Raw genomic sequence first — 56,118 nt, forward strand, 5'->3', positions numbered from 1 at the left:
TGAAGCCATCGTCTTGATGGACCAAAGGCCAATCATGCACTAACTTTCAATTTGGACCACTCAAGTGGGGCTGCTCAGTTTGGCAACGATGTCATCAGTCTGGAGGTGAGTGTATAGCGCATCAGCATACGCAGATCGCGGTGGCCACTAATCATCTGCACCTGAGCAAGCGACAAACCGCCTTTCCACGAAGCGGGACACTGCCTCATGCCGGATATCATGGAAGGTCAGGTCAGCCACCCCTGCCCTTCGCCGCAACCGATCAAAGGCCAACCGGACAGAGTTACCCGACAAAGGCACGCATCGCGTTTCAGTACGCGGCAATTCCTTCAGTACATGCACCGCAGTCGGGCTAAGAGGGACTGTGCGGGTACGTCCGTTCTTGGTCTGTGGCAGGAAAACAGTGCAGCGGTCCAAGTCCACGTGCTTCCACTGTATCGACAGTAACTCGCCACGGCGCATGCCCGTCGCTAGCGCCAAAGTCAGCAAGGGCTTCATCAATGGAAGTCGGGTCTCATTCACTGCATCAAGTAGCGCCTGCCATTCACCTGCCTGCAATCGCCGTTCCCGCCTGTTGTTGATACGCGGCCTACGCACCTGCCTTACAGGATTGCCCTCCCGTACGCGCTGGCCCCAGTCCGAACAGGCTATGTCGATAGCGTGCTGCATCCAGCCCAATTCCCGCACTACCGTTGCAGGCTTCATCCTTTGCAAGCGTTCGTTCCGATGAGCAATGAAATCGGCTGTGGTCAGTTTGGAAATGGGCTTGCCTGTCAGCTTGGGACAGGACCGCAGGAAGCCGTTGATCGCATAGGTTTCATTTTCTGAGCACCGCTTCGTACTTGTAACCTCGTCACGGTAGCGCTCAAGCACCTGACCCAGTGTCATCGCGCTCACAGCACTCATTGCGCTTTCTTGCAGCCCAACATGCTCAGCTTGTATCTCAGTCTCTCTCGCCCACTTCATAGCGTCTGCACGCCTGCTGAATGATTTGGAATGAGACCTGCCATCCTTACGGACCGTCGCCTGCCATTTACCACTGGGTCGTTTGTTCACCGTCGCCATTGATCGTATCTCCATTGTTTGGAGACATCTTCAGCTCTCAAGTGCAGCGGAGGCGCAGCGGACAGATTTTCACAGAGTGCACCTAGAATTGTGCAATCCGCGTAAGTGCCTGATACATTTTGCAGATTAAATGGTGGGTCGTGAGAGGCTCGAACTCCCGACATCTTCGGTGTAAACGAAGCGCTCTACCAACTGAGCTAACGACCCGATGACGCGTGGTTTAGTCAAAGTCGCGCATGGCTTCAAGCCCCTATCGACAAGCGTTTCATTTCTTTGTTCTCAAGATGGTAGACAACCCCCTGCCCGCCCGGTAACCGGCCGATTTCGGATATATCCATCTCCAGAATGATCAGGCGCAACATGCGTGAGGTGATTCCATGGGTCACCAGCACCGATGGCTGGGAGAGCCTTTCAAGAAACGCCCGGCAACGCGCGTGAAGAGCAACAAATCCTTCTCCGCCCGGGGCTCTTTCGTATAGATCCAACGCGCTTTCTTCACTCTCATCCATGGGGCGATCAATGATCAGTTCATCGCGCCGCATGCCTTCCCAGTCCCCGACAGCGATTTCCGACAAGCATTGATCTGTGTTGATGGCAGCCACCAGACCATCCAATGCGATGGAGGCCGTATGAAACGCCCGACCCTGCGGGCTGCACAACGCTTGAAAACCAGTAAGATCGCAGCTTCCCAATATCTGACGTTGGGCACGGGCTTGCGCGCGTCCCTGTTCGGTCAAGGGGGAATCAAGGCGTCCCTGAATCCGGTGCTGGGCATTCCATTCAGTCTGGCCGTGGCGCAGGATGTAGACTGGCGGTATCATATTTTTAAGCTCTCTTGATCAGGCCAACAAACCTGTCCCTGACGCAGTTGCTTCTAGATGGCAAGCAGCGGGTTCCATAGACGCGGCGTTTTTGAACAGCGGGGGTTCGACTGGCAGGCGCAAGCGGAATGCAGATTGGCGCATTTCGCAAGTACCAATTCTCTCCACCCCCACTATCTTAACGGGAATAAAGCCACCACAACGACCAGGGAGCCAGACGATGACGATCGAATTGAAACTCAACGGGACGACGCATCACGTCGATGCAGAACCGGGAACACCGCTGCTTTGGGTGATCCGCGATGACCTCAAGATGACCGGCACAAAATTCGGATGTGGTGTCGCTGCCTGCGGGGCCTGCACGGTACATGTTGATGGCGAACCCGTCAGATCATGCCAAACCTACATCGAAGATGTTGAAGGCTCCGAGATTACCACGATCGAAGGTCTCAGTTCAGACGCCGCAAAAGCCGTCCAGACCGCCTGGGCAGAGCTGGATGTGGTTCAGTGCGGGTATTGCCAATCAGGGCAGATCATGTCCGCTGTCGGCCTGCTGACTGAAAACAAATCCCCAAGCGTCGCTGAAATCGACGACTACATGAACGGCAATGCCTGCCGCTGCGCCACCTACCAACGCATTCGAGCCGCCATCCAGCGCGCCTCAGAACTGATGGAGGCTTGATCCATGACACTCAACACAACCCGTAGAAGCTTTCTCGCATCCGCCGCCGCAGCCGGTGGCATGCTTGCCATCGGCGTGACCCCCACGGGTGCTCTGGCCAAGGCAGGTGGGAACGCGCTGAACCCATTTGTGACCGTCTCCTCTGATGGTACTGTCACAGCGATCCTCAAACATTTCGAAAAGGGGCAAGGTACTGCCACTGGGCTTTCGACGCTGATCGCAGAAGAAATGAACATGGGCCTGGATGCGATTGAGTTCGAATTCGCGCCTTCAAACCCCGATGTCTATAACAACCTGGCGTTTGGTCCGTTCCAGGGCACAGGGGGTTCCACCGCCATCGCCAATTCATACATGCAATACCGGATGGCGGGCGCCGCTGCGCGCGAAATGCTGATCACAGCCGCCGCGCAGCGCTGGAATGCAGATCCGGCTGATCTGACCCTGCTCGATGGTGTTATTTCAGGTGCCGGGAAGGAGGGCATGATCGGAGAGTTCGTGGCTGAAGCGGCAACATTAGACGTGCCCTCAGAGCCCACGCTCAAAGATCCATCCGCCTTCCGGGTCATCGGGGATGCGTCGGTTCATCGAAAGGATCAGGACGCCAAAATCAACGGAACCGCCGTTTACGCGATGGATATCCAACTCGAAAACCAGATGGTAGTGGTAATCAAGAGGTCACCGCGCATGGGGGGTACCGTCGCATCGTTTGATGCTGCGGGCGCGCAGAGCGTCAAAGGCTTCATCCAGGCGCTGGCGCTGCCCAACGGAGCGGGGGTAGCGATCTATGCCGACAAGACTTGGGCCGCCTTCCAGGCACGCGAAGCAGTTGAAGTAGAGTGGGATTTTTCAGCCGCGGAAAGCCGCAGCTCGGAAGATATCAAACGCGAGCTCTTTGCAGCGCTTGACGATACATCGGAATTTGACGCGTCATCGGAGGCTGAGCTGTCTGACACGCTTGCCGCCATCGAGGGTGCCGAGAAGGTTGTTGAGGAGACGTTTTACTTCCCACTGCTGGCGCATGCTCCCATGGAGCCATTAGGAGCCACAATCGAACCGCTTGCAGATGGCAGCGTAGTCATTCACGACGGTGCCCAGTTTCCCACCAATGACCATTCGGTCCTCTCCAGCATTCTCGAATTGCCGATGGAAAAGGTGAAGGTGAATACTATCCTGGCCGGTGGCTCCTTCGGTCGCCGCGCAACACCGACGGCCGACTACCAGGTGGAAATCGCGCTGGCTTTTGCCATGACGGATCGCACGCGCCCGGTCAAACTGGTCTGGTCGCGCGAGGATGATATCACAGCAGGCTACTATCGCCCGGCGTTCGCTCACAAGGTCCGAGTGGGACTGGACAGCGATGGGAAAATCGTGGGCTGGGATCATCGCATTGCAGGTCAATCCATTTTCAAAGGTACCTTCTTTGAGAGCGTGATCGTGCGCGATGGGATTGATCACTCATCGGTCGAGGGCGCTGCGGATACGCCTTACGCGATCCCGGGCATGCATTTTGGTCTGACGGATAACAAACCGGCAACCACGCTGCTTTGGTGGCGGTCCGTCGGCCACAGCCATACCGCTTATGTCATGGAAAGCATGATGGATATTGCGGCCAAGGCAGCAGGCAAGGATGCGGTGGCCTTCCGGCTTGAATACCTCGCGGGCGACACTCCCGACCAACAGCGCAAAGCTGCGGTCCTTGAGCTTGCCGCGGAAAAAGCCGGTTGGGGCAAGGCAGCCGACGGTCGGAGCCAGGGCGTTGCCGTGCACAAATCATTTGGCTCCTTTGTTGCAGAAGTTGCCGAGATTTCGCGAGACGAGGATGGCGCGATCAAGATCGAGAAGATCACAGCCGCCGTCGATTGCGGATTGGCCATCAATCCTGATGTGATCAAGGCCCAGATCGAAGGTGGGATCGGCTATGGCATCGGACACGCCATGCGCAACGAAATTACCCTGACCGAGGGCGCTGCGGATCAGGTTAATTTCCCTGACTATGAGCCGTTGCGCATTCACGACATCGCCGCGATTGAGACGCACATCATCCCCTCCGCTGAAGCCCCGACAGGCATTGGCGAGCCGGGAACGCCCCCTGCCGGACCGGTGCTCGCAAACGCGATTGCCGTCGATGGGCCCCGGATCACTTCGCTGCCGATGATCAACGAAGGTGTTGAATTCGTTTAGGGATTGGATGACAGCGACGCCCAGATCAACAGGAATCCGCTGCGCATAGATCGTGGCGGGTTTTTTCTTTGGGAGTTAACGCACACAGTCAAAAATGGTGGGTGATAAGAGATTTGAACTCCTGACATCTTCGATGTGAACGAAGCGCTCTACCACTGAGCTAATCACCCGCGATACTCGGTTATCCAAATGCATCGGCCGCTACAAGAGCAAATCAAGTGCTTCACACCTCATCCGCCGGTGTCTTTGCCTTTAGCGGTGGGTTGGTCTGGCGCACCTTGACGATCATGACCCGCCCATTGGCAAGCGTTTTTTCCCTGTTGATGCGCACCCGACCCAGGGGTGGCAAATTCAAAGACCGGCCCGCCGCAAGGCTTTCACCCAATTCCGCCAACATCGCCTCGACAACCGGTTTGGCGTCTCTCTTTTTGAGCCCCGTACGCGCAACGACACTCTCTATCAGTTCTTTCTTGCGCAGTGTTGTGGACTGCTCGTTAGCATCCCCGGTTCCCAATGCTACTTTCGAGATGTTGTCGGTCGCGGGCGCTTTGAGTGTTTTGGTCGTCGATTTAGGCTTCGGCGCCGCTTTGCCCGATCGGGCTTTTGCGCGCGGTGCACCTTTACGGCTCGTGTCTTTTGCTGTGCTCATAATGCCCCTCTGGCCGCTTTGGTTTATCAAGATCACTCACGTGAAAGCGGTATTGACCAAAGCCTAAGGATATCGGCGAACAAAATCCACACATTCGATTCAAAACCAGTAAGCTTGTGAAGGTTGCGCTGTGCCACCGAGCCGAGGCACGGTGGATACCCTGCCACTGACATCTATTTTATCGCCCTCTTTCGGCTTCGCGTCTGCTCAAGAAAAAAGCAGCCCTTACGAGCTGCTTTTCAATTCTACTTTCGATTTTGCGATCAATGCGCCGTGGCAGCATCCGAATTATCTGATTTGGAGGAAATCGCGGCAGCCGCGGCCTCTTCTGCCTCCTGATCCCATTCAATCGCTTCTGGCGCATGTGCGAGTGCGTGTTTCAGGACTTCCGATACATGACTGACCGGAATGATCTCCAATCCATCTTTCACATTGTCCGGAATTTCCGGCAAATCCTTGGCATTCTCCTCCGGGATCAGAACCTTGGTGATGCCACCGCGCAGCGCCGCGAGAAGTTTTTCCTTCAGGCCACCGATGGGCATGGCATTCCCGCGCAAAGACACCTCGCCGGTCATCGCGATATCCTTGCGAACCGGAATCTGCGTCAGAACCGACACAATCGAAGTCACCATGGCCAGACCCGCACTGGGGCCATCTTTAGGCGTGGCGCCATCGGGCACGTGCACGTGGATGTCGATTTTGTCGAATTGCGGGGGTTTGACACCGATTTTCGGGCTGATGGACCGCACATAGCTGGAGGCCGCGTCAATCGATTCTTTCATCACATCGCCCAACTTGCCCGTGGTCTTCATGCGACCTTTGCCCGGCAGACGCAGCGCCTCGATGCTCAGCAGTTCACCTCCGACTGAAGTATATGCCAGCCCTGTAACCACGCCGATCTGGTCCTCTTTCTCAGCCAGACCGTAGCGGAATTTTTTCACGCCGAGGAAATCATCCAGGTTTTCGTCGGTGACGGTCACCGCATCGGCCTCTTTCTTGATGATTTTAGTGAGCGATTTCCGAGCAACCTTTGCGATTTCGCGTTCCAGATTCCGCACACCCGCCTCGCGCGTGTAGGTCCGGATCATCTCGGTCAGCGCGGAATCCTCCAGACTGAACTCTTTGGATTTCAAACCATGGTTCTTGATTTGCTTAGGCACCAGATGCTGTTTCGCGATCTCGCGTTTCTCGTCCTCGGTGTAGCCAGCCAGCGGAATAATCTCCATCCGGTCCAGCAACGGGCCCGGCATATTGTAGCTATTCGATGTGGTCAGGAACATCACATTGGACAGGTCGTATTCGACCTCCAGATAGTGGTCTACAAACGTCGAGTTTTGTTCCGGATCAAGCACCTCAAGCATCGCCGACGCAGGATCACCACGGAAATCCTGACCCATCTTGTCGATTTCATCCAACAGGATCAGTGGGTTCGTGGTTTTCGCTTTCTTCAGCGCCTGAATGATCTTACCCGGCATCGAGCCGATGTAGGTACGACGGTGCCCGCGGATTTCGCTCTCGTCACGCACACCGCCAAGACTGATCCGAATGAATTCCCGCCCGGTTGCCCGCGCAACGGACTTGCCAAGACTGGTTTTGCCCACGCCCGGAGGACCGACGAGGCACATGATCGGGCCTTTCAGTTTGCTTGAGCGTTGTTGCACCGCCAGATATTCGACGATCCGTTCCTTGACCTTGTCGAGACCGTAGTGGTCGTCATCCAGTACCTTCTGCGCCCGGCCAAGATCCTTTTTGACGCGGGATTTCACGCCCCACGGGATCGACAGCATCCAGTCGAGATAATTACGCACCACAGTCGCTTCTGCCGACATCGGGCTCATGTTCTTGAGCTTCTTGATCTCCGCATCGGCTTTTTCGCGTGCTTCCTTGCTGAGCTTGGTGTCAGCAATCTTAGCCTCAAGCTCGGCCACCTCGTTCTTGCCGTCCTCGCCGTCTCCCAGCTCCTGCTGGATCGCTTTCATCTGCTCGTTCAGGTAGTATTCGCGCTGAGTCCGCTCCATTTGCGACTTGACGCGTGTCTTGATCTTTTTCTCCACCTGCAGCACGGACATTTCGCCCTGCATCAGGCCGTATACTTTTTCCAGACGTTCAGAAACGCTGAGTGTTTCCAAAAGATCCTGTTTCTGATGCACTTCGATGCCCAGATGCCCGGCGACCAGATCGGCCAGCTTGGCTGGTTCCGTGGACTCGCCAACCGCTGCCAGCGCTTCCTCCGGAACATTTTTCTTGACCTTGGCATAGCGCTCGAATTCGTCCGACACCGTGCGCAACAAAGCTTCGGTTGTTGCAAGGTCGCCCGGCATCTCGGTCAGGTATTCAGCGCGCGCCTCAAAGAAACTGTCGTTGTCAAGATACTCGGTGATGCGCACACGTGCCTGACCTTCGACCAGCACTTTGACCGTGCCATCGGGCAATTTCAGCAACTGCAGGACATTGGCAAGAACACCGGCCTTGTAAATTCCATCACTATCGGGATCGTCAACGCCGGGGTCGATCTGACTGGACAGCAGAATTTGCTTGTCATCGGCCATGACCTCTTCCAGGGCACGGACCGATTTATCCCGACCGACAAACAGCGGCACGATCATATGGGGAAACACCACAATATCGCGCAATGGCAATACAGGGTATGAGGCGTTCAGAGGCTCTTGCATGCTCTTTCCTTGTTTTTGGCAAGACGGCACTGGTCCCGCATATGCAGCAACGCTTGGCCATCTCCAGGCTTGGAAGCTAAAGGTGGGGCGCACCCCAACCAAAATCAACCTTACCGCTCTTTTTTGCTCCGGTCAGAATGACCACTGACCACGGAAATCACAAGCCGTCAAATCGCATCTATCCCCAACAAAGATGCACCTAATTCACATTCGACCGGTCCGTCAGCGACACTGACAAAGACGAGACACGCGAAGACAGAACCTTTACCTCATCCGCAATGACGGTAAACCCCTTGCCAGCATCCCCTGCTCTCGCTGCCTCGATTGATGCATTTGTGGCAACCATATTGATCACGCGACCGATTTTACCGATCTCCATCGCGATTGAACTGGTGTGATCCATTTCATCCGCCTTGCCCTTGTCCGTCAGTTCGAGGAAGAAGGCGCCCAGTTCCGCGCTGAAGGCGCTGACACCTTTGGCAACGCGCGTGCAACAAAGATCATACATGTTTCCTGATGGTCTGAAGCCTTTGACGGCATCCTCGCTGACGGAGCACCGGTCTGTAATGCCAACCAAATCGGCCAGAGCTGACGTAATTTCGACCAGAGATTTGGACAAACCTTCCGGCAGCACAACTTCATGCGGCGCAAGATATGTTCCTTCAAGATCCCGCGCAGCCACGAATCCGTCGCGCAGGCGTGATGCGGCCTCGGCAAATTCCGCCGGGGAAACGTTCTGAGCGCCCTCGTTATCGGCTTCCATGTGATGGATGAGTACTTGCAGCGCCGCGACACGCGTTGGAGCGATCTTGCTGAGAACATCATGCAACGTCCGGTCCAGCGAACGTTCTTCCGTATCCCTTGCATGTCTGCGTTTACTGCTCATCTCGGCACCTCCACAATTACGTGGATCAAACTTATGCGGCGGCGGGTTAAGCTTGCGTTAAGCCGTCCCTAGAAACGGATGAAACTGGCCTCTTGGGCGTGTCAGATCGGCGCGATGTCGCCATCCGCGCGCGCGCTGTGAAAATTATCTTGCCAGGCACCAAAGACACCTTCTGCGATGGCGGTGCGCATCTCCTCCATCAAGTCCTGATAATAGGTCAGATTGTGCCAGGTCAGCAGCATGGAGGAGATAATCTCCTGACTGCGGAAGACATGGTGCAGATAGGCTCTGCTGTAGTTCCGGCAGGCCGGACATCGACAGGCTTCATCCAGCGGACGCGGGTCATCTGCGTGCCGTGCGTTCTTGATGTTGACGACCCCGCGACGGGTGAACACCTGCCCCGTGCGCCCCGAGCGGCTTGGCAGCACACAGTCCATCATGTCGATCCCACGCGCGACCGCCCCTACGATGTCATCCGGTTTACCGACCCCCATGAGATATCGCGGTTTGTCCTGCGGAAGCTGGACGGGCGCGAAATCAAGACAGCCAAACATCGCCTCCTGACCTTCACCCACCGCCAGACCACCCACGGCATAGCCGTCAAAGCCGATGTCAGTCAGCGCCGCTGCACTCTCAGCCCGCAAATCAGGCTCAAGCCCCCCCTGCTGAATGCCGAAAAGCGCATGCCCCGGTCGGTCCCCAAAGGCATCGCGCGACCGGGCCGCCCACCGCATCGACAACTGCATGCTCTGAGCAATCGTTGCCTTCTCCGCAGGCAAGGCCGGGCATTCGTCGAAACACATCACGATGTCCGACCCCAGAAGCCTCTGTATTTCCATGGACCGCTCGGGCGTGATTTCGTGTTTGGACCCGTCAATATGGCTCTTAAAGGTGACGCCATTTTCTGTCAGTTTGCGCAAAGCCGCGAGGCTCATGACCTGAAAACCACCTGAATCGGTCAGGATCGGCCGCTCCCAATTCATGAACTTGTGCAGCCCTCCCAGCCGGTCGATGCGTTCCGCCGTTGGCCGCAGCATCAGGTGATAGGTGTTTCCCAGCAGGATATCCGCACCGGTTTCACGCACCGAACCGGGCATCATCGCCTTGACGGTGGCGGCGGTACCAACAGGCATGAACGCCGGGGTACGAATATCCCCTCGCGGCGTGCTGATGAGGCCCGCGCGCGCCTTGCCATCCGTGGCTGTCCGGGCAAAGCTGAACCGCTGCATTGATATTTCCTTTTTGCTAACCTTTCGCGCGATAAACGGAATGCAGCCAACTTGCAATATTGGGTGCAAAGCGCCACTTTAATCCAGCGGAACACACATAAGGACGCGTGATTTGAACATTGAAGAGTTAGTCGTGTCGCTGATCGAAAGCAGCCTGGTTTTTCTGCTTCTGGCGGCGTTGTTCATCGTATTGGTCATCAAGGCCGTCAAGATCGTTCCGCAGTCAGAGAAATACGTGATCGAACGCTTTGGCCGTCTGCGCGCGGTACTGGGGCCGGGCATCAACCTGATCGTGCCTTTCATTGACCGTGTGGCACATGAAATATCCATTTTGGAACGGCAATTGCCCAACGCCAGTCAAGACGCGATCACCAAGGACAACGTGCTGGTTCAGGTGGAAACATCTGTTTTCTATCGCATCACCGAACCGGAAAAGACTGTCTACAGAATTCGTGATGTCGATGCAGCCATTGCAACCACCGTCGCGGGCATTGTCCGGGCGGAGATCGGCAAGATGGATCTGGATGAAGTGCAGTCCAACCGCTCGCAGCTGATCACAACCATCAAGTCACTGGTCGAGGATCAGGTGGACGATTGGGGCATCGAGGTGACCCGCGCTGAAATCCTCGACGTCAATCTCGATCAGGCCACGCGGGATGCCATGTTGCAGCAGCTCAACGCAGAACGCGCCCGCCGCGCCCAGGTCACAGAGGCCGAAGGGTCGAAACGTGCCGTTGAACTGGCGGCGGACGCCGAACTCTACGCCTCTGAACAAACGGCAAAGGCCCGCCGCATCCTGGCCGATGCGGAAGCCTACGCAACTCAGGTTGTCGCGAAAGCGATCAACGAAAATGGTCTGGAAGCCGCGCAATATCAGATCGCCCTCAAACAGGTTGATGCGCTCAACGCGCTTGGTGCGGGCGACGGCAAACAGACCATCGTTGTACCCGCTCAGGCGATTGAAGCCTTCGGTGATGCATTCAAGCTGCTCAAAGGGCGTGGTGCATGACCGGACTGCTCGAATTGTGGTGGGTGTGGATGGCTGCAGCACTTGCGCTGGCAGTGATCGAAGTTCTGGTCCCGGGGTTCATTTTCCTTGGTTTCGCGATTGGCGCATTAATCATGGTGGCTGTTGTGCTTGCCTCTCCGGGTTTCAGCGCGCCAGCGTTGCTCGCCATTTTTGCAGGCCTCTCCCTGCTGGCCTGGATCGGCCTGCGGATGGCCTTCAAGAAGCAATCCACGGCGGCACGGATCGTGCACGACGATATCAACGACACCTGAACGCGGCCTTCGCCCGGCGCCAGCCTTTTGCCATGGTTGAGATCACAGGATGCACCTGTTACCCCGGTTGGAACACATAATCGGGGGATGACATGGAAAAACTGACTTTTGGGTGGGAAGAATGGGTCTCTCTGCCCGACCTCGGGTTGCCCGCGCTCAAAGCCAAGGTAGACACGGGCGCGCGCACCTCCGCATTGCACGCCCATGACATCGAGGTGTTTGGCCCCGCTGCAAAACCCAAGGTGCGCTTCAACGTCCACCCGATTGCCGGGCGTCAGGATGTTGCGATCACCTGTTCTGCGCCACTTGTGGACCGACGTGAAGTCACCTCTTCGAACGGCGAGACCGAACAGCGGTTTGTGATTTCCTCCACGCTCAGCGTCGGCGATCAGCATTGGCCAATCGAGATCACCCTGACCAATCGCGGTGCCATGTCGTCGCGCATGCTGCTGGGGCGGCAAGCACTTAGCGATCACATCTCGATCTCGCCAACCGAGAAGCGCCTGCAACCCGACTTGAGCTATGATGTCTACCACACCGCAGCCCTCAAACGCCGCGCCCCCAAACGCGCGCTGCGCATTGCCGTCCTCAGCCGTGAAGACAATTATTCCACGCGCCGCCTCGTGGAGGTGGGTGAAGCCAAGGGGCACACCGTCGAGGTCATCAATACCACCCGGTGTTACATGGCGATCAATACCATGGCGCCCGAAGTGCACTATGACGGCAAACGCCTGCCCAGATATGATGCGGTTATCCCCCGTATTGGGGCCTCGATCACCCCCTACGGCACGGCCGTGATCAGACAGTTCGAGACCATCGGCACCTATTGCGTCAACGGCTCTGCCGGGATCACCGCGTCGCGCGACAAACTGCACGCGCATCAGGTTCTGGCGTCGAAGAAAATCGGCATGCCCGTTACCGCCTTTGCCGCCTCCCCAAAAGATACCTCGAACCTGATGGGGCTCGTCGGAACCGCCCCGCTGATCGTTAAGTTGCTGGAATCCACACAAGGCAAAGGCGTCGTGCTTGCGGAAACGAAAAAGGCGGCCGAATCCGTCATTGATGCCTTCCGCGGCCTCAAGGCGAACTTCCTGGTTCAGGATTTCGTCAAAGAGGCGGCAGGGGAAGACATCAGATGCCTTGTCATTGCGGGCAAGGTGGTCGCGTCAATGAAACGCACGGGTGCCGAGGGAGATTTCCGATCCAACCTGCACCGGGGGGGGTCGGCCAAGGTTGTTCGCATCACCAGGGAGGAACGCGACACAGCCGTACGCGCGGCGCGCGCCTTTGGGCTGGGCAAGGCGGGTGTCGATCTTTTGCGGTCGGAATCCGGCCCCAAGGTCCTTGAAGTCAATTCCTCTCCCGGTTTTGAGGGCATCGAAAAGGCGACCGGCAAGGACATCGTTGGCAAGCTCTACGACGAGATCGAAGCCCGTGTGAAACCGCAACCCGCGCGCAAACGCAAAGGCTGACCGGTCCGGTCCCGGAACATCACAAAATCGCGCAGGCCATTGTTCGGCTGCATGTTTTGCCCCTAATGAGAGGCCAGGACGTCGCGGAGTGTTCATGTTCAGCAGTGCCATCATCCTTTTTGCCTTCATTCTGGGCTTTGCACTTTCGCGCGCCAGCACCTGCACCGTGGCGGCGACAAAACGGCTGGTGCTTCAGCGCAGGATCGATTGGTTTTTAGGGATCATGGTGGCCGTCAGCTGGTCCGCGTTGACGCTGTTTGTTCTGCATAGCCTGTTGCCCGGCACTGCCGCACGGCCCGACAGCTATGCCATGAATGCCACCTTGTTTGCGGCCTCGGCCGTCATGGGGCTCGGTGCCTGGATGAACGGCGGATGTTTCATTGGCACCATTGGCCATATCAGCAGCGGCAACCTGTCCTATATCGCGACCTTTCTGGGCCTCGCCCTGTCGCGGCTGATCGGGCAATGGCCGCCGGTGACCCAGGCGCTGGATCTGCGTCCCGTGCCGCGCATGTCCCCGGATACAGGGCTGCTCTACTGGATCATCGTTGGCAGCTTTGCCGCATTGGTAATGTGGAGCATCTGGCGCATCTACCGCCGTCGGCAACAGGCCGTCATCGCCCTCGGCGTCATGGGTGTCGCCGCAGCGCTGCTTTTTGCCCACCGTCCCGACTGGAGCTACGAAGCTTTGATTGGTCGCTTCGTACAAGGGCAACCGGTGTCACAGGACCTGACGATAGAATTGGCGGTTGCCGCACTTTTTGCCGGAGCCATCCTGTCTTCAGCGCTGAACAGCCGGTTTCGCCTGTCGCACGCCGGATTGCGGACCACCATATGGTGTTTTCTAGGTGGCACCTTGATGGGATTGGGTGCGCTTTATGTTCCGGGCGGCAATGATACGCAGTTGTTGTGGGTCATGCCCGGTCTGGCGTTTCACGGATTTGCCGCCTATCTGACCATGGTTGCCGTCGTCGCCATGATGATCCTGCTTTTTCATCGCAAGAACCGCTGAACGTCTTCCATGTGGCCCTATTCTGTGGGCCCGCCTCGACCGCTGTTGTGCACGTCCCTCTGTTTTAGATTGCGCGTCACACTCTTTACGCCCCGCCGGACAATCCCTATATAAAACACTCAGGATTAACCCCGAGGCCCGTATGACCAACGCACCAGAACCGCTTGAGGGGGCGCCGCTTATTGCCCCTTCGTCCACCGACCACCCGCTTTATGAGCAGGTCGTCGAGGCTTGCCGGACGGTTTATGACCCGGAAATTCCGGTCAATATATACGAGCTTGGCCTCATTTATACCGTTGATATAAATGCGGAAAACGAAGTAGACATTAAAATGTCGCTGACCGCCCCGGGCTGCCCTGTGGCTGGAGAAATGCCCGGATGGGTGGCGGATGCAGTCGAACCTCTGGCCGGTGTCAAACAAGTCAGCGTTGAATTGGTCTGGGAGCCGCCCTGGGGTATGGATATGATGTCTGATGAGGCGCGCCTCGAATTGGGCTTTATGTAAACCAACAATTTGCCAGCAGTTGTCTGGCAGGCTCGGACTGCCTAAATTAGCTCCGAAAGAGAGGTTTCATGTTTGGCATTCCGGGCAAGCAAGCTGTCACATTGACGCCGAAAGCGGCGGCACAAGTATCCAAGTTGATGCAAAGCGCGGGCCATGCAGGCCTGCGCATCGGCGTCAAGAAAGGCGGCTGTGCGGGCATGGAATACACCATGGAATATGTTACCGAAACCAATCCCAACGACGAGGTTGTCGAACAGGATGGGGCCCGTGTGATGATCGCTCCGATGGCGCAGATGTTCCTTTTCGGCACCGAGATCGACTATGAAACCTCTCTGCTGGAGAGCGGGTTCAAGTTCCGCAATCCCAATGTGACCGAAGCCTGTGGTTGTGGCGAATCCATCAAATTCGGCTGACCCCGGCGTTCCTCTGACTGCTGCATTCTGAACCCGGTCCGCGCTCGGCGATTGCCGCCGCAGTCAGGGGCTGTTACCAACATGCCAAAGCGAATGAGGGAGGCAATCATGCGGCGCAAACTGGCGGCAGGTAACTGGAAAATGAACGGCTCACAGGAGAGCCTTGCAATGCTGGACGCGCTCAACACTGAGCATGCGCAAAGCCCCTGCGACATTGCCATCTGCGTCCCTGCGCCCCTGTTGATCCCCGCAGCGACGCGCGCCGCCGGTGGATCGGTCGGCGTCGGCGCACAGGACTGCCATGCCGAACCGAAAGGTGCCCACACCGGCGATATCGCCGCCAATATGATCGTGGATGCCGGTGCGTCCTGCGTGATTGTCGGCCACTCGGAACGGCGCGAAACCTACAACGAGACGGATGCACAGGTCTGCGACAAGGCCGCCGCGGCTCAGGCCGAGGGGTTGATCGCCATCGTCTGCATTGGGGAAAGCCTGCAACAACGCGAAAGTGGTAACGCCCTGCCGGTTATCCGCGCGCAGCTTGAAAGCTCGGTTCCCGATGGCAGCACTGGTGCAAACCTGGTTGTGGCCTATGAACCGATCTGGGCTATTGGTACCGGCAAAATCCCCACATTAGACGAGATCGCAGAAGTGCATGCCACCCTACGCGCCGATCTGGTTGCACGCTTTGGCGATGATGGGAACGCCATTCGCCTGCTCTATGGTGGATCGGTCAAACCGGGCAATGCCGCCGAAATCTTTGCCACTGCGGATGTGGATGGTGCGCTGGTCGGAGGGGCGAGTCTCAAGGTAGAAGATTTCTCTCCCATCATCTCGGCACTCGCGGCAAGCTGACCAAACTGAAAAATGGCCGGAGGAGACCCCGGCCATCTTACCTATTTCACGATGATTTCCGGCCCCATCACGAGGGTTGGTAGCCATGTGCTGATGATCGGGATGTAGGTCACCATGATCAGAAAGACAAAGAGCACGGCCGTGAAGGGCAGTGCCGCCTTGACCACAGCCCACATCGGCATGTTGGCCACGCCCGAGGTCACGAAGAGGTTGAGACCCACCGGCGGCGTGATCATCCCGATCTCCATATTCACCACCATGATGATGCCGAGGTGGATGGGGTCGATGCCAAGCTCGATGGCAATCGGAAACACAAGCGGCGCCACGATCACCAGGAGCCCGGAAGGTTCCATGAATTGCCCACCGATCAGCAGGATCACGTTCACGATCACCAAGAAGACGATGGGGCCAAAACCTGCGTCCAGCATGGCCGCCGCAATCTGCTGCGGGATCTGTTCGTCCGTCAGAACATGTTTCAGGATCAGCGCGTTGGCGATGATGAACATCAGGGTGACGGTCAGTTTGCCAGCCTCAAAGAGTGTGTTCTTGGTGTCGCGATGGAAAAACGCGGTCACCAGAGCGAGCGGTTTCTGGATCAGGCTCAAGTTGCGGGCATCATCGCCCTTGACGTGCAACGGCCCCATGTCCCGGTAGACAAAACTGGCAATGAAAAAGGCGTAGACCGCCGCCACCGCAGCCGCCTCCGTTGGGGTGAAGATGCCGCCGTAGATGCCGCCCAGAATGATCACGATCAGGAACAGACCCCATCCGGCTTCACGACCGGAGGCAAAGACCTCTCCCCAGCCGCGCCACTCGCCTTTGGGCAGGTCGCGCATCTTGGCGATGATATAGATCGTCACCATCAACATGGTGCCCGCCATCAGGCCCGGAATGACGCCCGCCAGAAACATGCGCCCGACGGAAACATCGGTGGCCGAGGCATAGACAACCATGACAATCGAGGGCGGGATCAGGATGCCCAGCGTGCCCGCATTGGCGATGACACCGGCGGCGAAATCCTTGGTGTAGCCCACCTGCCGCATGCCAGCGATGACAATAGAACCGATGGCCACAACGGTTGCGGGAGACGAGCCCGAAAGGGCCGCAAAAAGCATGCAGGCAAAGACGCCGGCAATCGCCAGACCGCCCGGCAAATGCCCCACCAGCGCGATGGAAAAGCGGATGATCCGCTTGGCCACGCCGCCCGTCGACATGAAGCTTGAGGCCAGAATGAAGAAGGGAATGGCCAACAGGGTATAATGGCCCGCCATCGCTTGGAACAGCGTCTGCGCGATGGAGGCAAGTGAGGTGTCCGACAGCACCAACAGGAACACGATAGAGGACATGCCCAGGCTGATCGCGATCGGCACGCCGATCAGCATCAGGCCAACGACCATGGCAAAAAGGATAGCGACTTCCATGGGTTAGTCCCCCGCGTTCATGTGTTTGACGGCTTCCACCTCGTCTTCGGCCTCGTGGCTGACAATGAGGCTGGTCGCTTGCCCATTCAGCAACCGAAGCGTCGCCTGGATGAAGCGAAAGAGCAGCAGCGCCATGCCAAAGGGCAGCATCGCATAGGGAATGAACCGCGGGATTTTCTCATAGGCTTCGTTTTCATTGAAAATGGGCTCAATCCAGCGCAGCCACTCGGGCATCGGCATGTCCACAACCTCGTACCAAGCCTGATCGCGACTGTCCTCAAACCCGGTCGGGAACCAGCGCCCGCTGGTGGCATCAAATCCGGCAAAGGGCGCCCAGTAGTCCCACGCGCCTTTGAACACAAGTGCCGCATAGATCAGACACACGGCGGCGGCCAGCAGTGCCAAAGCGCGTCGCACCGGGGGAGAAAAGAGATTGATCACCGCGTCCACACCAAGATGGGCCGTGACCTTAACGCAGTAACTCACGCCAAAGAGCACCAGCCAGGCAAAAAGAAACGTCACCGCTTCAAGCCCCCAGATGATGCCGGTGTTGAACCCGTAGCGCAAAACCACGTTGATGAAGGTCAGGATGGTCATCAACCCGAGGATCAGGGCAATGGCCGTTTCCTCGATTTCATTGACGATCCGGCCCAGAATCGTTTCGGCCTCGTAGGAATGCGACATCTGCGGCCCCTCCCCCTAAATGTTCCATCCGGCCCGCAAAACCAGGGCCGGACGGTCTGATTGTGCTGGTTTTAGAAGCCTGCGTTGATGGCTTGTGCCGCGTCGATATTGTCCTGACCGACGTCATCTTTGAACTGCTCCCAAACGGGCTTCATGGTGGCAACCCATTCGGCACGTGTGGCATCGTCAAGCTGGCGCACAACGCCGCCCGCTTCGATGATCGCGGCCTTGGCCTGCTCGTTCACCGCAGTCGATTCGGCGTTCCGGGTCTCAGTCACCTCAGCGATGATCGATGCCAGTTGATCGCGCACATCCGCGTCCAGCGCATCCCACCAGTCGGTGGAGGCCACAACCATATAGTCGATTATGCCGTGGTTGGTCTCAGTAATGCCGTCCTGCACTTCAAAGAACTTCTGGCCGTAGATGTTGGACCAGGTGTTTTCCTGTCCGTCCACAACGCCGGTTTGAAGCGCACCGTAAACTTCGGAAAACGCCATCGGCTGGGGCGAGCCACCAAGTGCCGCCATCTGCGCCTTGAGTACATCAGAGTTCTGCACCCGGAATTTCAGACCACTGGCATCAGACGGGCTGTTGAGCGCCTTGTTGGCGGACATCTGCTTCATGCCATTGTGCCAGAAAGCCAGTCCAATCAGACCACGCCGCGTCATCGATTCCTTCATCGCCTGACCGGTTTCGGAGTTCTGGAACGCGTCAACCGCATCGATGTTCTTGAACATGAACGGCAGGTCAAAAATGCGGAAGACCTTGGTGAATTGCTCAAACTTCGACAGCGAGGGGGCGGCGAGTTGCACGTCGCCCTGCAACAGCGCTTCCAGCACCTGGTCATCGTTGTAGAGCGTGGAATTTGGGAAAACCTCCATACAGGCTTTGCCATTCATTTCCTCATTCACGCGGGTTTGCAGCAAGGATGCGGCAATACCCTTAGGGTGACGATCGGTGTTTGTTACGTGGCTGAACTTGATGACAACTTCGCCATCATCGCAGGCCGCAGCGACGGCGGACGCGCTGACAGACAGGGTCAAAGCTGTCAAAGCAGCTGTGAAAATTCTCATATGGTTTCCTCCCAGAGATTTTTTATTTTCGGTTTACACATCGGGCACCGCAAAGCGATGCGCTGTACCATATCAAATAGCCTGTCTGATCGCAGGGCAAGAGCTATTAATTACCGTACTGCTTTGCTCGTATAACTATTTAGAATCAATCTGTTATGAAGGCTTACAAGCGGCATGCACACGGGACCGTCTCACGCGGGTGTGCGAAAACCCACACTTTGTCGCGCCAGGTTGTGCGAAAATCCGCACATTACTCCGTGCGGTATTTTTCCGCCCGAATCCCGTATCGGCTCAGCTTGTCGTAAAAGGTCTTTCGCGGCAGTTTCAGCGCTTCGGCGGCAACAACCGCCCGACCTTCCGCGCGCGTCAATGCCTGCTCCAGCAAACTCTTTTCCACCTGCGCCATCTGTTCGGCCAGACCTAAAGCGCCATCCTCCGGCGTGTCTTCGGCCAGCCCCAGCGCAAAGCGCATGGCTTCGGACATCAGCGCGCGTGCATTACCCGGCCAGTCACGCGCCATGAGCCCGGCCACCACCTGAGGTGTAATCTCCGGCGCGCTCAGGCCCGCCTGCTCGCTCGCCTGAGCGACGTAATGTTGGAAAAGCGTGGGAATATCTTCGGGCCTTTCTGACAACGACGGAATGCGTACCGGCGACACTTCCAACCGGTAATAAAGTTCGGAATTCAAGTGTCCGGCCGCGACACAGGCGGCCAGATCACGGTTTGAACCGGCGATAATGCGCGTCTGGGTTCCGGTCTCCAGCGCTTCCATCAAAACAAGTTGAGCCTGCGCCGGCATCTGGGTGATTTCGTCGAGAAAGAGACTGCCTGTACGTGCGGTGTCCAGCGCCTCATTTAACGTCCCCACCTCCAGCCCGGCGGCCGCACGTTTGACAAAAGGCGCTTTGGAGCGTGGCGAGCACAGATGGATCACCTCTGCCACCTTGGAAATACCCGTTCCGGGCGCGCCGGTCACCAGAACTTCGGTATCAGCCAAAGCCACGCGCCGGACCCTTGCACGCAACCCCTCAGCCAGTTGAGACGTACCAAAAAGCATGCGCGCTGCCGGATCGCCCGTGGCAATCAGCGATTTCAGACGCCGGTTTTCCAGCACCAGCGCGCGTGTTTTCAAAGCACGTTCCAGAACGGCCAGCAGGTCCGTCGGCGCGCAGGGTTTTTCCAGAAAATCAAATGCCCCCTGCCCGACGGCCTTCATCGCTGTGGGGATATCGCCTTCACCGGTTAACAGGATGACCGGCAAATCCGCGTCCTGAGCGCGCGCATAGGAGAGCAAATGAAAGCCATCGCGCCCCGGCATGCGAAGATCGGACAGGATCACCCCATCAAATTCCGGCGTGATCAGGTCCTTGGCCGCAACAAAGGAATTCGCGGTGATCGGCTCCAGATCCGCCAGTTCCACCGTTTGCGCCAAAGCGTCACGCACCGCGGCGTCATCATCAACCAGAAGAACCTTTTTGCTCATGCGGCTTCCTGCGCGACCCAGGGCCGGATTTCAACGGTGAAAACCGCCCCCGTCGGATCGTTACGCACCCGGATTTCACCCCCGAAACTTTGCATGATGCCGTAGGAAATCGACAGGCCAAGCCCCATGCCTTCTGAGGCACCCACCTCTTTGGTTGAATAGAACGGGTCAAACACCTTGTCCGGGTCAGACACGCCCGGGCCGGTGTCCGCGATCCCGACTTGGATACTCTCCCCTTCGACAAGCTGAACGCGCAAAATTCTGGTCGGCGCATCGGTCATGGCATCCAGCGCATTGGTCATCAGATTGACAAAGACCTGTCCCAGACGCACCTCGCCGCCCCGCACCCAGACCGGATGGCCCAAAGGGTCGAAATCTATCGCTACGCCCGTTTTTGCAGCCCGATCCGCGATCATTTCCACAGCGCTCACCAGAACAGCGTTCAGATCGACGCGTGATATGGGTTCGGATTGTTGCGTTGAAAAGGCGCGCAGGTTCTTGATGATGCGCCCCATACGGCGTGACATATCCGAGATCCGGCCCAGATTCTCTGTTGCGCGATCAGGCTTGCCACGTTCCAGAAAGAGTGCCGCATTTTCGGCAAAGGAGCGGATCGCCATCAGAGGTTGGTTCAGCTCGTGGCTGATCCCCGCGCTCATCTTGCCCAGAGCGCTTAATTTGCTGGCCTGAACCAGTTCCGCCTGTGCCTGCGCCAACGCCGTCTGGGCCTCTTTCCGGTCGGTCACTTCCTGACGCAGCGCCTCATTAATTTCTGACAGTGCTGTCGTGCGCCGCGCCACACGGTCTTCAAGCTGCGCATTGGCGCGCGCAAGTGTGCGACGCCTTTCGGTGGCCAGAAACAGCAGCGCCCCAAAGGCCAGACAGAGGGCCGCAACAACTGTCGCCTGAAGCTGCGCCAGCTGCCGTGCCGGAGCCACGTCCACCAGAACCTCGCCCGTCAACCCGATGATCGGCAAGTCCTGCACCAGATGCAGCGCATCTTGCGGCAAGTAAGGCCCCCAGCCCAACTGCCAGATTTCATGGCCCCCGGTTTCGTAGCTGTCAAAGGCGGGGGCGGCACCCTGCGGCGGCACAAGACCCGGACCTTCGGGCGGGCGTTGCCACAGCACCAGTTCAGACCGGTTGGTCACGAAAACCTGTCCGCGCGCATCGGTGAAAAACACAGTCCGCAACCCGCCCCGCCAGGCATCCTCAATACCGTCCATACCCGCAGCGACCACAACGGCCCCATTGACCTTGCGATCCGCCCCAAAGGACGGTGCCGCGTAGTAAAAAGCACGTTGCGTCAATGGCTTGGAAATCCCATGCCCCCACCCCAAAGCCCCCTGCCCGGCGCGTTTGACATAATCCGTCTGGCTGAGATCGCTACCTGTAGGCCCCCGTGCGGCGGCAACAACGCGCCCGTTTTTGTCCACAAACAACACGTCCAGTGCATCGGATTTGTCCGCAACATCCAAAAACAGGGCCTCAGCGGACTGCGCGCCATTGCCTTGCGCCAATTCCGCACTCATGGGGTGGTCGGCCAGAAAAACCGCCAGTTCGCCAAACCGTTTGAGCTGCCCCACAAGCCTGTCACTGGCCAAGGCCAGATCGCTGCGGCCTTGACGTTCCAACTGATCAAGAGCCTGCAAATAGGCATACCGCCACACCCCGGCCGAGGCGGCCGCCACCGCGCCCAAAAAGACAAAAATGATCGCTGCGCGTTGCATCACAGATGTGGACATGGCCGAAGTCTACAAACGCCCCCTTGCGTTGACCAGTGGTCAGAAGGTTAAAGGGCTGCATGAAAACGCTCCGCCAGTCTCCGCTAGACCCCGCCTTTGTTCAAAACCCCTACGAGTTTTACGCCAAGGTGCTGGCAGAGGATCCCGTGCAATTCTGGCAGGATTACGATATGGTCGCCGCCTTCGATGCCGCGACAGTTCACGCCCTGTTGCGCGACCGCCGGCTGGGGCGCGCCGTGCCTGCAGATCAGCAAAAACCGATCCCGGATCATCTTCGCGCCTTCGATGCGGTGGAACGTTATTCAATGCTGGACATGGAACCGCCCACCCATACGCGGTTGCGCGGCCTTGTTCTGCGTGCCTTCACCTCGCGACGGATCAAGGCGCTCACCCCCGACATCAATGCCATATGCGACGACCTGCTCCACGCGTTTCCGGACGGGCCCTTTGATCTGATCCCCGCCTATTGCACCGCCCTGCCCGTGCGCATCATCGCGCGGCTTCTGGGCGTGCCTGAAGAGATGTCAGGCGAGCTGCTCAGATGGTCCAATACCATGGTCGCGATGTATCAGGCTAGCCGAAACCGGGCGGCTGAGGACGCCGCAAACCAGGCCGCGCGTGAATTTGCCGAATTTCTGTCGGGCTACATTGAAAAGCGACGGCAAGCCCCGCGTGACGACCTGATCACCCATCTGATCGCCGCCGAAGAAGATGGCGAGAAACTGACCCGCGACGAAATGATCGGCACCTGCATCCTGCTGCTGAACGCCGGACACGAGGCCACTGTGCACACGATGGGAAATGCGGTTAAAGCCTTGCTGCAGAACGAATTTACGCCAGATTTTCTGGGCGATGATCAGATCGCCACCACGGTAGAGGAAGTGCTACGCTACGATCCGCCTTTGCACATGTTCACCCGTTACGCCTATGAAGACATCGCCATCGGACAACATACCCTCAAAGTCGGCGCGCAGGTCGCTTTGATGTTGGGGTCCGCCGGTCGCGACCCTGCGCGGTTCGACCAGCCGGATGTCTTTGACCCGCACCGCACGCCCGCGCCCCATGCGGCGTTTGGTGGTGGTCTGCATTTCTGCGTCGGCGCTCCCTTGGCCCGGCTGGAATTGCAAATCGGGCTGCAAAAACTCTTTCGCCACGCGCCCAAGCTGACGCTGACCACCCCGCCTGCCTATGGCAACACCTACCACTTCCATGGCCTGACAGAACTTCTCGTCCGTCTCTGAGACCTGAATACCGGGCTCACCTCAGAGCCTTCCCAAGAATGTAATGCGGCGTCAGCCGCGCCTTTGGATCACGCTCAAAGCGGCAACATCGTTGTAGATTTAATCTCCTCCATGGACAAAAGCGCTGTCACATTGTGCACCCGAACTTCGGAAATCAGGGCCTGATAAAACTCATCATAGGCGCGCGCGTTCTTTACACGAACTTTAAGAATGTAATCGATATCTCCGGCCAACCGATGCGCTTCCTGCACTTCCGGCCTGTCCCGCAACGCTTTCAGAAAGGCCGCCTGCCAGTCCGCTTCGTGTTCTGACGTGCGGATGAGCACAAAAAAGCAGGCCTCAAACCCCAGGGCTTCCGCATCCAGTATGACGGTCTGCTGCCCGATCACCTGAGCTTCGCGCAATTTGCGAATCCGGTTCCACACAGGCGTCTTTGATGAGCCCACGCGGGCGGCAATTTCATCGAGTGACTGGCTGGCGTCGCGTTGCAGCTCTGCAAGGATTTTCCGATCTGTATCGTCAATGCGAACATTCATTCTGCGTTTTCTCTCAAACTGGGTCACTGTTCTCGCCACCAGTTAAAACAGAACAAACGTCCTTTTCAACACGCAAACCTAGCGAATATGTGGAATAATTTCCTATATTGAGCGCACGAATTCTCAAAAGGCGATGCCTCATGGACCATTTCCCGATCTTCTTGCGCGTACACGGTCGCCGCATTGTGCTCTCTGGCGGCGGTGAAGCCGCGCTGGCCAAACTGCGTTTGCTGATGAAGACCGCAGGGCACATCACCGTATTTGCGAAAACGCCCGCCGCGGAAATCGACGCATGGGCAGAAGACGGCAAACTGACGTTGGTGCGCCGCGCGATGCAACCGGGTGACACGCTTTGTGCGGCGCTATTTTACGCCGCAGACGAGGACGCGACAGAAGACGCTCGCACGGCGGCCATCGCGCGCGCGGACGGTGCCTTGGTCAATGTGGTGGACAATCTGCACGACAGCCAGTTCATCACGCCTGCGATTGTAGACCGCGATCCCGTCACCATCGCCATTGGCACCGAAGGTGCGGCACCGGTTCTGGCGCGCGCCCTCAAGGCCGATCTCGAAGAACGCCTGCCAGCCGCCCTGGGGCCCCTTGCCCGCATCGGCAAGCGGTTCCGCAAGGCGGCCGAAGCGCTCCCCTTCGGTCGCGCGCGGCGCGATTTCTGGCGCGAATACTACTTCAAGGCCGGTCCTTCGGCCATCACGGCGGGTGAAGATCAGGTCAATCGCGCGCTGGACACATTGCTGGAGGATCACCTGACCCGCAAAGCCCGCCCGGGACACGTGCATTTTGTCGGCGGTGGTCCCGGTGATCCTGACCTTTTGACCATGAAAGCGCGGCGCGTGCTCGATGAAGCGGATGTGGTGATTTACGATCGTCTGATCAGTAATCCCATCCTGGAGCTGGCCCGCCGCGAAGCGATCATGATCGACGCGGGCAAGGAAGGTTTCGGGCCCTCCATGCAGCAGGAAGAGATCAACGACCTGATTGTCGCGCATGCCAAGGATGGTGCACAGGTGGTGCGGCTCAAGTCCGGCGATGCCACTGTTTTCGGACGGCTGGACGAAGAGATCGACGCGGTAGATGCTCACGAAATCGCTTGGTCCATTGTACCGGGTATCACCTCGGCCTCCGCCGCCGTGGCCGAGATCGGCCAGAGCCTCACAAAACGCGGGCGCAATTCCTCTGTGCGGTTCCTGACCGGCCATGACACGCGCGGCTTTGCCGATCACGATTGGTCCGCCCTTGCCCGTCCCGGTGAGGTTGCGGCCATTTACATGGGTAAGAAATCGGCGCGGTTCATTCAGGGGCGCCTGATCATGCACGGGGCGGACCGCCACACGCCTGTCACGGTGATCGAAAACGCCTCGCGACCCGATCAGCGCATACTGGAAACGACACTGGATGCGCTGCCACAGGCACTTGCGGCGGCGGAGATGAGCGGCCCGGCCCTGACCTTCTACGGTCTGGCGCCCCGCGAAGCCGCCGCAGCCAGGTTGCGCCGTGCTGATACCGAACACGCTCTTTACACCTATCCAATCCCAGCGCAGGAGGCCCTTTGATGGCACGTGCATTTACGCCAAAAGTTGTCACCGCAAACGCCTTGCTTGAGGGCGATGTGATCTATCAGACAGCATCCGGATGGACACGTAACTTATCCGAAGCGGAAGTCCTGACCGATGAAGCTGATGCAGATTTGCGCCTGATTGAAGCCTCCCAACAGACAGATGCTGTCGTGGGCGCTTATCTCGCAGACGTTGACACAACCGAAGCGGCACCGAAACCCACCCATTTTCGTGAAGATTTCCGCGCACGCGGACCTTCCAACTACGCACACGGTAAACAAGAGGCATCGCGCCATGTATAATTACACCGATTTCGACACTGCCTTCATCAAGGAACGCAATGCGCAGTTTCGCGCACAGGTGGAACGCCGCATCGACGGTTCTCTGACCGAGGATGAATTCAAACCCTTGCGCCTGATGAACGGGCTATATCTGCAACTGCACGCCTATATGTTGCGCGTGGCCATCCCTTACGGCACGCTCAACAGCCGCCAGATGCATGTGCTGGCCGACATTGCCGATAAGTGGGACAAAGGCTACGGCCATTTCACCACGCGCCAGAACATCCAGTATAACTGGCCGCAACTGCGCGATGTGCCCGATATGCTGGACGCGCTGGCCGAGGTGCAGATGCATGCGATCCAGACCTCCGGCAACACCATCCGCAACGTGACGGCAGACCATTTTGCCGGGGCTGCGGCAGATGAAATCGCCGATCCGCGTCCGGTGGCCGAACTTATTCGGCAATGGTCCACCGACCATCCGGAATTCCAGTTCCTGCCGCGCAAGTTCAAGGTGGCCGTGACCGGCTCCCCCAATGACCGCGCAGTGACACGCGCCCATGACATCGGGTTGCGCATGGTTGAACGCGACGGCGTGGTCGGTTTCGAGGTTATCGTCGGCGGTGGTCTGGGCCGCACGCCCATGATCGGCAAGGTGCTGCGCGACTTCCTGCCGCGCGAGGACCTGCTGCCCTACCTGGAGTCCATCGTCAGCGTCTACAACCTGCTGGGACGTCGCGACAATAAATACAAGGCCCGCATCAAGATCACCGTGCATGAAAACGGGCTCGACGATTTCCGCGCGCGCGTCGAAGAGCGTTACGCGCTGATCCGCCCGCAGTTCACCGGTGTGGACCAGCAGATGCTGGCCGCCATCGAAAGCGATTTCGCGTTGCCGGAATTCCGTCGTGAAGAGGTGCGCGCCTACCACGAAGCGCGCCAGCATTATCCCGCGTTCCGCAGTTGGTCCGACACCAACCTCGCAGAGCACCGCGAACCCGATTATGCGATTGTCACCATCAGCCTCAAGGCGCATGGGGCCACGCCGGGCGATGCCACATCCGGTCAGATGCGTCTGATGGCGGATCTTGCCAAACGCTATGGGCATGATGAATTGCGCATAAGTCACGAACAGAATGTGATCCTGCCGCATGTGCACAAAAACGATCTGCCCTCCGTCTATTCCGCTTTGCGTGCGGCCGGGCTTGGCACAGCGAACATTGGCCTGATCTCGGACATCATTGCCTGCCCCGGCATGGATTACTGTGCGCTTGCCACGGCCCGATCGATCCCGATTGCCCAGGAAATCGCCACCCGCTTTGACGAGCTCAAGCTGGAGCATGATGTCGGCCCGCTGAAGATCAAAATCTCCGGCTGCATCAACGCCTGTGGCCACCACCATGTGGGTCACATCGGCATTCTCGGTCTCGACCGGGCGGGTGTGGAGAATTACCAGATCACGCTGGGCGGCGACGGCACCGAAGCGGCGAGCATCGGCGAACGTGCAGGGCCCGGGTTTTCAGCGGATGAAATCATTCCGGCCATCGAACGGCTGGTGCTGGCCTATCTAGATCTGCGCGCCGAGCCTGCGGAAACCTTCCTGCAAACCTACCGTCGTCTGGGCCTCGCGCCTTTCAAGGCAGCCCTCTACCCCGAGGCACAGGCGAATGCCGCTTGATCACCCTGCCCCCCAGGCGATCAACCCGGCCCTGAGCACTAAGGTGGATCAGTTGAATGCTCAACTGCGCCACCATAGTGCGACGGACGTGTTGAGAGCAGCATTGCAGGCTGTGCCTGACCTCGCGATGGTTTCCAGTTTCGGTGCTGAATCCGTGGCGCTTCTGCATCTGGTTGCCATGATCGACCGCGATGTGCCTGTGCTCTTTATCGACACAGAGATGCTCTTTGCCGAAACGCTGGTTTATCAGCAGGAGGTGGCAGAGCGTCTCGGCCTGCGCAACCTGCGGATCATTCGCAACCCGGAAACGTCTCAACGGGATCCGAAGGGCACATTGCATCTGACAGATCAGGACGCCTGTTGCGCGCTCCGCAAGACCGCGCCCTTGCAAACAGCCCTTGCCAGTCACAGCGGTTGGATCACCGGTCGTAAACGCTTCCAGTCCGGTCAGCGGGCCACCCTTGATTTCTTTGAGGTCGAAGCCGGTGAAGATCGCATCAAGGTCAACCCACTGGCTTATTGGCAGCCGGGCGACGTGGCAGAGTACATTGCCGAAAACCGCCTGCCACGTCACCCGCTGGTCGCCAAAGGTTACCCGTCAATCGGATGTGCACCCTGCACCTCCCCCGTCGCCGCTGGCGAGGACCCCCGCGCGGGCCGCTGGCGCAACAGTGAAAAAGACGAATGTGGCATCCACTTCGTCAATGGAAAAATGGTCCGCATAGGAGCCCCCACATGAGCACTCTCGTCAAAGACAGCGGTTTTGCCAGCGATGACTGGCATGAACCCTTTATCTCTCTGGACGCGGCGAATGACGCCAGCGCACTGGACCTGCCCTCGGATGTTGACCCCGCGACCGTTCCGCTTTGCGAAGGATTGCGGATGATCCGGGTGGATTTCCCGTCTTCTGCGGATGGTCGCGGCTTCACGATTGCCAGACAGCTGCGGTTGCGCGGGTTCAGCGGTCGCTTGCGCGCAAAAGGCCACGTGCTGGCGGATCAATACGCCATGGCGCGCAGATCGGGTTTCGACGAAGTGGAAATCTCCGATGAGTTGGCCCAACGCCAGCCCGAGGATCAATGGAAATTCCGCGCCAACTGGCAGGACAACAACTATCAGGCCCGCTTGCGCGGCTGATTGACACCTTTCCCCCATTCACTCTTCTTTCTAAAAGGGACGCGCAGGTGCTAAGCCTGCGTTGATATAATTATGACCGAGCAAATACCCGTGACCGAAGCATCCGCCGTCAAAGTGCCCACGCTGCCCGATGCGCAGACCGTGACATCCGTTCAACATTGGACGGACCGCCTGTTTTCCTTCCGCGTGACACGCCCCGCCTCGCTGCGCTTTCGTTCCGGCGAATTTGTCATGATCGGGTTGATGGGCGACCCGGACCCGAAAACCGGGCGGCAGAAACCGCTTTTGCGGGCCTATTCCATCGCCTCCCCGTCCTGGGATGAAGAGTTGGAGTTCTATTCCATCAAGGTGCAGGACGGCCCGCTGACCTCCAGGCTACAACACATCCAGCCAGGGGACGAGATCATCCTGCGGCCCAAACCCGTCGGCACGCTGGTGCATGACGCGTTACTGCCGGGCAAACGTCTGTGGTTCTTTGCGACCGGCACCGGGTTCGCGCCTTTCGCGTCGCTGCTGCGCGATCCGCAAACCTATGAGGATTACGATCAGGTCATCGTCACCCACACCTGCCGCGACGTGGCCGAACTGGAATACGGTCGCCAGCTGATCGACAACCTGCGTACCGATGAACTGATGCTGGAGCTTCTGGGGGAAGAGAACCTGAACAAGCTGACCTATTACCCGACCACGACTCGCGAGACCTCACCCAAAATGGGCCGTATTACGACGCTGCTGAACGACGGAACCGTTTTTGCGGATTTAGGCATTGATGGTATCTCAGCTGACACGGATCGCGCCATGGTTTGCGGATCGCTGGGTCTGAATACCGACCTGAAGGAAATTCTGGAAGGTTTCGGGCTGGAAGAAGGGGCCAATTCCGACCCCAAACACTATGTGGTCGAAAAAGCGTTTGTCGGTTAACGGATAACCGACACATTTGTAGAGAGGCGCCCGATCACCAGATCAGGCGCCTTTTGTTTTTCTATTGAACGCCAAGCGCGTCACGCAGCTGGGTCAGTGCCGTTTTGAGTAGCTCAGGGTTGTCCTGCGCCTGTTTGACGGCGTTTGTCAGCACCAGCTTTTGGGACGTTTCAAGGTCCGAATTCTCAATCATTTCCGCGACCTTGCCGAAGTCAAAGCCGTCGACCGTCAGAGCGTCTGCCTGTTTCGCAGCATCGACCGTTTCTGCCGCGTCCTCAGTTGCTGATTCCGCTGCTGCGGTTGCCGTGTCCACACTGTCTTCAACAGCATCCGTGCCTGCATCGACAGTTGAGGACTCTTCGCTCAGAGCCTCCTGCGCTGTTTCGGTAACGGCATCCGCTGCGTCGCTTGCCGTTTCCTCCACCGCGTCAGCAATGCCGCTGGCCGCATCTGTTGCCTGCTCGACCGTATCGCTCACAGCATCCGCGGCCTCGGAGGCCGCTTCACTTGCCGCAGCAGCGGTCTCTTCAACAGCCGCCGCAGTCTCATCGGCAGCTTCCGTTGCGGTTTCCGCGATGGTCTCTGCCGCTTCATTGGCCGTTTCTGCCACCGCGTCGGCCGCCTCAGTGGCAGTATCCGCCGCTGCATCCGCAGCCTCTTCCGCGGTTTCGAGAGGTTCCGCTTCCGTGACGGCTTCAGTGGCGTCCTGCGCTACGTCACCCGGGGTTTGACCAGAGTAAAGCATGTAGCCACCCCCGATGATCACCGCTGCGAGTAAGATCCAAACCAGATTTTTCATTACGAATGTTCCCTCTATAGCCGCCCGGGACTCAGTGTCCCGAGCCATATTGACCGTGTGATGGCAGTTGCGCCTCACAGATAAAACCTTCAAGGGGGAAAACTGTTCCAATCGGCCCATTCCAGCCTAATTTGCGGCTTGAAGTGGCGCAGGCACGCGGTTACTTTGCACTTCCAGATTTAGCAACAATTCAAGGACGACCATCATCGCTCGCAGACCCCATAACGCGCCGCCCCAAAGAGAGACCGGCCCGCGCGTCAACGAAAAGATCCGTAGCCCAGAAATCCGCCTGATTGGCGCAGATGGTGAGAACGTCGGTGTCGTTACTCCCGACCGCGCCATGGATATGGCTGACGAAGCCGGCCTCGATCTTGTGGAAATTTCGCCCAATGCCAACCCACCCGTGTGCAAGATCATGGATTTCGGCAAGTTCAAATACGAACAGCAAAAGCGCGAGAGCGAAGCACGCAAAAAGCAAAAGATCATTGAGATCAAAGAGGTCAAGTTCCGCCCGAACACCGACACCAATGATTACGATGTGAAAATGCGCAACGTGTTCAAATTCCTTGAAAACGGGGACAAGGTGAAAATTACCCTGCGTTTCCGGGGTCGCGAGATGGCTCACCAGAATCTTGGCCGCGAGTTGCTGGAGCGTGTGGCTGAAGACACCAAAGAGGCAGGACGTGTTGAAAACTTCCCCAAGATGGAAGGCCGCCAGATGGTCATGTTGATTGGCCCGCTTCCAAAGTAAAGCGGCCGGAATTACGGTTTCTAAAGCGCCCTGTCCGATCCGACAGGGCGTTTTTCTTTCGACAACGGCGTCTGTTTCATGTGCCCATCCGTGGAAATGCGGTAACTTCGGCTGTAAACGCCGGGGTTCGCGGGATCATGCATTGTTGATCGGATCGCTCCGGCCTTCCCAAATCGGCGCCTTGCTCACCAGCGCATTTTCGAAAGCGCGAGCGGGGGTGCGAGTTGCATGCCGTGCGGCTCTGCCCCGAAACCGAGCGACCTAGGCGTTGGGGGCCAATTGCGCGCGAAACAATCTGCCCTGATCCGCCATCGTGTCCGGAATGCCCGCCAGCCGCAAAAGATGCCAGGCCAGCGCGTGATTGCTGGCCGTTACCGGCTTGTTCAAAGCGCGCTCGGCGGCCTCCACAACTGCGGCACCCCTCAGGTTCGTGCAGGATATGAAAACCCCATCCACATCGTGCGAACCGCCGATGGACAGAGCCCCTTGCAACATTGACTGATGGTCAATCTTGCCGACAACAAGGTCGCTTTCTTCATAGAAAGACCCTACGGCCGTTACGGCGATTCCCGCCTCGTCAAATTTCGCCTGCATCGCTTCGGTAACTTCCGGTGAATAGGGCGTCACAAGGCCAAGACGTTTGACCCCCATCGTGGCAAGCGCCGCCTTGGCTGCGGTCAGAGGGTTGGTCGAGGGTACGCCAGGATGCACTTGTCCGATGATATCCGCCACCCGCGCCTCTCCGATGATCGTCGAGGCTGATGTGCATCCGTACCCGATAGCCTTGAGGCCCAGATAGCCAGGTAACAATCCGGCTGCCACAGGCAATTCATGGGCCATGTTCGCCAACGTCTCCGGCGTGACTTGAACATCATTGGCAAGGCGCGCGTGGTAAACGGAAACACCAGGAAAATCTGTCAGCGACCGGAATTCCCACTCCATCGTCTGATCGGATTCCAAAACCAGCAGGCCGATGCGCGCCCGCTCTCCGGCACCTGCATCGGTTGAAAAACTGAGGCGTTCAATCCGGGCCTGCCGATGCGGAACGTCCATTTCCATTGGTACCATCCTAAAAAATGTTCAGCCGATATTTGCGGTTTCTCGTCGGGCATAATAAATGACGTGTCTTTCGGCACGTCGGGCAATGACCCCCTAAGGCGACCGGATAACTCAATGCGCACCATTTCATATCTGACGGAGTTGGCAAGGCGGTTGAAGCTTGACACCACCGCCGCTGCGGCAGAATTGGTGATCAGGCAGAGGGGAAAGGCGAAAGGCCGTGCGCCGACCCAGTCGACATATCTACTGCACAGTGATGTAAGTTGATCCGCAGCAACCGCTTCTTCATGCGACAGTAGACCGCCGCGCCATAAATCACCGGTCTGATCCTGTGACAGAACCGCAATCTTCAATCCTGTCGGCTCGGTTTTCCAATATCTGCGGAACGGTATATTGATCAGCGAAAAGGCAGCCGATTATGGTTTTCCCAATTTCAACACCAACCAAGGGTAACAGGATGAAATCTACAACGCCCGAGCGCGGATTTGCGCCTGCTGAATTCGAAGCGCGCACCGCCAGAGCGCAGGCCCTGATGGCGGAAAGGGACCTGTCGGGATTGCTCTTGATGACGGAACCCGAGGTTCGGTATTTCAGCGGATTTCACACGCTGTTCTGGCAAAGCCCGACGCGACCATGGTTCCTTTTTGTCCCGGCCACCGGGAAACCAATTGCCATCATCCCGGAGATCGGCGCGGCGCTCATGCGGCAGACATGGCTGGAGGACATACGCACCTGGGCCGCGCCTGCGCCAGACGACGACGGGATCAGCCTGCTGTCCGATCTCTTGAGCCCGTTTGCGGATAAGCGGGCAAAAATTGGCGTCATGAAAGGCCATGAGACTTCTTTGCGGATGCCCTTGGGGGACTGGGAACGTTTGATCAACCGCTTGCCCGGCTTGAAAATCACCGATGTTACCGACCTGATCCAAGGCCTGCGGATGGTCAAATCGCCCGCAGAGATCGAAAAGCTGGCGCACATCTGCGCCATTGGATCAGCGACCTTTGATCGCGTCCCGGAGATTGTTGCCAATGGAATGCCGCTCGATGAGGTTTTTCGCAGCTTTCGCCGCGAAGCGCTGGCGCAGGGGGCAGATGACGCGCCTTATGTCGTGGGAGGATCGGATCAGGGCGGCTATGCCGATGTGATCTCGCCACCGTCCCGCCGCCCATTGCGCTCAGGTGACATTTTGATGATCGACACCGGCTGCACCTGGGATGGGTATTTCTGCGACTTCGACCGGAACTGGGCAATTGAGCGGGCCGATGATACGGCGCGCCGCGCCTATGACGTGTTGTGGCGCGCAACCGAGGCCGGGATTGCGGCCGCCCGCCCCGGCAATACCTGTCAGGATCTTTTCCGTGCCATGGCAGAGGTGATCTCGGAAATGGACGCCAGCGGCGGAGACATCGGGCGGCTTGGCCACGGGCTGGGCATGCAGCTCACGGAACAACCGTCCCATGCAGAATTCGATACCACCGAGCTAAAGGAAAACATGGTGCTAACGTTGGAACCTTCCTTGTCATACGGTCATGGGCTGATGATGGTGCATGAAGAAAACATCGTTGTGCGGCCCGAGGGCGGTCACTTGCTGACCACACGCGCGCCCTCGGAACTGACCGTGATCTGAAAATTGGGGGCGACCATGCATAAATTTGTACCGGGAGACGACGTCGGCCCGCTGGAATTCTGGCCCTTCGACAATCCGGCGAGCGACTACCGGATTCTTGAAGGCGCGCCACGAACCTATGGGCGCATCGACAAGGGTGGCCCCGGTCACCCTACCCGCGTTGGCATCTGGCGGTGTACGGTTGGCGCCTTCGAATGCACCGAACAGGGCGATGAATTAATGACTGTCCTGTCGGGGCGATGTCGGCTCATCCTGCACGAGGACGGCGAAACCTGTGACCTGGGGCCCGGCGATACGCTCTTTGTGCAGGATGGCAGCAGAGTCACCTGGGAAGTGAGCGAGGATATCACGAAAGTTTTCTTTGGATACAAGCCTGACGGGTATTGATCTGCGACACGCTATATTCCCAATCGACGATTGGCGCACGTTTAAAGCGTGACCTGCCAGCAGCTTTTCATCTTGAAATCAAACCGCTGGCAGAAATAGTTAAATCAGGCGGCAGCTGCCACGGCCCGTTTCGTCATAACGCCGACCAAGTGGGCACGGTAGTCACCCGTGCCATGAAGATCGCTGATCATGTCATCCCCCGAAAGCGCCAGACCGCTGACCGCATCTGCCGAGAAATTCGAGGCAAGCGCTGTCTCTGCCTCGGTCCAGCGGAAGACACCATCGTTCGACGCTCCCGTTACGGCGACGCGAACGCCTTCGGCATACTTCGCGACGAATACACCTACCAGTGCGAAACGCGATGCCGGTTGCAGGAACTTTTGATAGTTGGCCGCCTGCGGGATCGGGAAGCGCACTTCGGTAATGATCTCGCCTTCGTCCAGCGCGGTGCTGAACATGCCCTCGAAATAGTCATCCGCCGCAATCGAGCGCGCGTTTGTGACGATTGTAGCGCCAGAGCCCAGAGCCGCCGCCGGATAGCATGCGGAAGGGTCGTTATTGGCCAGTGATCCGCCAATGGTGCCGCGATTGCGCACCGCCGGATCGCCGATATGGCTCGCCAGTTCGGCAAGGCCAGCGTAATGGGCGCGCGCCTCGCTGGCAACGGTGGCATGAGTTGTGGCACCGCCTATGCAAAGCTGGCCATCATCCCCCACGCAAACGCCTTTCATTTCCGCCACGCCGGTCAGACTGACCAGAACCGAGGGGCTCGCCAGCCGCTGCTTGAGTGTCGGGATCAGCGTCTGACCTCCGCCCAAAGCCTGTGCTTCATCGCGCCCAAGTGCCGCAACGGCATCCGCCACAGTGCCCGGGGTTTCCACATCAAAATTATACATCGTTCATCCTTTCCTGTGATCCCTCAAAGCCTTGCTCATCAGGATCAGAAATATCTCCGGAGGGTCGGATACAGGCCGCACCCCCGGTTCAGATCACTGCATCGCCGCCCAGACGCGCGCGGGCGACAGAGGCATATCGATATGCGTTACGTCCTTGCCGCCCGATTGCAGAGCATCCACAACCGCATTGACCACGGAAGGGGGCGAACCGATGGCCCCAGCCTCACCGCAGCCTTTCACGCCCAGAGGGTTGTGCGTGCAGGGTGTCTGGCAGGAATGATCGACACTGAACATGGGCAGATCATCGGCACGCGGCATCGCATAGTCCATGTAGGACGCGCTCAGCAACTGGCCGTTCTCGTCATAGGCGCAGTTCTCAAGTAGCGCCTGACCAATGCCCTGAGCCAGCCCACCGTGGACCTGCCCGGTCACGATCATCGGGTTCACCACATTGCCGAAATCATCCACCGCCGTGAAACGTTCAATGGTGACCTTGCCGGTGTCCGGATCCACCTCAACCTCGCAGGCATAGGCGCCCGAGGGGTAGGTGAAATTGCTCGGATCATAAAAGGCCGTCTCCTCCAGACCCGGTTCGATCTCTTCCAGCGGATAGTTATGCGGGACATAGGCGGCGAGTGTCACATCCCCCCAGGCCACGGATTTATCCGTACCCGCCACGCTGAATGCGCCGTCCTTAAGCTCAATGTCGCTCTCGGAGGCTTCCAGCAGGTGAGAGGCGATCTTCTTGGCCTTGGCGATGATCTTCTCTGTTGCCCGCACCATCGCCGAGCCGCCCACAGCCAGTGAGCGCGAGCCATAGGTGCCCATGCCCATCGGCGCATTGGCGGTGTCGCCATGCACGATCTCGACCATGTTCTCGTCGATGCCGATCATATCCGCCACCACCTGGGCGAAAGAGGTTTCATGACCTTGCCCGTGGCTATGACTGCCGGTCATCACGACCAGACCGCCCGTTGCATTCACCCGCACCGTGGCACTTTCATAAAGCCCGGCGCGCGCGCCAAGCTGCCCCACCAGATTTGAAGGCGCGATACCGCAGGCTTCGATATAGCAGTTGACGCCAAGCCCCCGCCATTTGCCCTTGGCTTCCGACGCCGCGCGTCTTTCTGCGAAGCCGGACAAGTCGCCCATTTCCTCCAGCTTATCCATCGTGGCGACGTAGTTGCCGGTGTCGTATTCCACGGCCACCGGGGTGGCATAAGGGAACTCGGTGATGAAGTTCTGCCGCCGCAGGGCAATGGGATCGACACCCAGTTCGCGTGCGGCCTTGTCGATGACCCGCTCCAGCTGGAACGTGGCTTCCGGACGACCGGCCCCGCGATAGGCATCAACCGGCACGGTGTTGGTAAAGACCGCCTTGACGTTCACATAGATCAGCGGTGTGCGATAATTGCCCGCCATCAATGTGCCATGCAACCAGGTCGGAACCGAAGGTGCGAAGGTGCTGAGGTAAGCCCCCATATTCGCGAAGGTTTCCGTACGAATGGCCGCAAAGTTGTTGTTACCGTCCAGCGCCAATTCGATCTTGGTCACGTGATCCCGGCCATGAGCATCGGACATGAAGGCTTCCGAGCGGCTCGACGTCCATTTGACCGGGCGATTGCAGGCCTTGGCCGCGAAGGTGCAAAAGGCTTCTTCTTGATAATGGAAGATTTTGGTGCCGAAACCACCGCCCACATCCGGTGCCACAACCCGCAGCTTGTGTTCGGGAATGCCCAGAACAAAGGCTCCCATCAACAGCCGGATCACATGCGGGTTCTGCGACGTCGTGTAGAGTGTGGAGTCGCCCGTGCCGCGCGCGTAGTCACCCACTGCAACACGGGGTTCCATGGGGTTGGCCACAAGGCGGTTATTGACAAGCTCAAGAGTGGTCACATGGGCCGCATTCGCGAAGGCCTCATCTGTCGCGGTCTTGTTCTCCTCCACAAAACCCCAATCATAACAAAGGTTTGACGTCAGATCATCATGCACTTTCGGTGCATCACCTGCCACGGCGGCTTTCATGTCCACGACCGCTGGCAACTCGGCGATGTCCAGCTCGATCGCCTCGGCCGCGTCACGCGCCTGCTCCAGCGTCTCGGCAACCACTGCGGCAACCGGTTCCCCTACATGGCGCACCTTGCCATGGGCCAGAATAGGATGGCGCGGCTCCTGCATAGGTTGGCCATGCTTGTCCGTGACCTGCCAGCCGCAGGGCATGCCACCAACCGCCTCAAAATCCGTGCCTGTGAACACCTTGACCACACCGGGCATGGCCTCGGCGGCAGATGTGTTGATGGATGTTATTGTCCCATGTGCAACGTCTGATCGCAGGAAGAAAACATGCGCCTGCCCCCGGATATTGATATCATCGGTGTAATTCCCTGCGCCGGTGAGAAACCGGACGTCTTCGCGGCGCTTTGAGCTTGCGCCAATGCCTCCGTCTTTTGGCATGTTTTCCTCCCTGAAATTCGGTGGGTAATCCCTGTACGAGCGGCTGGCATCGCGGGAGATCGGTTTGAGACCGGCCCCGCCTGGGCCAGATATTATTCCGCTGCGATGCTGCTGACGTCCTGACCCGAAGCGGCCATGATCGCCTTGACGATATTATGATACCCTGTGCAACGGCAGATATTGCCCTCAAGGTACTCCCGGATTTCCGCCTCCGACGGGGTCGGGTTGTCTTTCAGCAGAGCCGACGCGCTCATCACCATACCCGGCGTGCAAAAGCCGCACTGTAGCCCGTGATGATCCTGAAACGCCTGCTGGATAGTACTCAGAGAGCCATCCGCATTGGCCATCGCTTCGATGGTCGTGACGTCCGCACCTTCGGCTTCTGCCGCAAGCATCGTGCAGGATTTCACCGCTTCGCCGTTGACATGCACCACGCAGGCGCCGCATTGACTGGTGTCGCATCCCACGTGGGTACCGGTCAGTTCCAGGTTTTCCCGCAGGAACGTCGACAACAATGTCCGCCCCTCCACATCCCCGGACGCGGCTTTCCCGTTCACGGTCATTGAGACCTGAGCCATGGTTTCCTCCCTTAAGCTTTGTTGTTGCCGGGAGTTAAGCACGACCCTTCCCGGTTGAGAACCCAAAACTTCAACATCTTGGTGAAGGGCAATAGTGCTTTAGTCTATGCCGTCAGTCTTTTGACTTGCCCGCCCGGGGTTGTGGCCGGGTTGGAATCTCCTTCAGCAGCCCCCCCACGCCCATCGCGGCAATGTCACTGTCTGTCACCTCGATGCCGCAGATGACGCGGGCCAGAACCCAATCTGCTCCGTTCAGGGCCGGAGATCGGGCACAACCTGGCAGACCAATCACCGGTCGCTGCGCCAGATCACCGATGAACAGCAGGTTCCCGGGATCAACCGGCATGCCGAAGCGGGCCACCCGCCCGCCTGCCCGGCGCAATGCCGCCGGTGCGACATCATCTGTGTCAGAGGTGGCCGAGCCCGTCAGGATCAGCGTCAAGGCGCGGCGACTGTCGGTCAGCGCCTGCGCCAGCGCGGCCTCCTCATGCGGCACAACCACCGGATCTGACAAGGTCAGACCAAAGGCGGCAACCCTGTCTGCAATGGCCTTTTGCCCCTTGCTGCCAGCGCCCCCGTCGATCTCGGTGATCACCAAAGCGACACTGTCTATCACCGGTCTTGCGAGATGGATCGCCTCCGATGCGACAGCGCAGGCTTTGGCCAATGCGGCCTCTGGCACCGCATAGGAAATGATCTTGATGGTTGCCAACATCCCGCCTTCCGCCATTTGCTGGTAGGGTGGGACGGTTGCTATCGTGATCATCGGATGCACGCGATTGATGGCCTCGATCGCCGCAACATCCAGCATCGCCACGCCCGGGCCCGTTGCCAGCAGGTTGACCCGCCCGGTGAAGGCCTCCGTTACCCGTATATTCTGCGCATCGGGCCGGGGCACAATGGCCGCCGCAAGCGCCGCCGCCGCGTCGTTTTCAAATACATCATCCGCCGCAAGGCGCGCGACCGTCACCGTGTCAACGCCTGCTCCGGCCAGGGTGGCAATGTCGCTGGCACCCAGTATGCGGCCCTTGCGCAGTCGGCGCCGCCCACCCAGTGAAACCGAATGCGCGAGCACCGCCCCTTCTGCCAGCCCGATGTCGACCGCGCCGAATTTCATGCGCCGCGTCTCAATATCTGTGTCATTTCCGCCAGGATCGATACGGCAATCTCGGGCGGGCTGGCAGCGCCGATATCAAGCCCGATGGGTCCGCTGATCCGGGCAATTTGCGTTGGGTTCACCCCTGCTTCTTCAAGACGCTCTACACGTTTGGCATGGGTGCGCTTCGACCCCAGTGCACCGATATAGAAAGTGTCGGATTTCAGGGCCAGATGCAGGGCGGGATCATCCAGTTTCGGATCATGGGTCAGCAGCACAACCGCTGTTCGGCTGTCCACACCCACCTCATCAAGTGCGTCATCCGGCCAGTCGGACAAAATGCGTTCGCCGGGAAACCGCGCTTCAGATCCGAAAGCCGCCCTGGGGTCTATGATGAAGGGATCATAGCCTGCCACCCGCGCCATCGGCACCAGCGCCTGCGCGATATGCACAGCACCCACGATTGCCAGGCGCAGGGGAGGATTGTGAATCGCGACAAAGACATTGCCGTCTTCTTCAAAGCCCGACCGGTCCATGGCAAAACGATCCGGATAGCCGCCGAACGCCAGTTCGCGTTTGCCCGAGCTCAAACCCACCACATAGGCAGCGGGTTTGCGGGCGGCCCGCGCTTCCATCAAGCCTCGCAACAGCTCGACCGGCAACACCGATCCGACCGGTTCGACCAATATGCGAATTGTCCCGCCACAGGCCAGTCCAACGGCGAATGCGTCGCCATCACTGACGCCGTATTCCAACACGCGCTGTTCGCCCTTCTCAAGCGCATCCGTTGCTTCAAGAACCACCGCACCTTCCACGCAACCGCCCGAGACCGAGCCCTGCATTTCGCCGGTTCCGGCGATCACCAGCTGCGCCCCCACACGTCGCGGTGCAGATCCCCAGGTTTCGATTACCGTGGCCAGAACCGCCCCCTGTCCGGCTTCATGCCAGGCCAGCGCCTGTTCAGGTGCATTTTCGAAAACATCCATCGCATTTCTCCTCGCCCTGACTATTTCCCATGTTACGCGAAATGTCTGCCCGAAAACGCCCCCAAAGGGTAGCGTTGGACCTGCGCGGCAGTGCACAAATTGACACCTTGTCCCTGACGGCGCTGCCCACTACATCTAGCTCAAGACCAACATGGAGCCTCCATATGCCAATGCAAGCCCGCGAAATCGAAGACCTCCTGCGTGCCAGCTTCCCTGATGCCGAGATCAAGGTGGAAGGCGAGGATGGCGTCCACATGGCAGCCATGGTCATTGATGAGAGTTTTCGCGGCAAGAACAGGGTGCAGCAGCAACGCGCAGTCTATGCGGCCCTCAAAGGAAAGATGGACGGCTCTAACGGCGAGCTTCATGCACTGGCGCTGACGACGAAAGCGCCCGACTGACCGCAGATTTATCCGCGCCTTTCCGTGGCGCGACACGTATAGACCCAGAGGGGAAATCACATGACCGACGCAAACACACAGATCAAAGAGACCATCACCAGCAACGACGTTGTCTTGTTCATGAAAGGCACCAAGGAAATGCCGCAATGCGGATTTTCCAGCCGGGTTGCGGGTGTGTTGAATTACATGGGTGTTGATTTTTCGGATGTAAATGTTTTGTCCGATGAAGGCATTCGTCAAGGCATCAAGGATTTTTCCGACTGGCCGACCATTCCGCAGCTTTATGTCAAAGGCGAATTCGTCGGCGGATGCGACATCATTACGGAAATGACGCTCTCGGGGGAGCTCGACACGCTGCTCGAGGAGAATGGTGTGACCTTCGACAAGGACGCCGCCGATAAGATTCGCGAAGCCAACGGCTAAGCGCCGTCGCGCTATCTGCCGTTTCTTGTGCACTGCTTGTAAAGGGGCGTCTCTTCTTCGGAGGGGGCGTCGAACCATGCAAGCATCGCCGCATCACCTTTGCTCCACCACACATAGGAACTCTTGTGCCCGGTCCCCGCATATCGGGCACCGGAGGCGCTGGGTGTGGATTCGAGGTAGACCAGCCGACCTTCAACCGACAAGACCACAGCGGCAGGTGGCCCGGCAACGTAGATAACGGGCACTTCCACCTGCCGGTCACACAGATAGGCCTGCACAGTTCCCTGCGCCACCAGAGGCGTCGCCAGCATCGCGCAGACGCCGATACTGGCCTATATGCAACCTATCCGTTTGTCTTTTCGTCAACAGAGGCGGCCAGCGCCTCAGCCCGCGCCGCCAATTCCGCCAGAGTGTCCGTGACCGATTGCGGTACGACGGGCACCTCTACCCGCTCCGGTTCGACCTTTGCGTCCCGAACACCGGCTAATTCGGCCTCCCTTTCGGTCAGCTTCGCCTGAACCTCTGCGACGCGGTCTTCGATGTTGGCGGTCTTGTCGGCGAGCATCAGACCCGCCATCAGAAGCATCCGTGCCTCTGGCATACGCCCGACCTGATCGGATAGCACCTGCGCTTCGTCATCCAGCATTTTGGCAGCGGTTTGCAAATAATGTTCTTCGCCCGCCTGGCAGGCCACGTCAAACTTACGGCCACCGATTGAGATTGTAATTTCCGGCATCAGCTTGCCCCCTCTGGCTGCGCCCCATCCGCTTCGAGCAGCGGTGTCAGGGCAGCGATGATCTCATCTGCCTCGGCAATTTCTGCCGCACGTGCAGCGCGTAACGCTTCCAGCTCGGCCATCATGGCCTTGTTGATCAGATGGGGCTCACCAACGCCTTCGGCATTGGCATTGCGCAATGCCTCACAAGCCTCCGACAACTGCGCATTTGCCCGTCTGAGCTTTTGCAGATCGGTATCGAGCTTTTCCATACGTTCGGCTGTTGCGTTGGCCTTCGCTTCAAGAGCTTCGAGCGCTTGCTCTTGCCGCTCACCAAGCACACGCACCCGTTCGGTCAGTTGCGCATTGACCGTCTTCTCTTCGTCAAGCGCCTGTTTCAGCGCGTCGACGTCATCACCTCCCGCCGGCCCAAGGCCATCAAGACCCTGTGCTACGCGATCCATGGCCGCCATTATGCGACTGTGCAATTCTTCTATTTCACTCATGCCCACCTCATGCGTCCCATTTACCGGGATCGGCTGCCCAACTGCCTTGGACCCGAATCGCCACCCCGTCCTTTTAAAGTAACTCTATTCAACAGGTGCAACAAATGCGCCTTGCTTTGCGATCAAGCGTTTGACCGGCGCTATTGAAGTCCGGAGCGTGCAAAGCCGTCCGCCCGCTCTTGATCTTTGCGGGGTGGCTGTTATTGAGCGCTGCAAGTTCAGCCGTCAGGCTGCACAGCCCTCTTTCGGGCCGCTCGAAACCGACAAAGGATACCTTGCCCGTGGATCTCAAAGCCCTCGCTGCCGCCAACCCCGATCACTGGTCGAAAGCCACTGCCATCCGCACGTTGACGCTGGATGCGGTTGCTGCCGCAAATTCGGGGCATTCAGGTATGCCGATGGGTATGGCGGATGTGGCCACGGTATTGTTTGAGAAACACCTGAATTTTGACCCCTCCCAGCCCAATTGGCCAGATCGCGACCGGTTCATCCTGTCGGCCGGTCATGGTTCGATGCTGCTCTATTCCCTGCTGCACCTGACGGGCTATGCGGACATGACGCTGGAGCAGATCAAGAATTTCCGCCAGTGGGGGGCAATCACTGCGGGCCATCCGGAATATGGCCATGCAACCGGCATTGAGACCACGACAGGACCGCTGGGTCAGGGCATCGCAAATTCCGTGGGTTTCGCCATGGCCGAAGAAATCCAGCGCGCGCAATACGGCAAAAAGGTCGTAGATCACTATACCTATGTGATTGCGGGTGACGGTTGCCTGATGGAAGGTGTTAGCCAAGAGGCGATTACGCTCGCCGGGCGTCACAAACTCAGCAAGCTGATTGTCTTGTGGGACAATAACAACATTACCATCGACGGGCCGGTTTCCCTGTCGGATCAGACGGACCAGATCGGCCGTTTCAAATCCGCAGGCTGGGCCGTTCTGGAAGTAGACGGCCATGATCCGGAGGCCATCGACGCCGCCCTGACGCAAGCCAAAAAGGGCAACAAACCAACGATGGTGGCGTGTAAAACCCACATCGCTCTGGGCCACGCAGCGCAAGACACCTCCAAGGGGCACGGGGCGCTGACAGACCCGGAACAACTTGCCGCTGCAAAAGAGGCCTATGGCTGGAAAACCGGACCGTTCGAGATCCCCGCGGATGTCAAAGCAGCCTGGGAGGCCATAGGCGCGCGCGGTGCCGAAACGCGGCGGGCCTGGGAAGAGCGTTTTGACACCCTGCCCCGTTCAAAACGCGAAACCTTCAACCGTGCCTATGCGCTTGAGACGCCCAAGAAACTGAGCGCAACCATCAAGGCGTTCAAAAAACAGATGTCGGAAAGCGCACCGAAACTCGCCACGCGGGCCAGTTCGGAAAAAGTGCTCGAAGTCGTCAATCCTGTGATGCCTGAAACCGTGGGCGGGTCGGCGGATTTGACCGGCTCCAACAATACCAAGACCGGCGATCTTGGTGTGTTCGACGTGGACAGCCGGGCGGGCCGCTATGTCTACTGGGGTATTCGCGAGCATGGTATGGCCGCCGCAATGAACGGCATGGCGCTGCATGGCGGTATTCGTCCCTACGGCGGCACCTTCATGTGTTTCACCGATTACGCACGGCCCTCCATGCGGCTCGCAGCCTTGATGAAAATCCCCACGGTTTTCGTGATGACGCACGACAGTATCGGTCTGGGCGAGGACGGCCCAACCCACCAGCCGGTTGAGCATTTGGCGATCAGCCGTGCGACCCCGAACACACATGTATTCCGCCCCGCCGACACCATTGAGACCGCCGAGGCCTGGGAATTGGCGCTGTCTTCGAAGGAGACCCCTTCGGTCTTGTCCCTGACGCGGCAGGGCTTGCCCACCGTGCGCACCGAGCACAAGACCAAGAACCTGACGGCACAGGGCGCCTATGTCTTGGCGGATGCAGAGGGCAAACGTCAGGCTATTCTGCTGGCGACCGGTTCAGAGGTCGAGATCGCCATGGCGGCCCGTGACATCCTGCAGGCAGAAGGCATCGGCACCCGTGTCGTCTCCATGCCCTGTTGGGAGCTTTTCGAGGCGCAGGACGAATCGTACCGCAAACGTGTGCTTCCCGGCGGCCCCGTTCGCGTGGCTGTTGAGGCCGGCATCCGCTTTGGGTGGGATCGCTGGCTCTTTGGAGAACGCGGTCGGCGGGAAAAAGCCGGTTTTATCGGCATGCATGATTTCGGCGCATCGGCGCCAGCGGCCACGCTTTACAAGGAGTTTGGCATTACCGCCGAAGCTGTTGCCGAAAAGGCCAAGTCTCTGATCAAGTAAGAAAATAACGGATCACACTGACGTGGTGGTTGATCGTGAAATGATGAGCGCTGCTTGATACTTCTGTCAGCCGCGCTCTAATTTTTGCTGCTACAGAAAAAAGAGAGCACTCAACCTTCGGTGGAAACATGCCGATCAATCTCCCGCAGGCACTCCTTGCTGGATCAATGGCTTTGTTTGGCAGATACATTTCTTATCAAAGCGCGGTCTTGTGCGCCGCGGGATGAATGTAGCAGGCAACCGGAGACATCAAATGGCAGTCGTCTTGAGCCTTTTGGCAGGATCGGTCGGGACGTTTGCGGCATTGATCACCCTGGCAGTTGGGGACGGGTTTGTGCAGGCTGCCATCAACTATTGGGTTTACGGCATCCTTGCATGTCTGGTGCTGGTCGGGCTCAAAACCATCAAATCGCTGGTTGTTGAATCACGCCCGAAAGCGGCCAACAAGGTTTCCTATTCGCCACTCGCCTGAAGCGCTCGCCCGACGAACGCGTGGTGCCAGAGCGTCAGTGATGACCTGCGCCGAACGCTCTTTGCCATAAAGGGGCGACCAGCTTTTCACCAACCGGGATCAGCAGCAGGCCGAGGAAAACGCCAAAAACACCGTCCATGACAGCCTTGGCGACCCATTCACCGAAGCCCGCCAATGCCTGTGGCAGCGCGTGGCCGATGGCGTAGGACAGATCGTGAATGCTGTGTCCAAGCCAGCCTGCACCAAGCACTTCCATACCGTGGATGACGATACTGCCACCAACCCACAACATGGCTGCCGTGCCAACCACTGTGAGTGTCCACATGACACCCGGCATGGCCTTGACCAGACCCCGGCCGAGGGATCGCGTGATCCCAAGCCGTCCGTTCTTTGCCAGCGCCAGTCCTGCGTCATCCGCCTTCACGATCAGCGCCACTGATCCGTAAACGGCCACCGTGATCATAACGGCAACCGCTGCAAGCGTTGCTGTTTCCATCCAAAAGTTACTGGGCGGAATAGCAGCAAGTGCGATTGTCATGATCTCTGCGGAAAGGATGAAATCGGTTTTGATGGCCCCGGCGGCTTTTTGCTCTTCCAAATGCGCGGGATCCTGTGGTTCCGGGTCTCCTTCAACATGGGCGGCGTGATGGTGCCCGCCAAATCCGAGCGCATGGGCGACCTTCTCGGCCCCCTCAAAACAGAGGTAGCAACCCCCCAGCATCAGCAGCGGTGTAATCAGCCAGGGCGCAAAGTTGGACAACAAAAGACCGACCGGCAACAGATAGACCAGCTTGTTGATCATGGACCCCTTGGCGATGCGCCAGATGATTGGCAGTTCACGGTCGGCAGAGAACCCCTGAACGTATTTGGGGGTCACGGCGGCATCGTCAATCACCGCCCCTGCGGCCTTTGCGCCTGCCTTCGCCGCTTGACCAATGACATCATCCACTGAGGCGGCCGCGACCTTCGCAATACTCGCAACATCGTCCAAAAGCGCCAGCAATCCGCTCATCCTGCCATCCTCTGTTCAGCATTTATAGTTAACAAAAAGACCTAGAACGATGCAGAGGTCTTGGCAATGCGTACACAGAATACAATTCTCGCGGGCAGGCAACAGACTGTTGCCAAAGTTTAACGCTAACACTTGGAAAACACGTCGCTTTTGGCATTCCGCCAAAGGCCGGATGCGGTTATAGAGCGCGCAAATGATCCGTGTGGAGAGTATTCATGACTATCAAAGTCGGTATCAACGGTTTCGGTCGCATCGGCAGATGCACATTGTCCCATATCGCAACTTCCGGTCGTAACGACATTGATGTGGTGGCGATCAATGCAACCGGCCCTTTGGAAACCTCCGCACATCTGATCAAATACGATTCAGTACACGGGCGCTTTCCCGGGAATGTGGTGGTCGGCGCCAACTCGCTCGATCTGGGGCGCGGCCCGATCCGCATGATGTCTTCCTACAACATGAATGAACTGGATTGGACCGGCGTTGACGTCGTGCTGGAATGCACCGGTAAATTCAACGATGGCGACAAGGCGAAGACACATATCGAACGCGGCGCAAAACGTGTGCTGATTTCAGCCCCCGCAAAGCGGGTTGACCGCACCATCGTCTACGGCGTGAATCACCGCGATCTGTTGCCCTCCGACACCGTCATTTCGAACGGATCTTGCACAACCAACTGCCTGGCCCCTCTGGCGAAGGTGATGGACGAGGCGATCGGGATCGAGCGTGGGATAATGACCACGATCCATTCCTACACTGGCGACCAGCCCACCCTCGACCGGCGGCATGATGACCTTTACCGCGCGCGCGCTGCCGCCATGGCGATCATTCCGACATCGACCGGTGCTGCCAAGGCTCTGGGTGAGGTTTTGCCGAACCTGGCGGGCAAACTCGACGGGACCGCGATGCGGGTGCCCACCCCGAATGTCTCCGCGGTTGATCTGACCTTCGAAGCCCCCCGCGATGTGACCGTCGAAGAAGTGAATGGGGCATTGCAAGCGGCAGCCATGGGGTCCATGTCGCGCGTCATGGGTTATGATGCCGAAGCGAAGGTCTCCATAGATTTCAACCACACCGAACAAAGCTGCATCGTCGCGCCGGATCAGACCAAGGTTGTTGCCGGTCGTACGGTCCGCGTTCTGGCCTGGTACGACAATGAATGGGCATTTTCTGCCCGAATGGCCGATGTCGCGGTCAGCATGGGCCACCTGGGCTGAACCAAGGCTGCTTGCGGGCGTTCATTGAGGCTGGCATACCCTGCATGACCCGCGCATCATTCGCGCGCGGGGTTTCCGGAACTGCACCGTGGTGCTTTTCGGTTGGGAAAGGCAGTAAATGACCAATGGCATCGCATTTGTGCTTGGGCTGACCATTGTGGTCCTGATATCTGCCGACATTTTTTTCTATGGCACGGAACATGTTGTCTTTCTGGGCAAAAAAATGTTTGAACTGACTGAATGGCTCGCTTTTTGGCGCTGAGTCCATTGTGACGCTTCGGCGCGCATCCACGGAAAGAACAGACAATGACAGTCAGATTGGGCATCAACGGCTTTGGCCGGATCGGACGCACGATATTGCGGGCGCTGCTGGACAGCGACAGAACAGATTTGCAGGTGGTGGCGATCAATGACCCTGCCCCTAAGGATACGCTGGCCCATCTGTTTGAATTTGACAGCATCCACGGTCGGTTGAGACACGCGGTTGAGCCGACAGACACGGGGCTTCTCCTGGCCAATCGGCCCATCAACATGACTTCTGATACGGACCCGGCCGCCCTGCCCTGGCAAGACGTGGATATCGCGTTGGAATGCAGTGGAAAGTTTGCCGAGGCTTCAGCAGCCGGGCGGCATCTGCAAAACGGGTCGCGGCGTGTTCTGCTTTCTGCGCCCGCCAAGGGAGACCTGAAAACAATCGTCTACGGTGTGAACGATCATCTGATCACGCCCGACGATACTGTTTTGTCGAATGGCTCCTGCACAACCAATTGCCTTGTTCCCGTCGCGCATGTTTTGCACGAAACACTCGGGATCAAACGCGGCATGATGACAACAGTGCATAGCTACACCAGTACGCAGCCAACCCATGACGCACCGCACGCGGACCTCTATCGCGCACGGGCCGCCGCATTATCGATGATCCCGACCTCAACCGGGGCCGCTCTCACTCTGGGTCAGGTCCTCCCCGATTTGGCGGGGCGGATCACCGGGCAAGCCATCCGTGTGCCAGCGCCGAATGTCTCCTGTATTGACCTGACGGTCGAAACACACAGCGCGACGACCCCCGAAGAGATAAACCGCTTTTTTCAGGATGCGGCAGCAAATGCTTTTAAAGGCATCATCAGCACCACCGCGCGAAAACTCGTGTCTTCCGATTTCAGACAGGACCCGCACAGCGCCATTTTCGCCGAAGATCAGACGCGTGTTCAGGATGGCACCCTGGTGCGTGTTCTGGCCTGGTATGACAATGAATGGGGTTTTTCCAACCGTATGTTGGATACCGCAGCGCGCATGGGCGCGCTGATCTGATCCTCAGCGTGCGCCGAAACGTTGCACCAACTCTGCTCTGACACGGGGGGTCACGAATTTGCTGACATCGCCGTTGAGACGCGCGATTTCCTTGACGAGCTTGCTGGCAATCGCCTGATGCTGCGCCTCGGCCATCAGGAACACAGTCTCTATCCCATTGTCCAACTGCCGGTTCATACCAACCATTTGATATTCATACTCAAAATCCGCAACCGCACGAAGACCCCGCACGATAATCTGGGCGCCAACATCCCGGGCGCAATCAATCAGCAGATTTTCAAAGGGATGCACGATAATTTCAATACCGGTCTGAGCGGCCAGTTCAACACATTCGGCCTCGATCAGAGCCACGCGTTTTTCCAACGAAAACAGCGGCCCCTTGTCTCTGTTGATCGCCACACCGATCACGAGGCGGTCCAACAGCACAGCAGCACGGCGGATGATGTCGATATGGCCCAGGGTGATGGGATCAAAGGTGCCGGGATAGAGGCCAACGCGCATGTGGTCTCTCCTGTCGTGAGTATTTTTGTGACCCGACCACTTCAGGGGCGGAATTGCAAGCGGGTAAGGACCTCCCTGCCCGCCAGGGGTCCTTCAGTGCCCCATGATCATGCCCTCAAGGGCATCTTTCTCCATCGCCAATTCCATCAGTTTGGCTTTCACCACATCGCCAAGCGAGATCACGCCCACAAGAACGCCGTCGCTCAGCACCGGCATATGGCGAAAACGTCCATCAGTCATTTTTTGCAAAACCGAATCTGCGGGATCTTCAGGGCTGCACGTCACCAGTTTCGTGGTCATCAGCGTTTCGACCGGATTGGCCAGGCATCCTGCACCGCGCGCGCCGATGTCACGTACAATGTCACGTTCTGATAAAATCCCATCAGCGGAATTCCCGTCTCGCGAGACAACAACCGTACCAATGCGTTTTTCAGACAGCATCTTTGCGGCCTCCGCCACCGACAAGGATGGCGTAACCGTCACAACATCCTGCAACGCCTTGGTTTTTAGAATTTGGGACACCAACATGTCGGACCTCCTTGAAACGTGTCGAAACCTGCCTCAGCGTCACCGCAAAGTGATTTCAAGTCAAGCCAGCGCTTCAAGTCTTGCAACTTCTGCGCGCAGCCCCTGACTCAAGGCTTCTGCAAAGCGGCTGAGACGCGGATTGCGTTGATCATCAAGATGCCGGATCAGGTAGAAAGCCCGGGTCAGGCTGATCTGATCGGTCAATATACGCCGAACTCCGGGCATGGCCGGAACCGAAAAATCATGCGCGATGCCGATGCCGCCACCCTGTCTGATCCAGTTGATTTGCACCGAAACGGAATTTGAGGCCAAAGAAACACGGGATATGCCAAGGTCGTTGAGATAATCCAGTTCCCGATCAAAGATCATGTCCGGAATGTAGCCAACGATCCTGTGCTTGCTGAGATCGGCAATATCGCTGATGTCACCTTGTGTTTCGAGATAGGATTCTGATGCTGCCAGATGCAGGTGGTAATCCGTGATTTTCTGCACCACCAGACGCCCGGCCGTCGGGGCGCTCACGGCAATGGCCATATCCGCTTCGCGCCGGGAGAGGTTGAATACCCGAGGCAAAGCAACAATCTGGATGTCGAGTTCCGGGTTTTCATCTGAAATTGCGGCGCAGACCTGCGGGAGCAGATAGTTGGCGCTGCCGTCCGGAGCCCCAATACGGATTTGGCCGCTGAGCCGGTCTGATTGAACCGGCAAATCCGCAACCGCACCCCGCATAGCGCGTTCAGCCGCCTCAGAACGCGCCAGCAAGGTCGTGCCCGCCTCGGTCAGCGCGTATCCTTGAGGTGATTTTACAAAGAGACTGGCCTGGAGTGATGCCTCCAACCGCTGCATCCGGCGCCCCAGAGTCGCCGGATCAAGCCGCAGCACCTTGCCGGCACCTGAAAGACTCTCCTCGCGGGCGACAGCGAGAAACAGACGCAGGTCGTCCCAATTCGTTTGCATCCTGAGCCCTCCGCCGTCTTCAGGAACCGTCCAACACTACCAGAAACCCGGCAGGCCGTTTTGCACAATTGCAAAGCCGCTTTGTCACCTTGCCCCTTTCCCGTTTTTTTTTGCAAGACTATGGTGCGAGACAAGCAAGCTATCGGCACATGAAGTGCATGACCAAGCCCCGCGGGAACCACCCCCAACTCGGAGAAACAAATGCAAGAACTTACCCACTACCTCAACGGCGCGCATGTCAAAGGCACGTCAGGCCGATTTGCGGATGTGATGAACCCGGCCACGGGTGAGGTCCAGGCGCAATGCCCTCTGGCCTCCGAAGAGGAACTGGCGCAGGCGGTTGCTTTCGCACAAGCCGCACAGCCGGCATGGGCTGCAACCAATCCGCAGCGCCGCGCGCGTGTGTTGATGAAGTTCGTCGATCTGCTGAACCGCGACATGGACAAACTCGCCGAAGCCCTGAGCCGGGAACATGGCAAGACCTTGCCAGATGCTGCGGGCGATGTGCAGCGCGGGCTGGAGGTTGTCGAATATTGCATCGGCGCGCCGCAATTGCTGAAAGGCGAATACACCGATAGCGCGGGCCCGGGCATTGACATGTATTCCATGCGTCAGGCGCTGGGTGTGACCGCTGGCATTACCCCCTTCAACTTTCCCGCAATGATCCCGATGTGGATGTTCGCCCCGGCCATCGCCTGCGGCAACGCCTTCATCCTCAAACCGTCCGAGCGGGACCCTTCGGTGCCGTTGATGCTTGCGGAACTGATCGAAGAAGCAGGGCTGCCCAAGGGTATTTTGCAGGTCGTCAACGGCGACAAAACTGCCGTCGATGCGATCCTGCACAATGACGTTATCCAGTCCATTGGATTTGTCGGGTCCACCCCCATTGCCGAATACATCTATGCTACGGGCTGCGCGAACGGCAAGCGCGTGCAATGTTTTGGCGGTGCCAAGAACCATATGATCGTCATGCCGGATGCGGATATGGATCAGGCTGCGGATGCGCTTGTCGGGGCGGGTTATGGTGCTGCGGGCGAGCGCTGCATGGCGATCTCCGTCGCGGTCCCGGTTGGGGATGAGACCGCCGACCGTCTGATCGAAAAGCTGGTGCCCCGGATCGAAAAGCTGAAAGTCGGCCCGTACACGGCTGGCACGGATGTGGATTACGGCCCCGTCGTCACGGCCGCTGCCAAAGCCAACATCGAACGGCTGGTGCAAACCGGCATTGATCAGGGCGCAAAACTGGTCGTCGACGGGCGGAACTTCAGCCTTCAGGGTTATGAAGATGGCTTTTTCGTCGGCGCGCATCTCTTTGATAATGTCACCAAGGACATGGACATCTACAAGCACGAGATTTTCGGGCCCGTCCTGTCGACCGTGCGCGCCCAAAGCTACGAAGAGGCACTCGGGCTGGCGATGGATCATGAATACGGCAACGGCACCGCGATTTTTACGCGTGACGGGGATGCGGCGCGCGATTTCGCCAATCGTGTCAACGTCGGCATGGTCGGTGTGAATGTGCCAATCCCGGTGCCATTGGCCTACCACACCTTCGGCGGATGGAAGAAGTCGGTGTTTGGCGATCTGAACCAGCACGGCCCCGATGCGTTCAAATTCTACACGCGGACAAAAACGGTTACTTCCCGCTGGCCGTCAGGCATCAAGGAAGGCGGCGAATTTTCCATTCCAGTGATGGAATAGAAACTCATTGCTCTGGCTTGTAGGACAGGCCTGCCCAAATAAAAAAAGCGGCTCTGAAAAGAGCCGCTTTTAGCGGTTTCGATAAAAGGCGATCAGGCCTTTTTCTGGCGACGGCGCAGCGCGCCCATGCCACCAAGTGCACCGATCAACATCCAACCCGCCGCAGGCAAGGGAACCCCTGGTACGTCGTATTCTGCGGTCACCGCACGCAGTTTCCACTCATCATTGGAATCAAACGCCATAATGCCCCAGACTTTGCTGGAAACACCACCAAAGTTGGTGAAGGGATCGCTGGACTGGCTGAAGCTGATGAAATCACCGTCATCAATCTTGCCATCTTCATTTGCGTCATAGAGCCAACGCATGTTGTCATTGCTGCCGAAGAAGCTGAAATCAACCGATGTCAAGCGAACGGCTTGCGAGAAAACAACCTCGATGAAGTCTCTATAGCCGCTGCCGTCGACCTGGTGATCGTTGTCACCTGTCGAATTGACAACACCTGCACCGCCGCCGTAGCGACCGATGTGTGGATCATTCGCCAAAGTCACGCCGATATTGGTGAAGCCGGTCGTTCCGTTGGAAACACCTGTGATGTTACCAATGGTTGAGCCCGCTTTGAAAGTTGCGGTCAAACCACCCTGGGTCATTGGATCCAACGCATTTGAAAGATTGTTGTAGCGCAGCGAGTCATTGCCCGTCAGGTCAAACGTCGCGGACATTGTCGCGGCGGATGCTGAACTTGCGAAAATTGTCAGAGCTGCAGCGGTCATGCCGGCCGCTAAATATTTAACACTCATTCCGATATTCCTCATTATATTCGTTACAAAGCTTTGTCGGTTTACGGTGCCTAACTCGGAACCACCACTTACCACGCGCAAACTACCATGGGCGCATTTTTGCCGCAATCTGATTTGCAAATTTTCGGTTAATTTTACAGATATATACTGTTATTTATCATATGCTTATCAACAATACGTGATTACCGGTACGGATTGTATTCTACCGATCCGCGAAATATACAGGCGAAATACCGCGCAAAATTCACCGCATAGTAGAAAACGCTTTTTGAGATCTACTTCGCGACGCTCCAAAAGCTATCCGGTGGTTGAATTCTGGATTGAAAATCGGCGTTTCGATCACCGCCGATTCGGTTGCTGTGCGGGCCTTGCTGGCCTATGAAAACCAGTATGAAAGACATCTCAATTCGCGCCGTTGGCCCCACGGGCCGTATCACCTTGAACAGGCCCACCGCCCTGAACGCGATCACTTATGAAATGTGCCTCGCGATCGAAGCGGCATTTGATCGCTGGCTCACCGATCCGGACGTTACTCAAATTGTGATTGATGCATCCGGCGACAAGGCCTTTTGTGCCGGTGGCGATATCGCTGAACTCTATGAAACCGGCATTGAGGCGAATTATGCCTTTGGCCAGAAATTCTGGGCAGACGAATACCGCCTGAATGGCAAGATATTCGACTATCCCAAACCGGTGATTTCGTTCCTTCAGGGGTTCACCATGGGCGGCGGCGTCGGGATCGGCTGCCACGGGTCGCACCGTATCGTTGGAGAGAGCAGCCAGATTGCGATGCCAGAGTGCGGCATCGGATTGATCCCTGACGTAGGTGGCTCCCTGCTGCTTGCCCTGGCACCGGGCCGGGTCGGCGAATATCTCGGGACGACGGGCGCACGCATGTCAGCGGCAGACGCCATTCTTGCCGGATTTGCCGATCACTTTATTCCCCAAGCCGAGTGGCCGCGCCTGATTGAGGCCCTTGAGGCAGGTGCCGGCCCCGATATCCTGTCAGACGCCGCTCAAACCGCGCCTGAAGGGCAATTGGCGAAAAATCTGGGCGAAATCGACCAGCATTTTGGCGGAGAAACGCTTGGTGACATTCTGAGTTCGCTGCGGCACGATGATCGTGAATTTGCGGCAGCGGCGCAGGACAGACTGAACAGAAACAGCCCCTTATCAATGGCGTGCTGCGTGGAACTCATTCACAGGCTGCGCGGACCTTCCATCACCATGGCCAAGGCGCTCGATCTTGAATATCGTTTTACCTACAGGGCTATGGAACACGGCGATTTTCTGGAGGGTATCAGGGCCACCATCATCGACAAGGATCGAAACCCCAAGTGGCGATTTACCGATGGCCAGGTGCCAGCCGCCGAAGTCAGCAAGATGCTCATGCCGCTTGGTCAAAACAAACTGAAGCTGGGAGATGCACAGATGACAAAACTCAAAATCGGCTTTGTCGGATTGGGCAATATGGGCGCGCCTATGGCCGTTAATCTTGCCAAGGCGGGGCATGAGGTACGGGGTTTTGATACCGCCGCACAGCCCCCCGAAGGCGTCGCCGCAACCCAATCCGCAGTTGACGCCGCAGCAGGGGCGGATGTGGTGATCACGATGCTCCCCAATGGCGATATTCTCCGTGCGGTCGCATCTGAGGTTCTGCCAGCCATGCAAGCTGGCGCCCTCTTGCTCGATTGCTCGACCGTGGACGTAGAAGCGGCCCGTGATGTTGCCGGGCAAGCCACCGAAAGAGCTTTGGGCTTTGTCGATGCACCCGTCTCTGGTGGGATCGGCGGGGCCGCGGGTGGCACGCTGACCTTCATGGCCGGTGGTACGACAGAGGCCTTCGCCAAAGCACAGCCCCTTTTTGACATCATGGGACAGAAAGCCGTCCATTGCGGGGAAGCAGGTGCCGGACAGGCCGCCAAAATATGCAACAACATGATCCTCGGGGCGACCATGATCGCAACCTGTGAAGCCTTCGCACTGGCCGACAAACTGGGACTGGACCGCCAGAAAATGTTTGATGTGGTCAGCACCTCCTCCGGATACAGTTGGAGCATGAATGCCTATTGCCCCGCCCCGGGCGTTGGCCCCACAAGCCCTGCCGATAACGGTTATCAACCCGGATTTGCCGCCGAATTGATGCTCAAGGACCTCGGGCTTTCCCAACAAGCTGCCGAAGCCGTGGATGCCGATACGCCCATGGGCGCATTGGCGCATCAGCTATATGCGCATTTCGTCGAGAATGAGGATGGTCTGGGCAAGGATTTTTCCGCGATGCTGCCCCGTTTTTCAGCGCGCGGAAGGCAAACGTAAGTCGCAAACAGGCAAGTTGCGGAACGGCGCTCCCCTAAGGTGATGCCAATCCACCAAGAGGTTCCGATGCCCCCAGCCTTTCACGAGTTTGCCGCAGATTTGAGTTACACGGACCTGCCGCCCGAGGTTTTGTCCGTGTTGCGCAGATCTTTTCTCGACACGATGGGCGTTGCAGCCGCGGCATCATCGACCGGCATGGCCGGGATCGCGCGACGGAACGCAGTCGCACTTTATGGGGTCGGATCAGCCGGTGGCGCGCGTATTTTAATGAATGGCACAATCACCAGCCCCGCCGGAGCCGCCATGGCCGGTGCCTTCACGGTCGACAGCATAGACGCCCATGACGGCTCGTCTCCGTGCAAAGGGCATGCCGGATCGGCAGTTTTTCCCGCCATGCTGGCCATGGCCGACGTTAAAAATGATATGAAAGCCGCTGATTTCGCGACACTTTTGGCTCTTTCTTACGAAACCAGCTACCGGGCGGGGTTGGCTCAGCACGCAACCTGCGCGGACTATCACACCTCAGGGTCCTGGACAGCCGTTGGCGTCGCCATTGCCACCGCGCGTGTCCTTGGATGTTCGCCAGATCAAATCCGCCATGCTGCCGGGATTGGCGAATACCATGGTCCCCGGAGCCAGATGATGCGCTGCATTGATCATCCGACCATGGTGCGGGATGGTGTCGGCTGGGGCGCGCCAACCGGCGTCACCGCAGGCTATCTGGCCCAAATGGGATTCACCGGTGCCCCGGCGCTGACCTGTGAAAACGCTGGCGAATTCTGGGCTGATCTCGGATCATCCTGGCGTGTCGCGCAAGATACCCATTACAAGCCC

56 protein-coding genes, 2 tRNA genes and 1 pseudogene (1 of these 59 only partly in view) are annotated in these 56,118 nt (G+C 58.1%); 30 read left to right on the top strand and 29 right to left on the bottom strand.

Annotated features, from left to right (window positions below; all coding sequences use genetic code 11):
• Positions 1–147 precede the first annotated feature (147 nt).
• The 3 genes from Q0802_RS00005 to Q0802_RS00015 all read right to left on the bottom strand — a co-directional run bounded on the left by Q0802_RS00005 (position 148) and on the right by Q0802_RS00015 (position 1,886).
• Positions 148–906: a tyrosine-type recombinase/integrase gene (locus tag Q0802_RS00005; RefSeq protein WP_298911742.1), complete on the bottom strand. Its 759-nt coding sequence runs from the start codon at positions 904–906 to the stop codon at positions 148–150.
• Between the two features lie 290 nt (positions 907–1,196).
• A tRNA-Val gene (locus Q0802_RS00010) sits at positions 1,197–1,272 on the bottom strand.
• A gap of 35 nt (positions 1,273–1,307) precedes the next feature.
• Entirely contained in the window at positions 1,308–1,886 is a 579-nt protein-coding gene (locus tag Q0802_RS00015) for a histidine phosphatase family protein (RefSeq protein ID WP_298911745.1), read from the bottom strand.
• A 220-nt stretch (positions 1,887–2,106) separates the two neighbouring features.
• Here Q0802_RS00015 and Q0802_RS00020 point away from each other — a divergent pair, with 220 nt between their 5' ends.
• Both Q0802_RS00020 and Q0802_RS00025 read left to right on the top strand, forming a co-directional pair.
• A complete protein-coding gene (locus tag Q0802_RS00020; RefSeq protein WP_298911748.1) occupies positions 2,107–2,568 on the top strand; it encodes a (2Fe-2S)-binding protein in 462 nt (153 codons plus the stop codon).
• A 3-nt stretch (positions 2,569–2,571) separates the two neighbouring features.
• Positions 2,572–4,749 (top strand): molybdopterin cofactor-binding domain-containing protein, encoded by a 2,178-nt coding sequence (locus Q0802_RS00025; protein WP_298911751.1) that lies wholly within the window; start codon positions 2,572–2,574, stop codon positions 4,747–4,749.
• 95 nt (positions 4,750–4,844) lie between these two features.
• Here the strand turns inward: Q0802_RS00025 and Q0802_RS00030 are convergent.
• The 5 genes from Q0802_RS00030 to tgt all read right to left on the bottom strand — a co-directional run bounded on the left by Q0802_RS00030 (position 4,845) and on the right by tgt (position 10,185).
• Positions 4,845–4,919, bottom strand: a tRNA-Val gene (locus Q0802_RS00030).
• 53 nt (positions 4,920–4,972) lie between these two features.
• Complete coding sequence (locus Q0802_RS00035; RefSeq protein WP_298911754.1) at positions 4,973–5,398, bottom strand: HU family DNA-binding protein; 426 nt, start codon at positions 5,396–5,398, stop codon at positions 4,973–4,975.
• Between the two features lie 263 nt (positions 5,399–5,661).
• Positions 5,662–8,070 carry an endopeptidase La gene (gene lon, locus Q0802_RS00040; RefSeq protein ID WP_298911756.1) on the bottom strand — a complete coding sequence of 803 codons (2,409 nt, stop codon included), beginning with the start codon at positions 8,068–8,070 and terminating at the stop codon, positions 5,662–5,664.
• A gap of 199 nt (positions 8,071–8,269) precedes the next feature.
• The gene (locus tag Q0802_RS00045) at positions 8,270–8,956 is read right to left on the bottom strand and encodes a methyl-accepting chemotaxis protein (protein ID WP_298911758.1); all 687 of its coding nucleotides are present in this window, start codon (positions 8,954–8,956) and stop codon (positions 8,270–8,272) included.
• A 101-nt stretch (positions 8,957–9,057) separates the two neighbouring features.
• Positions 9,058–10,185 carry a tRNA guanosine(34) transglycosylase Tgt gene (gene tgt / locus Q0802_RS00050; protein ID WP_298911760.1) on the bottom strand — a complete coding sequence of 376 codons (1,128 nt, stop codon included), beginning with the start codon at positions 10,183–10,185 and terminating at the stop codon, positions 9,058–9,060.
• A gap of 112 nt (positions 10,186–10,297) precedes the next feature.
• Between tgt and Q0802_RS00055 the strand changes: the two genes are divergently transcribed.
• From Q0802_RS00055 to tpiA, 7 genes are all read left to right on the top strand, one after another.
• On the top strand, positions 10,298–11,194 hold the full coding sequence (locus Q0802_RS00055) for an SPFH domain-containing protein (RefSeq protein ID WP_298911763.1): 897 nt from the start codon (positions 10,298–10,300) through the stop codon (positions 11,192–11,194).
• A complete protein-coding gene (locus tag Q0802_RS00060) occupies positions 11,191–11,466 on the top strand; it encodes a hypothetical protein (protein ID WP_298911765.1) in 276 nt (91 codons plus the stop codon). The genes Q0802_RS00055 and Q0802_RS00060 overlap by 4 nt, the downstream gene beginning before the upstream one ends.
• A 92-nt stretch (positions 11,467–11,558) precedes the next feature.
• Positions 11,559–12,938 carry a 30S ribosomal protein S6--L-glutamate ligase gene (rimK, locus tag Q0802_RS00065; RefSeq protein WP_298911767.1) on the top strand — a complete coding sequence of 460 codons (1,380 nt, stop codon included), beginning with the start codon at positions 11,559–11,561 and terminating at the stop codon, positions 12,936–12,938.
• A gap of 94 nt (positions 12,939–13,032) precedes the next feature.
• Positions 13,033–13,950: a YeeE/YedE thiosulfate transporter family protein gene (locus Q0802_RS00070; RefSeq protein ID WP_298911770.1), complete on the top strand. Its 918-nt coding sequence runs from the start codon at positions 13,033–13,035 to the stop codon at positions 13,948–13,950.
• A 142-nt stretch (positions 13,951–14,092) separates the two neighbouring features.
• Entirely contained in the window at positions 14,093–14,455 is a 363-nt protein-coding gene (locus tag Q0802_RS00075; RefSeq protein ID WP_298911773.1) for an SUF system Fe-S cluster assembly protein, read from the top strand.
• Positions 14,456–14,523: 68 nt separating this feature from the next.
• Entirely contained in the window at positions 14,524–14,868 is a 345-nt protein-coding gene (locus tag Q0802_RS00080; protein ID WP_298911779.1) for an iron-sulfur cluster assembly accessory protein, read from the top strand.
• A gap of 108 nt (positions 14,869–14,976) precedes the next feature.
• Complete coding sequence (tpiA, locus tag Q0802_RS00085; RefSeq protein ID WP_298911781.1) at positions 14,977–15,723, top strand: triose-phosphate isomerase; 747 nt, start codon at positions 14,977–14,979, stop codon at positions 15,721–15,723.
• Between the two features lie 41 nt (positions 15,724–15,764).
• On the opposite strand, the gene Q0802_RS00090 is transcribed toward tpiA, so the two are convergent.
• From Q0802_RS00090 to Q0802_RS00110, 5 genes are all read right to left on the bottom strand, one after another.
• Complete coding sequence (locus Q0802_RS00090; RefSeq protein WP_298911783.1) at positions 15,765–17,144, bottom strand: TRAP transporter large permease; 1,380 nt, start codon at positions 17,142–17,144, stop codon at positions 15,765–15,767.
• Between the two features lie 3 nt (positions 17,145–17,147).
• Positions 17,148–17,828, bottom strand: coding sequence for a TRAP transporter small permease (locus Q0802_RS00095; protein ID WP_298911785.1), 681 nt, complete (start codon positions 17,826–17,828; stop codon positions 17,148–17,150).
• A 71-nt stretch (positions 17,829–17,899) separates the two neighbouring features.
• Positions 17,900–18,901, bottom strand: coding sequence for a DctP family TRAP transporter solute-binding subunit (locus tag Q0802_RS00100; protein WP_298911787.1), 1,002 nt, complete (start codon positions 18,899–18,901; stop codon positions 17,900–17,902).
• Between the two features lie 250 nt (positions 18,902–19,151).
• On the bottom strand, positions 19,152–20,384 hold the full coding sequence (locus tag Q0802_RS00105) for a sigma-54 dependent transcriptional regulator (RefSeq protein ID WP_298911789.1): 1,233 nt from the start codon (positions 20,382–20,384) through the stop codon (positions 19,152–19,154).
• Entirely contained in the window at positions 20,381–22,129 is a 1,749-nt protein-coding gene (locus Q0802_RS00110) for an ATP-binding protein (RefSeq protein ID WP_298911792.1), read from the bottom strand. The genes Q0802_RS00105 and Q0802_RS00110 overlap by 4 nt, the downstream gene beginning before the upstream one ends.
• A 59-nt stretch (positions 22,130–22,188) precedes the next feature.
• Here Q0802_RS00110 and Q0802_RS00115 point away from each other — a divergent pair, with 59 nt between their 5' ends.
• Positions 22,189–23,370 carry a cytochrome P450 gene (locus Q0802_RS00115; protein ID WP_298911795.1) on the top strand — a complete coding sequence of 394 codons (1,182 nt, stop codon included), beginning with the start codon at positions 22,189–22,191 and terminating at the stop codon, positions 23,368–23,370.
• 74 nt (positions 23,371–23,444) lie between these two features.
• Here Q0802_RS00115 and Q0802_RS00120 read toward each other — a convergent pair whose 3' ends face one another.
• Positions 23,445–23,906, bottom strand: coding sequence for an Lrp/AsnC family transcriptional regulator (locus Q0802_RS00120; RefSeq protein WP_298911798.1), 462 nt, complete (start codon positions 23,904–23,906; stop codon positions 23,445–23,447).
• 140 nt (positions 23,907–24,046) lie between these two features.
• On the opposite strand from Q0802_RS00120, the gene cysG reads away from it, so the two are divergent.
• The 6 genes from cysG (at position 24,047) to Q0802_RS00150 (ending at position 29,497) form a co-directional block, all read left to right on the top strand.
• A complete protein-coding gene (gene cysG, locus Q0802_RS00125) occupies positions 24,047–25,477 on the top strand; it encodes a siroheme synthase CysG (protein WP_298911801.1) in 1,431 nt (476 codons plus the stop codon).
• Positions 25,477–25,782 carry a DUF2849 domain-containing protein gene (locus Q0802_RS00130; protein ID WP_298911805.1) on the top strand — a complete coding sequence of 102 codons (306 nt, stop codon included), beginning with the start codon at positions 25,477–25,479 and terminating at the stop codon, positions 25,780–25,782. Before cysG ends, Q0802_RS00130 begins: the two co-directional genes overlap by 1 nt.
• The gene (locus Q0802_RS00135; RefSeq protein ID WP_298911808.1) at positions 25,775–27,439 is read left to right on the top strand and encodes a nitrite/sulfite reductase; all 1,665 of its coding nucleotides are present in this window, start codon (positions 25,775–25,777) and stop codon (positions 27,437–27,439) included. Before Q0802_RS00130 ends, Q0802_RS00135 begins: the two co-directional genes overlap by 8 nt.
• Positions 27,429–28,178 (top strand): phosphoadenylyl-sulfate reductase, encoded by a 750-nt coding sequence (locus tag Q0802_RS00140; RefSeq protein WP_298911811.1) that lies wholly within the window; start codon positions 27,429–27,431, stop codon positions 28,176–28,178. Before Q0802_RS00135 ends, Q0802_RS00140 begins: the two co-directional genes overlap by 11 nt.
• Positions 28,175–28,576, top strand: coding sequence for a DUF934 domain-containing protein (locus Q0802_RS00145; RefSeq protein WP_298911814.1), 402 nt, complete (start codon positions 28,175–28,177; stop codon positions 28,574–28,576). The genes Q0802_RS00140 and Q0802_RS00145 overlap by 4 nt, the downstream gene beginning before the upstream one ends.
• Positions 28,577–28,648: 72 nt before the next feature.
• Positions 28,649–29,497, top strand: a complete 849-nt coding sequence (locus Q0802_RS00150; protein ID WP_298911817.1) for a ferredoxin--NADP reductase — start codon at positions 28,649–28,651, stop codon at positions 29,495–29,497.
• Positions 29,498–29,558: 61 nt separating this feature from the next.
• On the opposite strand, the gene Q0802_RS00155 is transcribed toward Q0802_RS00150, so the two are convergent.
• Positions 29,559–30,296 carry a translation initiation factor 3 gene (locus Q0802_RS00155; RefSeq protein ID WP_298911820.1) on the bottom strand — a complete coding sequence of 246 codons (738 nt, stop codon included), beginning with the start codon at positions 30,294–30,296 and terminating at the stop codon, positions 29,559–29,561.
• Between the two features lie 205 nt (positions 30,297–30,501).
• On the opposite strand from Q0802_RS00155, the gene infC reads away from it, so the two are divergent.
• On the top strand, positions 30,502–31,047 hold the full coding sequence (gene infC, locus Q0802_RS00160) for a translation initiation factor IF-3 (protein ID WP_366523293.1): 546 nt from the start codon (positions 30,502–30,504) through the stop codon (positions 31,045–31,047).
• A gap of 261 nt (positions 31,048–31,308) precedes the next feature.
• Here infC and Q0802_RS00165 read toward each other — a convergent pair whose 3' ends face one another.
• Positions 31,309–32,106 carry an Asp/Glu racemase gene (locus Q0802_RS00165; protein ID WP_298911823.1) on the bottom strand — a complete coding sequence of 266 codons (798 nt, stop codon included), beginning with the start codon at positions 32,104–32,106 and terminating at the stop codon, positions 31,309–31,311.
• Between the two features lie 457 nt (positions 32,107–32,563).
• Between Q0802_RS00165 and Q0802_RS00170 the strand changes: the two genes are divergently transcribed.
• Positions 32,564–33,733 (top strand): Xaa-Pro peptidase family protein, encoded by a 1,170-nt coding sequence (locus Q0802_RS00170; RefSeq protein ID WP_298911826.1) that lies wholly within the window; start codon positions 32,564–32,566, stop codon positions 33,731–33,733.
• 15 nt (positions 33,734–33,748) lie between these two features.
• The gene (locus Q0802_RS00175; protein ID WP_298911829.1) at positions 33,749–34,120 is read left to right on the top strand and encodes a cupin domain-containing protein; all 372 of its coding nucleotides are present in this window, start codon (positions 33,749–33,751) and stop codon (positions 34,118–34,120) included.
• Positions 34,121–34,224: 104 nt separating this feature from the next.
• Here the strand turns inward: Q0802_RS00175 and Q0802_RS00180 are convergent, their stop codons facing one another.
• The 5 genes from Q0802_RS00180 to Q0802_RS00200 all read right to left on the bottom strand — a co-directional run bounded on the left by Q0802_RS00180 (position 34,225) and on the right by Q0802_RS00200 (position 40,130).
• Complete coding sequence (locus Q0802_RS00180) at positions 34,225–35,016, bottom strand: xanthine dehydrogenase family protein subunit M (RefSeq protein ID WP_298911832.1); 792 nt, start codon at positions 35,014–35,016, stop codon at positions 34,225–34,227.
• Between the two features lie 93 nt (positions 35,017–35,109).
• The gene (locus Q0802_RS00185) at positions 35,110–37,470 is read right to left on the bottom strand and encodes a xanthine dehydrogenase family protein molybdopterin-binding subunit (RefSeq protein ID WP_298911835.1); all 2,361 of its coding nucleotides are present in this window, start codon (positions 37,468–37,470) and stop codon (positions 35,110–35,112) included.
• Between the two features lie 92 nt (positions 37,471–37,562).
• Positions 37,563–38,048 (bottom strand): (2Fe-2S)-binding protein, encoded by a 486-nt coding sequence (locus Q0802_RS00190; RefSeq protein ID WP_298911837.1) that lies wholly within the window; start codon positions 38,046–38,048, stop codon positions 37,563–37,565.
• Between the two features lie 112 nt (positions 38,049–38,160).
• Positions 38,161–39,165 carry a molybdopterin-binding protein gene (locus tag Q0802_RS00195; RefSeq protein ID WP_298911841.1) on the bottom strand — a complete coding sequence of 335 codons (1,005 nt, stop codon included), beginning with the start codon at positions 39,163–39,165 and terminating at the stop codon, positions 38,161–38,163.
• Positions 39,162–40,130 carry an XdhC family protein gene (locus Q0802_RS00200; protein ID WP_298911844.1) on the bottom strand — a complete coding sequence of 323 codons (969 nt, stop codon included), beginning with the start codon at positions 40,128–40,130 and terminating at the stop codon, positions 39,162–39,164. The genes Q0802_RS00195 and Q0802_RS00200 overlap by 4 nt, the downstream gene beginning before the upstream one ends.
• A 164-nt stretch (positions 40,131–40,294) precedes the next feature.
• On the opposite strand from Q0802_RS00200, the gene Q0802_RS00205 reads away from it, so the two are divergent.
• Positions 40,295–40,531, top strand: coding sequence for a BolA/IbaG family iron-sulfur metabolism protein (locus tag Q0802_RS00205; protein WP_298911847.1), 237 nt, complete (start codon positions 40,295–40,297; stop codon positions 40,529–40,531).
• 60 nt (positions 40,532–40,591) lie between these two features.
• Positions 40,592–40,954 (top strand): Grx4 family monothiol glutaredoxin, encoded by a 363-nt coding sequence (grxD, locus tag Q0802_RS00210; RefSeq protein WP_298911850.1) that lies wholly within the window; start codon positions 40,592–40,594, stop codon positions 40,952–40,954.
• Between the two features lie 11 nt (positions 40,955–40,965).
• On the opposite strand, the gene Q0802_RS00215 is transcribed toward grxD, so the two are convergent.
• Genes Q0802_RS00215 through Q0802_RS00225 form a run of 3 tightly spaced genes read right to left on the bottom strand, consistent with a single transcriptional unit; the run spans position 40,966 to position 42,175 of the window.
• The gene (locus tag Q0802_RS00215) at positions 40,966–41,265 is read right to left on the bottom strand and encodes an MliC family protein (RefSeq protein ID WP_298911853.1); all 300 of its coding nucleotides are present in this window, start codon (positions 41,263–41,265) and stop codon (positions 40,966–40,968) included.
• A 32-nt stretch (positions 41,266–41,297) separates the two neighbouring features.
• Positions 41,298–41,690, bottom strand: a complete 393-nt coding sequence (locus Q0802_RS00220) for a cell division protein ZapA (RefSeq protein WP_298911856.1) — start codon at positions 41,688–41,690, stop codon at positions 41,298–41,300.
• A complete protein-coding gene (locus Q0802_RS00225) occupies positions 41,690–42,175 on the bottom strand; it encodes a hypothetical protein (protein WP_298911860.1) in 486 nt (161 codons plus the stop codon). Before Q0802_RS00225 ends, Q0802_RS00220 begins: the two co-directional genes overlap by 1 nt.
• A 281-nt stretch (positions 42,176–42,456) precedes the next feature.
• Here Q0802_RS00225 and tkt point away from each other — a divergent pair, with 281 nt between their 5' ends.
• Complete coding sequence (gene tkt, locus Q0802_RS00230) at positions 42,457–44,475, top strand: transketolase (RefSeq protein ID WP_298911863.1); 2,019 nt, start codon at positions 42,457–42,459, stop codon at positions 44,473–44,475.
• A 253-nt stretch (positions 44,476–44,728) separates the two neighbouring features.
• Positions 44,729–44,947 (top strand): hypothetical protein, encoded by a 219-nt coding sequence (locus Q0802_RS00235; RefSeq protein WP_298911866.1) that lies wholly within the window; start codon positions 44,729–44,731, stop codon positions 44,945–44,947.
• A 34-nt stretch (positions 44,948–44,981) separates the two neighbouring features.
• Here the strand turns inward: Q0802_RS00235 and Q0802_RS00240 are convergent, their stop codons facing one another.
• Positions 44,982–45,959 carry a DUF808 domain-containing protein gene (locus tag Q0802_RS00240; protein WP_298911869.1) on the bottom strand — a complete coding sequence of 326 codons (978 nt, stop codon included), beginning with the start codon at positions 45,957–45,959 and terminating at the stop codon, positions 44,982–44,984.
• 215 nt (positions 45,960–46,174) lie between these two features.
• Between Q0802_RS00240 and gap (Q0802_RS00245) the strand changes: the two genes are divergently transcribed.
• The 3 genes from gap (Q0802_RS00245) to gap (Q0802_RS00255) all read left to right on the top strand — a co-directional run bounded on the left by gap (Q0802_RS00245) (position 46,175) and on the right by gap (Q0802_RS00255) (position 48,484).
• The gene (gene gap, locus Q0802_RS00245) at positions 46,175–47,176 is read left to right on the top strand and encodes a type I glyceraldehyde-3-phosphate dehydrogenase (protein ID WP_298911872.1); all 1,002 of its coding nucleotides are present in this window, start codon (positions 46,175–46,177) and stop codon (positions 47,174–47,176) included.
• Positions 47,177–47,294: 118 nt separating this feature from the next.
• On the top strand, positions 47,295–47,438 hold the full coding sequence (locus Q0802_RS00250; RefSeq protein ID WP_298911875.1) for a hypothetical protein: 144 nt from the start codon (positions 47,295–47,297) through the stop codon (positions 47,436–47,438).
• A 44-nt stretch (positions 47,439–47,482) separates the two neighbouring features.
• Positions 47,483–48,484, top strand: coding sequence for a type I glyceraldehyde-3-phosphate dehydrogenase (gap, locus tag Q0802_RS00255; RefSeq protein WP_298911878.1), 1,002 nt, complete (start codon positions 47,483–47,485; stop codon positions 48,482–48,484).
• Between the two features lie 3 nt (positions 48,485–48,487).
• Here the strand turns inward: gap (Q0802_RS00255) and coaD are convergent, their stop codons facing one another.
• The 3 genes from coaD to Q0802_RS00270 form a co-directional block, all read right to left on the bottom strand.
• A complete protein-coding gene (gene coaD, locus Q0802_RS00260; RefSeq protein ID WP_298911883.1) occupies positions 48,488–48,985 on the bottom strand; it encodes a pantetheine-phosphate adenylyltransferase in 498 nt (165 codons plus the stop codon).
• A 93-nt stretch (positions 48,986–49,078) separates the two neighbouring features.
• The gene (locus Q0802_RS00265) at positions 49,079–49,513 is read right to left on the bottom strand and encodes a CBS domain-containing protein (protein WP_298911886.1); all 435 of its coding nucleotides are present in this window, start codon (positions 49,511–49,513) and stop codon (positions 49,079–49,081) included.
• A 60-nt stretch (positions 49,514–49,573) separates the two neighbouring features.
• Entirely contained in the window at positions 49,574–50,470 is an 897-nt protein-coding gene (locus Q0802_RS00270) for a LysR family transcriptional regulator (RefSeq protein ID WP_298911889.1), read from the bottom strand.
• A 201-nt stretch (positions 50,471–50,671) separates the two neighbouring features.
• On the opposite strand from Q0802_RS00270, the gene Q0802_RS00275 reads away from it, so the two are divergent.
• Positions 50,672–52,171 (top strand): CoA-acylating methylmalonate-semialdehyde dehydrogenase, encoded by a 1,500-nt coding sequence (locus Q0802_RS00275; protein ID WP_298911891.1) that lies wholly within the window; start codon positions 50,672–50,674, stop codon positions 52,169–52,171.
• Positions 52,172–52,263: 92 nt separating this feature from the next.
• Here Q0802_RS00275 and Q0802_RS00280 read toward each other — a convergent pair whose 3' ends face one another.
• Positions 52,264–53,043 (bottom strand): VPLPA-CTERM sorting domain-containing protein, encoded by a 780-nt coding sequence (locus Q0802_RS00280; protein WP_298911896.1) that lies wholly within the window; start codon positions 53,041–53,043, stop codon positions 52,264–52,266.
• Positions 53,044–53,358: 315 nt separating this feature from the next.
• Between Q0802_RS00280 and Q0802_RS24690 the strand changes: the two are divergent.
• From Q0802_RS24690 to Q0802_RS00290, 3 genes and pseudogenes are all read left to right on the top strand, one after another.
• A pseudogene (locus Q0802_RS24690) lies at positions 53,359–54,372 on the top strand (enoyl-CoA hydratase/isomerase family protein); the annotation flags it as partial.
• Between the two features lie 27 nt (positions 54,373–54,399).
• On the top strand, positions 54,400–55,284 hold the full coding sequence (gene mmsB, locus Q0802_RS24695) for a 3-hydroxyisobutyrate dehydrogenase (protein WP_366523294.1): 885 nt from the start codon (positions 54,400–54,402) through the stop codon (positions 55,282–55,284).
• 66 nt (positions 55,285–55,350) lie between these two features.
• On the top strand, positions 55,351–56,118 hold the 5' portion of the coding sequence (locus tag Q0802_RS00290; protein WP_298911901.1) for an MmgE/PrpD family protein. The gene runs 588 nt beyond the window's last position; only the first 768 of its 1,356 coding nucleotides appear in the window; it begins with the start codon at positions 55,351–55,353; its stop codon lies off the right edge, out of view.

The sequence above is a fragment of the uncultured Roseobacter sp. genome, from assembly GCF_947495275.1.
Taxonomy (GTDB): domain Bacteria; phylum Pseudomonadota; class Alphaproteobacteria; order Rhodobacterales; family Rhodobacteraceae; genus Roseobacter.

Coding starts and splice junctions, on each gene's coding strand:
- Q0802_RS00005 (WP_298911742.1), bottom strand. CDS start 906: ATGAGTGCTGTGAGCGCGATGACACTGGGTCAGGTGCTTGAGCGCTAC.
- Q0802_RS00015 (WP_298911745.1), bottom strand. CDS start 1,886: ATGATACCGCCAGTCTACATCCTGCGCCACGGCCAGACTGAATGGAAT.
- Q0802_RS00020 (WP_298911748.1), top strand. CDS start 2,107: ATGACGATCGAATTGAAACTCAACGGGACGACGCATCACGTCGATGCA.
- Q0802_RS00025 (WP_298911751.1), top strand. CDS start 2,572: ATGACACTCAACACAACCCGTAGAAGCTTTCTCGCATCCGCCGCCGCA.
- Q0802_RS00035 (WP_298911754.1), bottom strand. CDS start 5,398: ATGAGCACAGCAAAAGACACGAGCCGTAAAGGTGCACCGCGCGCAAAA.
- lon (WP_298911756.1), bottom strand. CDS start 8,070: ATGCAAGAGCCTCTGAACGCCTCATACCCTGTATTGCCATTGCGCGAT.
- Q0802_RS00045 (WP_298911758.1), bottom strand. CDS start 8,956: ATGAGCAGTAAACGCAGACATGCAAGGGATACGGAAGAACGTTCGCTG.
- tgt (WP_298911760.1), bottom strand. CDS start 10,185: ATGCAGCGGTTCAGCTTTGCCCGGACAGCCACGGATGGCAAGGCGCGC.
- Q0802_RS00060 (WP_298911765.1), top strand. CDS start 11,191: ATGACCGGACTGCTCGAATTGTGGTGGGTGTGGATGGCTGCAGCACTT.
- rimK (WP_298911767.1), top strand. CDS start 11,559: ATGGAAAAACTGACTTTTGGGTGGGAAGAATGGGTCTCTCTGCCCGAC.
- Q0802_RS00070 (WP_298911770.1), top strand. CDS start 13,033: ATGTTCAGCAGTGCCATCATCCTTTTTGCCTTCATTCTGGGCTTTGCA.
- Q0802_RS00075 (WP_298911773.1), top strand. CDS start 14,093: ATGACCAACGCACCAGAACCGCTTGAGGGGGCGCCGCTTATTGCCCCT.
- Q0802_RS00080 (WP_298911779.1), top strand. CDS start 14,524: ATGTTTGGCATTCCGGGCAAGCAAGCTGTCACATTGACGCCGAAAGCG.
- tpiA (WP_298911781.1), top strand. CDS start 14,977: ATGCGGCGCAAACTGGCGGCAGGTAACTGGAAAATGAACGGCTCACAG.
- Q0802_RS00090 (WP_298911783.1), bottom strand. CDS start 17,144: ATGGAAGTCGCTATCCTTTTTGCCATGGTCGTTGGCCTGATGCTGATC.
- Q0802_RS00095 (WP_298911785.1), bottom strand. CDS start 17,828: ATGTCGCATTCCTACGAGGCCGAAACGATTCTGGGCCGGATCGTCAAT.
- Q0802_RS00100 (WP_298911787.1), bottom strand. CDS start 18,901: ATGAGAATTTTCACAGCTGCTTTGACAGCTTTGACCCTGTCTGTCAGC.
- Q0802_RS00105 (WP_298911789.1), bottom strand. CDS start 20,384: ATGAGCAAAAAGGTTCTTCTGGTTGATGATGACGCCGCGGTGCGTGAC.
- Q0802_RS00110 (WP_298911792.1), bottom strand. CDS start 22,129: ATGTCCACATCTGTGATGCAACGCGCAGCGATCATTTTTGTCTTTTTG.
- Q0802_RS00115 (WP_298911795.1), top strand. CDS start 22,189: ATGAAAACGCTCCGCCAGTCTCCGCTAGACCCCGCCTTTGTTCAAAAC.
- Q0802_RS00120 (WP_298911798.1), bottom strand. CDS start 23,906: ATGAATGTTCGCATTGACGATACAGATCGGAAAATCCTTGCAGAGCTG.
- cysG (WP_298911801.1), top strand. CDS start 24,047: ATGGACCATTTCCCGATCTTCTTGCGCGTACACGGTCGCCGCATTGTG.
- Q0802_RS00130 (WP_298911805.1), top strand. CDS start 25,477: ATGGCACGTGCATTTACGCCAAAAGTTGTCACCGCAAACGCCTTGCTT.
- Q0802_RS00135 (WP_298911808.1), top strand. CDS start 25,775: ATGTATAATTACACCGATTTCGACACTGCCTTCATCAAGGAACGCAAT.
- Q0802_RS00140 (WP_298911811.1), top strand. CDS start 27,429: ATGCCGCTTGATCACCCTGCCCCCCAGGCGATCAACCCGGCCCTGAGC.
- Q0802_RS00145 (WP_298911814.1), top strand. CDS start 28,175: ATGAGCACTCTCGTCAAAGACAGCGGTTTTGCCAGCGATGACTGGCAT.
- Q0802_RS00150 (WP_298911817.1), top strand. CDS start 28,649: ATGACCGAGCAAATACCCGTGACCGAAGCATCCGCCGTCAAAGTGCCC.
- Q0802_RS00155 (WP_298911820.1), bottom strand. CDS start 30,296: ATGAAAAATCTGGTTTGGATCTTACTCGCAGCGGTGATCATCGGGGGT.
- Q0802_RS00165 (WP_298911823.1), bottom strand. CDS start 32,106: ATGGAAATGGACGTTCCGCATCGGCAGGCCCGGATTGAACGCCTCAGT.
- Q0802_RS00170 (WP_298911826.1), top strand. CDS start 32,564: ATGAAATCTACAACGCCCGAGCGCGGATTTGCGCCTGCTGAATTCGAA.
- Q0802_RS00175 (WP_298911829.1), top strand. CDS start 33,749: ATGCATAAATTTGTACCGGGAGACGACGTCGGCCCGCTGGAATTCTGG.
- Q0802_RS00180 (WP_298911832.1), bottom strand. CDS start 35,016: ATGTATAATTTTGATGTGGAAACCCCGGGCACTGTGGCGGATGCCGTT.
- Q0802_RS00185 (WP_298911835.1), bottom strand. CDS start 37,470: ATGCCAAAAGACGGAGGCATTGGCGCAAGCTCAAAGCGCCGCGAAGAC.
- Q0802_RS00190 (WP_298911837.1), bottom strand. CDS start 38,048: ATGGCTCAGGTCTCAATGACCGTGAACGGGAAAGCCGCGTCCGGGGAT.
- Q0802_RS00195 (WP_298911841.1), bottom strand. CDS start 39,165: ATGAAATTCGGCGCGGTCGACATCGGGCTGGCAGAAGGGGCGGTGCTC.
- Q0802_RS00200 (WP_298911844.1), bottom strand. CDS start 40,130: ATGGATGTTTTCGAAAATGCACCTGAACAGGCGCTGGCCTGGCATGAA.
- Q0802_RS00205 (WP_298911847.1), top strand. CDS start 40,295: ATGCCAATGCAAGCCCGCGAAATCGAAGACCTCCTGCGTGCCAGCTTC.
- grxD (WP_298911850.1), top strand. CDS start 40,592: ATGACCGACGCAAACACACAGATCAAAGAGACCATCACCAGCAACGAC.
- Q0802_RS00215 (WP_298911853.1), bottom strand. CDS start 41,265: ATGCTGGCGACGCCTCTGGTGGCGCAGGGAACTGTGCAGGCCTATCTG.
- Q0802_RS00220 (WP_298911856.1), bottom strand. CDS start 41,690: ATGCCGGAAATTACAATCTCAATCGGTGGCCGTAAGTTTGACGTGGCC.
- Q0802_RS00225 (WP_298911860.1), bottom strand. CDS start 42,175: ATGAGTGAAATAGAAGAATTGCACAGTCGCATAATGGCGGCCATGGAT.
- Q0802_RS00235 (WP_298911866.1), top strand. CDS start 44,729: ATGGCAGTCGTCTTGAGCCTTTTGGCAGGATCGGTCGGGACGTTTGCG.
- Q0802_RS00240 (WP_298911869.1), bottom strand. CDS start 45,959: ATGAGCGGATTGCTGGCGCTTTTGGACGATGTTGCGAGTATTGCGAAG.
- gap (WP_298911872.1), top strand. CDS start 46,175: ATGACTATCAAAGTCGGTATCAACGGTTTCGGTCGCATCGGCAGATGC.
- Q0802_RS00250 (WP_298911875.1), top strand. CDS start 47,295: ATGACCAATGGCATCGCATTTGTGCTTGGGCTGACCATTGTGGTCCTG.
- gap (WP_298911878.1), top strand. CDS start 47,483: ATGACAGTCAGATTGGGCATCAACGGCTTTGGCCGGATCGGACGCACG.
- coaD (WP_298911883.1), bottom strand. CDS start 48,985: ATGCGCGTTGGCCTCTATCCCGGCACCTTTGATCCCATCACCCTGGGC.
- Q0802_RS00265 (WP_298911886.1), bottom strand. CDS start 49,513: ATGTTGGTGTCCCAAATTCTAAAAACCAAGGCGTTGCAGGATGTTGTG.
- Q0802_RS00270 (WP_298911889.1), bottom strand. CDS start 50,470: ATGCAAACGAATTGGGACGACCTGCGTCTGTTTCTCGCTGTCGCCCGC.
- Q0802_RS00275 (WP_298911891.1), top strand. CDS start 50,672: ATGCAAGAACTTACCCACTACCTCAACGGCGCGCATGTCAAAGGCACG.
- mmsB (WP_366523294.1), top strand. CDS start 54,400: ATGACAAAACTCAAAATCGGCTTTGTCGGATTGGGCAATATGGGCGCG.